General features: G+C 68.7%; 50 protein-coding genes (1 of these 50 cut by a window edge). 38 read left to right on the top strand and 12 right to left on the bottom strand.

The window, feature by feature from the left end; translation table 11 throughout:
• Positions 1 to 72: 72 nt before the first annotated feature.
• The 5 genes from ACWF0M_RS24665 (at position 73) to ACWF0M_RS24645 (ending at position 5,014) form a co-directional block, all read left to right on the top strand.
• Positions 73 to 1,017: a carbohydrate ABC transporter permease gene (locus tag ACWF0M_RS24665; protein WP_452238057.1), complete on the top strand. Its 945-nt coding sequence runs from the start codon at positions 73 to 75 to the stop codon at positions 1,015 to 1,017.
• 9 nt (positions 1,018 to 1,026) lie between these two features.
• Positions 1,027 to 1,827 carry a carbohydrate ABC transporter permease gene (locus ACWF0M_RS24660; RefSeq protein WP_452238053.1) on the top strand — a complete coding sequence of 267 codons (801 nt, stop codon included), beginning with the start codon at positions 1,027 to 1,029 and terminating at the stop codon, positions 1,825 to 1,827.
• A 22-nt stretch (positions 1,828 to 1,849) separates the two neighbouring features.
• Positions 1,850 to 2,623, top strand: a complete 774-nt coding sequence (locus tag ACWF0M_RS24655) for a ThuA domain-containing protein (RefSeq protein ID WP_452238052.1) — start codon at positions 1,850 to 1,852, stop codon at positions 2,621 to 2,623.
• On the top strand, positions 2,616 to 3,707 hold the full coding sequence (locus tag ACWF0M_RS24650) for a Gfo/Idh/MocA family protein (RefSeq protein WP_452238051.1): 1,092 nt from the start codon (positions 2,616 to 2,618) through the stop codon (positions 3,705 to 3,707). The genes ACWF0M_RS24655 and ACWF0M_RS24650 overlap by 8 nt, the downstream gene beginning before the upstream one ends.
• A 143-nt stretch (positions 3,708 to 3,850) precedes the next feature.
• Positions 3,851 to 5,014, top strand: coding sequence for a low temperature requirement protein A (locus ACWF0M_RS24645; protein WP_452238050.1), 1,164 nt, complete (start codon positions 3,851 to 3,853; stop codon positions 5,012 to 5,014).
• Here ACWF0M_RS24645 and murQ read toward each other — a convergent pair.
• The 6 genes from murQ to ACWF0M_RS24615 form a co-directional block, all read right to left on the bottom strand.
• Complete coding sequence (murQ, locus tag ACWF0M_RS24640; RefSeq protein WP_452238049.1) at positions 5,006 to 5,890, bottom strand: N-acetylmuramic acid 6-phosphate etherase; 885 nt, start codon at positions 5,888 to 5,890, stop codon at positions 5,006 to 5,008. The genes ACWF0M_RS24645 and murQ overlap by 9 nt on opposite strands.
• A gap of 59 nt (positions 5,891 to 5,949) precedes the next feature.
• Positions 5,950 to 6,837: a MurR/RpiR family transcriptional regulator gene (locus ACWF0M_RS24635; protein ID WP_452238048.1), complete on the bottom strand. Its 888-nt coding sequence runs from the start codon at positions 6,835 to 6,837 to the stop codon at positions 5,950 to 5,952.
• A gap of 35 nt (positions 6,838 to 6,872) precedes the next feature.
• Positions 6,873 to 8,597, bottom strand: coding sequence for a serine hydrolase (locus ACWF0M_RS24630; protein ID WP_452238047.1), 1,725 nt, complete (start codon positions 8,595 to 8,597; stop codon positions 6,873 to 6,875).
• Entirely contained in the window at positions 8,594 to 9,868 is a 1,275-nt protein-coding gene (locus ACWF0M_RS24625) for an exo-beta-N-acetylmuramidase NamZ family protein (protein ID WP_452238046.1), read from the bottom strand. The genes ACWF0M_RS24630 and ACWF0M_RS24625 overlap by 4 nt, the downstream gene beginning before the upstream one ends.
• An 11-nt stretch (positions 9,869 to 9,879) precedes the next feature.
• A complete protein-coding gene (locus tag ACWF0M_RS24620) occupies positions 9,880 to 12,441 on the bottom strand; it encodes a glycoside hydrolase family 3 N-terminal domain-containing protein (RefSeq protein WP_452238045.1) in 2,562 nt (853 codons plus the stop codon).
• Positions 12,442 to 12,544: 103 nt separating this feature from the next.
• Positions 12,545 to 13,174 carry a 4'-phosphopantetheinyl transferase family protein gene (locus tag ACWF0M_RS24615; protein ID WP_452238044.1) on the bottom strand — a complete coding sequence of 210 codons (630 nt, stop codon included), beginning with the start codon at positions 13,172 to 13,174 and terminating at the stop codon, positions 12,545 to 12,547.
• On the opposite strand from ACWF0M_RS24615, the gene ACWF0M_RS24610 reads away from it, so the two are divergent.
• From ACWF0M_RS24610 to ACWF0M_RS24595, 4 genes are all read left to right on the top strand, one after another.
• Positions 13,161 to 13,547 carry a hypothetical protein gene (locus tag ACWF0M_RS24610; RefSeq protein ID WP_452238043.1) on the top strand — a complete coding sequence of 129 codons (387 nt, stop codon included), beginning with the start codon at positions 13,161 to 13,163 and terminating at the stop codon, positions 13,545 to 13,547. The genes ACWF0M_RS24615 and ACWF0M_RS24610 overlap by 14 nt on opposite strands.
• Positions 13,544 to 13,729, top strand: a complete 186-nt coding sequence (locus ACWF0M_RS24605; RefSeq protein WP_452238042.1) for a hypothetical protein — start codon at positions 13,544 to 13,546, stop codon at positions 13,727 to 13,729. Before ACWF0M_RS24610 ends, ACWF0M_RS24605 begins: the two co-directional genes overlap by 4 nt.
• A gap of 49 nt (positions 13,730 to 13,778) precedes the next feature.
• Positions 13,779 to 14,243, top strand: a complete 465-nt coding sequence (locus tag ACWF0M_RS24600) for a hypothetical protein (RefSeq protein ID WP_452238041.1) — start codon at positions 13,779 to 13,781, stop codon at positions 14,241 to 14,243.
• 96 nt (positions 14,244 to 14,339) lie between these two features.
• A complete protein-coding gene (locus ACWF0M_RS24595; protein ID WP_452238040.1) occupies positions 14,340 to 15,500 on the top strand; it encodes an MFS transporter in 1,161 nt (386 codons plus the stop codon).
• Between the two features lie 113 nt (positions 15,501 to 15,613).
• Here the strand turns inward: ACWF0M_RS24595 and coaA are convergent, their stop codons facing one another.
• Positions 15,614 to 16,567, bottom strand: coding sequence for a type I pantothenate kinase (gene coaA / locus ACWF0M_RS24590; protein ID WP_452238039.1), 954 nt, complete (start codon positions 16,565 to 16,567; stop codon positions 15,614 to 15,616).
• A 162-nt stretch (positions 16,568 to 16,729) separates the two neighbouring features.
• On the opposite strand from coaA, the gene ACWF0M_RS24585 reads away from it, so the two are divergent.
• The 4 genes from ACWF0M_RS24585 (at position 16,730) to ACWF0M_RS24570 (ending at position 21,768) form a co-directional block, all read left to right on the top strand.
• On the top strand, positions 16,730 to 18,568 hold the full coding sequence (locus ACWF0M_RS24585; protein ID WP_452238038.1) for an alpha-glucuronidase: 1,839 nt from the start codon (positions 16,730 to 16,732) through the stop codon (positions 18,566 to 18,568).
• Positions 18,569 to 18,600: 32 nt separating this feature from the next.
• Entirely contained in the window at positions 18,601 to 19,608 is a 1,008-nt protein-coding gene (locus tag ACWF0M_RS24580) for a LacI family DNA-binding transcriptional regulator (RefSeq protein WP_452238037.1), read from the top strand.
• Between the two features lie 290 nt (positions 19,609 to 19,898).
• Positions 19,899 to 20,249 (top strand): holo-ACP synthase, encoded by a 351-nt coding sequence (locus tag ACWF0M_RS24575; protein ID WP_131286276.1) that lies wholly within the window; start codon positions 19,899 to 19,901, stop codon positions 20,247 to 20,249.
• A 70-nt stretch (positions 20,250 to 20,319) separates the two neighbouring features.
• Positions 20,320 to 21,768, top strand: coding sequence for an NAD(P)H-hydrate dehydratase (locus ACWF0M_RS24570; RefSeq protein ID WP_452238056.1), 1,449 nt, complete (start codon positions 20,320 to 20,322; stop codon positions 21,766 to 21,768).
• 91 nt (positions 21,769 to 21,859) lie between these two features.
• Here ACWF0M_RS24570 and ACWF0M_RS24565 read toward each other — a convergent pair whose 3' ends face one another.
• On the bottom strand, positions 21,860 to 22,645 hold the full coding sequence (locus tag ACWF0M_RS24565) for an META domain-containing protein (RefSeq protein WP_452238036.1): 786 nt from the start codon (positions 22,643 to 22,645) through the stop codon (positions 21,860 to 21,862).
• A 237-nt stretch (positions 22,646 to 22,882) separates the two neighbouring features.
• Here ACWF0M_RS24565 and ACWF0M_RS24560 point away from each other — a divergent pair, with 237 nt between their 5' ends.
• The 10 genes from ACWF0M_RS24560 to ACWF0M_RS24515 all read left to right on the top strand — a co-directional run bounded on the left by ACWF0M_RS24560 (position 22,883) and on the right by ACWF0M_RS24515 (position 31,382).
• Positions 22,883 to 24,121 (top strand): GH12 family glycosyl hydrolase domain-containing protein, encoded by a 1,239-nt coding sequence (locus ACWF0M_RS24560; RefSeq protein WP_452238035.1) that lies wholly within the window; start codon positions 22,883 to 22,885, stop codon positions 24,119 to 24,121.
• A 68-nt stretch (positions 24,122 to 24,189) separates the two neighbouring features.
• Positions 24,190 to 24,831, top strand: coding sequence for an HAD family hydrolase (locus ACWF0M_RS24555; protein ID WP_452238034.1), 642 nt, complete (start codon positions 24,190 to 24,192; stop codon positions 24,829 to 24,831).
• 15 nt (positions 24,832 to 24,846) lie between these two features.
• Positions 24,847 to 25,992, top strand: a complete 1,146-nt coding sequence (gene alr / locus ACWF0M_RS24550) for an alanine racemase (RefSeq protein ID WP_452238033.1) — start codon at positions 24,847 to 24,849, stop codon at positions 25,990 to 25,992.
• Between the two features lie 6 nt (positions 25,993 to 25,998).
• On the top strand, positions 25,999 to 27,117 hold the full coding sequence (locus tag ACWF0M_RS24545; protein ID WP_452238032.1) for an alpha/beta fold hydrolase: 1,119 nt from the start codon (positions 25,999 to 26,001) through the stop codon (positions 27,115 to 27,117).
• Complete coding sequence (gene tsaE, locus ACWF0M_RS24540) at positions 27,117 to 28,037, top strand: tRNA (adenosine(37)-N6)-threonylcarbamoyltransferase complex ATPase subunit type 1 TsaE (RefSeq protein WP_452238031.1); 921 nt, start codon at positions 27,117 to 27,119, stop codon at positions 28,035 to 28,037. Before ACWF0M_RS24545 ends, tsaE begins: the two co-directional genes overlap by 1 nt.
• 1 nt (position 28,038) lies before the next feature.
• Positions 28,039 to 28,728, top strand: a complete 690-nt coding sequence (gene tsaB / locus ACWF0M_RS24535) for a tRNA (adenosine(37)-N6)-threonylcarbamoyltransferase complex dimerization subunit type 1 TsaB (RefSeq protein WP_452238030.1) — start codon at positions 28,039 to 28,041, stop codon at positions 28,726 to 28,728.
• Positions 28,725 to 29,174: a GNAT family N-acetyltransferase gene (locus tag ACWF0M_RS24530; RefSeq protein WP_452238029.1), complete on the top strand. Its 450-nt coding sequence runs from the start codon at positions 28,725 to 28,727 to the stop codon at positions 29,172 to 29,174. Before tsaB ends, ACWF0M_RS24530 begins: the two co-directional genes overlap by 4 nt.
• Positions 29,171 to 30,220, top strand: coding sequence for a tRNA (adenosine(37)-N6)-threonylcarbamoyltransferase complex transferase subunit TsaD (gene tsaD / locus ACWF0M_RS24525; protein ID WP_452238028.1), 1,050 nt, complete (start codon positions 29,171 to 29,173; stop codon positions 30,218 to 30,220). Before ACWF0M_RS24530 ends, tsaD begins: the two co-directional genes overlap by 4 nt.
• Positions 30,217 to 30,663 carry a GNAT family N-acetyltransferase gene (locus ACWF0M_RS24520; protein ID WP_452238027.1) on the top strand — a complete coding sequence of 149 codons (447 nt, stop codon included), beginning with the start codon at positions 30,217 to 30,219 and terminating at the stop codon, positions 30,661 to 30,663. Before tsaD ends, ACWF0M_RS24520 begins: the two co-directional genes overlap by 4 nt.
• A complete protein-coding gene (locus ACWF0M_RS24515) occupies positions 30,660 to 31,382 on the top strand; it encodes a dienelactone hydrolase family protein (protein WP_452238026.1) in 723 nt (240 codons plus the stop codon). Before ACWF0M_RS24520 ends, ACWF0M_RS24515 begins: the two co-directional genes overlap by 4 nt.
• Before the next feature lie 84 nt (positions 31,383 to 31,466).
• Here ACWF0M_RS24515 and ACWF0M_RS24510 read toward each other — a convergent pair whose 3' ends face one another.
• A complete protein-coding gene (locus ACWF0M_RS24510; protein WP_452238025.1) occupies positions 31,467 to 32,255 on the bottom strand; it encodes an AraC family transcriptional regulator in 789 nt (262 codons plus the stop codon).
• A gap of 54 nt (positions 32,256 to 32,309) precedes the next feature.
• Here ACWF0M_RS24510 and ACWF0M_RS24505 point away from each other — a divergent pair, with 54 nt between their 5' ends.
• Positions 32,310 to 33,275, top strand: coding sequence for a zinc-binding dehydrogenase (locus ACWF0M_RS24505; protein WP_452238024.1), 966 nt, complete (start codon positions 32,310 to 32,312; stop codon positions 33,273 to 33,275).
• On the opposite strand, the gene ACWF0M_RS24500 is transcribed toward ACWF0M_RS24505, so the two are convergent.
• Positions 33,233 to 34,402, bottom strand: coding sequence for a class I SAM-dependent methyltransferase (locus tag ACWF0M_RS24500; protein ID WP_452238023.1), 1,170 nt, complete (start codon positions 34,400 to 34,402; stop codon positions 33,233 to 33,235). The two genes, ACWF0M_RS24505 and ACWF0M_RS24500, sit on opposite strands and share 43 nt — an antisense overlap.
• A 192-nt stretch (positions 34,403 to 34,594) precedes the next feature.
• On the opposite strand from ACWF0M_RS24500, the gene groES reads away from it, so the two are divergent.
• From groES to ACWF0M_RS24455, 9 genes are all read left to right on the top strand, one after another.
• Positions 34,595 to 34,891 carry a co-chaperone GroES gene (gene groES / locus ACWF0M_RS24495; protein ID WP_130384566.1) on the top strand — a complete coding sequence of 99 codons (297 nt, stop codon included), beginning with the start codon at positions 34,595 to 34,597 and terminating at the stop codon, positions 34,889 to 34,891.
• Positions 34,892 to 35,043: 152 nt separating this feature from the next.
• Complete coding sequence (groL, locus tag ACWF0M_RS24490; protein WP_131335107.1) at positions 35,044 to 36,663, top strand: chaperonin GroEL; 1,620 nt, start codon at positions 35,044 to 35,046, stop codon at positions 36,661 to 36,663.
• Between the two features lie 451 nt (positions 36,664 to 37,114).
• Positions 37,115 to 37,603: a GNAT family N-acetyltransferase gene (locus tag ACWF0M_RS24485; RefSeq protein WP_452238022.1), complete on the top strand. Its 489-nt coding sequence runs from the start codon at positions 37,115 to 37,117 to the stop codon at positions 37,601 to 37,603.
• A 112-nt stretch (positions 37,604 to 37,715) separates the two neighbouring features.
• The gene (gene shbA, locus ACWF0M_RS24480; protein WP_327637793.1) at positions 37,716 to 38,339 is read left to right on the top strand and encodes an RNA polymerase sigma factor ShbA; all 624 of its coding nucleotides are present in this window, start codon (positions 37,716 to 37,718) and stop codon (positions 38,337 to 38,339) included.
• Positions 38,332 to 39,792 (top strand): hypothetical protein, encoded by a 1,461-nt coding sequence (locus ACWF0M_RS24475; RefSeq protein ID WP_452238021.1) that lies wholly within the window; start codon positions 38,332 to 38,334, stop codon positions 39,790 to 39,792. Before shbA ends, ACWF0M_RS24475 begins: the two co-directional genes overlap by 8 nt.
• A gap of 156 nt (positions 39,793 to 39,948) precedes the next feature.
• On the top strand, positions 39,949 to 41,463 hold the full coding sequence (guaB, locus tag ACWF0M_RS24470; RefSeq protein ID WP_452238020.1) for an IMP dehydrogenase: 1,515 nt from the start codon (positions 39,949 to 39,951) through the stop codon (positions 41,461 to 41,463).
• A gap of 26 nt (positions 41,464 to 41,489) precedes the next feature.
• Positions 41,490 to 42,596, top strand: a complete 1,107-nt coding sequence (locus ACWF0M_RS24465; protein WP_131335103.1) for a GuaB3 family IMP dehydrogenase-related protein — start codon at positions 41,490 to 41,492, stop codon at positions 42,594 to 42,596.
• Entirely contained in the window at positions 42,593 to 43,306 is a 714-nt protein-coding gene (locus ACWF0M_RS24460; RefSeq protein WP_452238019.1) for an acyl-CoA thioester hydrolase/BAAT C-terminal domain-containing protein, read from the top strand. Before ACWF0M_RS24465 ends, ACWF0M_RS24460 begins: the two co-directional genes overlap by 4 nt.
• Before the next feature lie 53 nt (positions 43,307 to 43,359).
• On the top strand, positions 43,360 to 43,761 hold the full coding sequence (locus ACWF0M_RS24455; protein WP_452238018.1) for a hypothetical protein: 402 nt from the start codon (positions 43,360 to 43,362) through the stop codon (positions 43,759 to 43,761).
• Positions 43,762 to 43,769: 8 nt separating this feature from the next.
• On the opposite strand, the gene ACWF0M_RS24450 is transcribed toward ACWF0M_RS24455, so the two are convergent.
• Positions 43,770 to 44,333, bottom strand: a complete 564-nt coding sequence (locus tag ACWF0M_RS24450; RefSeq protein ID WP_452238017.1) for a TIGR03086 family metal-binding protein — start codon at positions 44,331 to 44,333, stop codon at positions 43,770 to 43,772.
• A 46-nt stretch (positions 44,334 to 44,379) separates the two neighbouring features.
• Complete coding sequence (locus ACWF0M_RS24445) at positions 44,380 to 45,828, bottom strand: hypothetical protein (RefSeq protein WP_452238016.1); 1,449 nt, start codon at positions 45,826 to 45,828, stop codon at positions 44,380 to 44,382.
• Positions 45,829 to 45,920: 92 nt separating this feature from the next.
• Here ACWF0M_RS24445 and ACWF0M_RS24440 point away from each other — a divergent pair, with 92 nt between their 5' ends.
• From ACWF0M_RS24440 to ACWF0M_RS24420, 5 genes are all read left to right on the top strand, one after another.
• Positions 45,921 to 47,513, top strand: a complete 1,593-nt coding sequence (locus tag ACWF0M_RS24440) for a succinic semialdehyde dehydrogenase (protein ID WP_452238015.1) — start codon at positions 45,921 to 45,923, stop codon at positions 47,511 to 47,513.
• A 115-nt stretch (positions 47,514 to 47,628) separates the two neighbouring features.
• Positions 47,629 to 49,329, top strand: a complete 1,701-nt coding sequence (locus ACWF0M_RS24435; protein WP_452238014.1) for a GMC oxidoreductase — start codon at positions 47,629 to 47,631, stop codon at positions 49,327 to 49,329.
• A gap of 517 nt (positions 49,330 to 49,846) precedes the next feature.
• Positions 49,847 to 50,842, top strand: a complete 996-nt coding sequence (bioB, locus tag ACWF0M_RS24430) for a biotin synthase BioB (RefSeq protein WP_452238013.1) — start codon at positions 49,847 to 49,849, stop codon at positions 50,840 to 50,842.
• Positions 50,839 to 51,021, top strand: coding sequence for a biotin synthase auxiliary protein BsaP (bsaP, locus tag ACWF0M_RS24425; RefSeq protein ID WP_452238012.1), 183 nt, complete (start codon positions 50,839 to 50,841; stop codon positions 51,019 to 51,021). The genes bioB and bsaP overlap by 4 nt, the downstream gene beginning before the upstream one ends.
• Positions 51,022 to 51,040: 19 nt before the next feature.
• Positions 51,041 to 51,204 carry the start of a hypothetical protein gene (locus tag ACWF0M_RS24420; protein WP_452238011.1) on the top strand. It continues 919 nt past the right edge of the window, so only the first 164 of its 1,083 coding nucleotides appear in the window; the start codon lies at positions 51,041 to 51,043; the stop codon falls past the right edge of the window.

Below are 51,204 nucleotides of genomic sequence, written 5' to 3'. Positions count from 1 at the left end.
CCTGGCTATCCCGCGGGCGCTGACGGTTATGGCCCCGGCCCAGCCCGCCTACAAGCCGGCGTCGGGCGGCTTATGGGGATGGTGCCGCACCCACGTACGACGGGGGCCGCCCGCGCGACGGTGCGCGGCCGGCGCCACCGCGGCGAGACCCTCACCAAGGTGCTGTTCGTACTACCGGCCGCGGTGGCGATGCTGGCGTTGTTCGGCTACCCGGTGGTGAAGAACCTGTTGATGAGCCTGCAGGACTACGGGCTCAAGACGTTCTTCACCGGGGTCGCGCCGTGGGTCGGGCTGAAGAACTACAGCACGGTCGTGACGGACAAGCTGTTCTCGGACGCGATGGTGAACACCGCGTTGTTCACCGTCGGGTCGATCGCCTTCCAGTTCGCGATCGGGCTCGGGCTGGCGCTGTTCTTCCACAAGAAGTTCCCGTTGAGCGGGCTGCTGCGCTCGCTGCTCCTGCTGCCGTGGCTGTTGCCGCTGATCGTGTCGAGTGCGACCTGGCGGTCGATCCTCGAGCAGGACAGCGGCATCCTCAACCGGTCGCTGATGGGGCTGCACCTGATCAACGATCCGGTGCCGTGGCTGAACTCGCCGTCGGTCGCGCTGATCGCGGTGATCGGCGTGAACATCTGGATCGGCATCCCGTTCAACGTGACGTTGCTGTACTCCGGTCTTGCGGAGATCCCCGACGAGCTCTACGAGGCCGGGCAGCTGGACGGTGCGACCGGGTGGCGCTCGTTCTGGTACATCACCTGGCCGAACCTGCGGGCGGTCGCGAGCGTGCTGCTGATGCTCGGCGTCGTCTACACGATCAAGGTGCTGGACATCATCCTCGGCCTCACCGGCGGCGGACCGGCCAACGCGACCCAGACCCTGGCGACCCAGTCGTACGAGAAGTCCTTCGTGGACTTCCGGTTCGGGCAGGGCGCAGCGCTGAGCAACATCCTGATCGCGATCTCGTTCGTGTTCGCGATCTTCTACCTGCGCGGCACCCGTCGCGCCGTCGACGAGTAGGGAGGCGTGATGCGACGTACGACGTACACCGTGGTCGGGATTCTGATCCTGTGCGTGATGCTGTTCCCGGTCTACTGGATGCTGAACGCCTCGCTGCAGCCGTCCGGAAACACCCTGACGGCCGGTTTCCTGCCGCTGCATCCGACGTTTTCCGGCTACAAGCGCGCTCTCGACGAGCAGGGCGGAAACCTCGTCACCAGCATGATCATCGCGTCCGGAACGGTGGTGCTGAGTCTGGCGATCGCGACGCCGTGCGCGTACGCGTTGTCGCAGTTCCGGTCCCGCTGGGTGTCGGTCGGACTGCTCGCGATCCTGATCTCGCAGATGATTCCGGGCATCGTGATCGCGAACGCGCTCTACACGGCCTACGAACGGCTCGGGCTGCTGAACTCGATCCCGGGGCTGATCCTGGCCAACTGCAGCAGCGGGATCCCGTTCGCGATCCTGATCCTGCGGTCGTTCATGCTCTCGCTGCCGCCGTCGCTGGTGGAGGCGGCGCGGGTGGACGGCGCCGGGTTGTTCCGGGCGTTCGTCGCGATCGTGCTGCCGATCAGCAAGAACTCGCTGATCACCGCGGGATTGTTCAGTTTCCTGTTTTCCTGGAGCGATTTCCTGTTCGCGCTGACGCTGACCACGAAGGGCGGCGTCCGGCCGGTGACGCTGGGGATCTACCAGTACCTCGGTACGCAGGTGCAGAACTGGAACGCGGTGATGGCCACCGCGGTCCTGTCGGCGGTCCCGGCCATCGTGCTGCTGATCGCCGCGCAGAAATACATCGCCGCCGGTGCCGTCGGCGGGGCCGTCAAATAACCCTTACAAACAAGGAAGAACTATGACGATTCGTGTACTCGTCTGGGGCGAGAACCGGCACGAGCAGGTCGAACCACACGTCCGGGAGATCTATCCCGACGGCATGCACTCCACGATCGCGGCGGGGATCGCCGAGAACATCCCGGACGCCAAGGTTTCCACCACGACCCTCGACGAGCCGGAACACGGTCTGACCGAGGACGTGCTGGCGGAAACCGATGTACTGGTCTGGTGGGGCCACGCCGCGCACGGTGAGGTCGAGGACAAGGTTGTCGACCGCGTGTACCAGCACGTGCTGTCCGGCATGGGCCTGGTCGTGCTGCACTCCGGCCACTGGTCGAAGATCTTCGGCAAGCTGATGGGTACGACGTGCACCCTGCGCTGGCGCAGCGAGCGGGACCGCGAACTGGTCTGGACGGTCGCTCCGACGCACCCGATCGCGCAGGGCGTCCCGCACCCGATCGTGATCGAGCAGCAGGAGATGTACGGCGAGTTCTTCGACATCCCGGTCCCGGACGAACTGGTCTTCGTGTCGTCGTTCTCCGGCGGCGAGGTGTTCCGCTCCGGCTGCACGTTCCGCCGCGGGCACGGGAAGATCTTCTACTTCTCGCCCGGCGACCAGGACTACCCGGTGTATCACCACAAGGACGTGCGTAAGGTGATCGCGAACGGTGTCGCGTGGGCCCGTTCCGACCGGCCGGAGCGCGCGGTGCCGACGCTGCTGCGCTACGAGACCGGTGACTTCTTCAACGGACACGGGTACACCGGACCCATCGAGGAGCCTGCCGATGCCTGAACCCTTGCGACTGCTGCAGGTCGGAGCCGGCGGGATGGGGCGCGCCTGGTTGCGTACCATCGCCGCCAACCCCGACGTCGTCCTCGCTGGGCTCGTCGACCTCGACGTCGACGTGGCCCGGAGCGCGGCCGACGAGCACGGGTTCGGCGACGTACCGGTGGCCGCCTCGCTCGACGAACTGGCCGATCGAGCCGATGCCGTCATCGACGTGACGGTTCCGCAGGCGCATCCGAAGGTGAGCGTGGACGCCTTGCTGCGCGGGCTTCCGGTGCTGTGCGAGAAACCGCTGGCCGAGACCGTGCGTGAGTGTCTGCAGATGGTCGCGGCGTCGGAGGTGAGCGGAAAGCTGCTGATGGTCTCACAGTCCCGCCGGTATTTCCGGGCCGTCGCCGCGTTCCAGCGGCAGCTCGCCGAGCTCGGGCCGATCGGGACGCTGTCCTGCGAGTTCTACAAGGCTCCGCATTTCAGCGGGTTCCGGGAGCGGATGGCCGAGCCGCTCCTTGTCGACATGGCGATTCATCAGTTCGACCTGTCCCGCAAGCTGATCGGGTCGGAGCCGCTGTCGGTGTACTGCGACTCGTACAACCCGCCCTGGAGCTGGTTCGACGGCAACGCGGCCGCGTCCGCGATCTTCACGTACGCCGACGGCACCCGCTTCACCTTCACCGGCAGCTGGTGCGCGCCGGGACTGGAGACGTCCTGGAACGGCCGCTGGCGCGCGAGCACCCCCGGCGGTACGGCGACCTGGGACGGGGACGAGGCACCGGTGGCCGAGCTCGCGTCCGGTGAGGCGCTCCCGGCGGTGATGGCCGACGAACCGCAGGAGATCGCCGGCTCGTTGGTCGAGTTCGTCGACGCGGTCCGCAGCTCGACGATCCCGCAGTCCGAGGTGCACTCCAACGTCGTCAGCATTGCCATGGTCGAGGCCGCCGTACGCTCGGCGAACACCGGGCAGGTCACGGACATCGCCGACGTCATCACGGCCGCCTACCAGGAGGCCCTGGCAACCACCCAGGACCCCGCCTTGCACGCCGCCCTGAAGTCCTGGCCAAACCCCTTGAAAGCGGTCGGCCTCGAGTCCTGACGACGAGGTTGGGGAGGATCTTGTGCCGAATCGGGCAGAAAATCCTCCCCAAGCCTGGTGTGTTTCATTCGACCGGCGCGCCGGCCTGGCCGCCGCCGGCAAGCTCCGCCCATCCGTGGACATCTCCGTCTAATCTGTCCGCCATGACGCCTCCCACGACACGGTCACGGCTGGTTCCGATGCGGCCGCGGGATCCGCACGAGCCGGGCCGGACCGCGTCGTCGCTGGAGCTGTTCTTCGACCTGGTGTTCGTGGTCGCGGTGAGCGTCGCCGCGGCCCAGCTCCACCACGCGCTGTCCGAGAAGCACATCGCCGACGGCGTGATGTCGTACGCGATGGTGTTCTTCGCGGTTTGGTGGGCGTGGATGAACTTCACCTGGTTCGCCACGTCCTTCGCGACCGACGACTGGCTGTACCGGGTGCTCACGATCGTGCAGATGAGCGGCGTCCTGGTCGTGGCCGCCGGAATCGAGCCGGTCTTCGCCGACCACGACTTCACCGTGGTGGTGTTCGGGTACGTCGTGATGCGGGTCGCGATGATCGCCCAATGGCTACGGGCATCCCGCTCGGCCGGGGAGAGCCGGTCGGTGACGCTGCGCTACGCCGGCGGGATCGCGATCGTGCAGGTGCTGTGGCTGACCACGCTGGCGATGTCCGGTACGACGGTGATCATCGCCTGGTGCGTGTTCGTGCTCGCCGAGCTCGCCGTACCGCTGCTGGCGGAGCGGCGCTGGTCAACGCCCAGGCACCCGCACCACATCACCGAGCGGTACGGCCTGTTCACGCTCATCCTGCTCGGCGAGAGCCTGCTTGCCTCGGCGAACGCGATCTTCGACGCCGTCCATGAGCACGAGCACCTCGGCGAGCTGATCGCGCTCTCGGTGCTCATGCTGGTGGTCACAGCCGCGCTCTGGTGGATCTACTTCTGGCCGCCGCACCACACCGCGATCACGTCGTTCGGCCGCTCGATCCGCTACGGGTACGTGCACTACTTCGTGTTCGCGGCCGCCGGTGCGTTCTCGGCCGGGATCGAGGTGGAGATCGACAGCATCACGCACCACACCGAGCTGAGTGAGATCGCGGCGTCCTACACGGTGACGATCCCGATCGCGATCTTTGTCGTCGGCATCTGGTGGATCGCCCTGCGCGACAACGCGGACCGCCTGGTCAACGTCGTCGTACCGGTAGGCGCAGTACTCGTTCTGCTGGATCCGCTGATCCCGATCCCGTTCGCGCTGACCGCGCTTTTCATGGCCCTGATCGTCGTCACGCTGGTCCTGCGACCACCGGTCGAGCGGTCAGCCTAGTTCGGCGAGGGCGGTGGCTACCCGGCCGTGAGCTGTGTCCAAGGCGGCCCGGGCGGCCGGGATGGGGGTGCCGGTCAGGAGGTGGATGAGGGCTGGTTTCAGCTCGCCTTCGGCTTCGGCCAGGGCGGCTTCGCAGGCGGCCTCGTCGGCGCCGGTGGCTTCGGCGAGGATCCGGAGCATCCGGCCGCGGAGCTTCTTGTTCGTCGCGACCAGGTCGACCATCAGGTTGGACCAGGTGCGGCCGAGCTTGATCATCAGCGTCGTCGAGAACGCGTTCAGGATCATTTTCTGCGCGGTGCCGGCCTTCAGCCGGGTCGAGCCGGCGATCACCTCGGGGCCGGTGTCCGCGGCGATCACGACGTCGGCCAGCGGCGCCAGCGGGGCGTCGGGGTTGGACGTGACCAGCACGGTGGCCGCCCCGACCGCGCGGGCGGCCTTCAGAGCGCCAGCGACGTACGGCGTGCTCCCGGAAGCAGCGAGGCCGACGACGAGGTCCTGACCGGTGACGGCCGCCGCGTCCCGGGCGCCGCCCTCCTCGGAGTCCTCGACGTTCTCGACCGCGCGGAGCAGCGCCTCCGTGCCGCCGGCGTGGTGGGCGACCACCAGTCCGTCCGGGACATGGAACGTGGGCAGCAGTTCGGCGGCGTCCAGGGTCGCGAGGCGTCCCGACGTACCGGCGCCGAAGTAGTGCACCCGGCCGCCGCCGCGGACGGCCTCGACGGCGGCGTCCACAGCCTTGGTCAGCTCCGGGATCACCGCGCTGACGGCCCCGGCGACCAGAGCGTCCTCGTTGTTCAGCAAATGGAGGATTTCGGACGTGCCCACCGCATCGATGGCCAGCGTCCTCGGGTTGCGCTGCTCGGTCGGTGAGGTCACGGGATCGATGTTAGTTTTCTACTGAAGGATTTTCAATTCCGTTGAATCTTGACAGGCTGCTACTCCGAACCCTTCAGCCGGTGACCGCGGACCGCGGAAGCCGTTTCCTCCAGCGCTTTCCGGGCGTCCGGCAGCACCTGCTGTGCGACCCCGATGAACAGGCAGTCGATCACGGTCAGTTGCGCGATCCGGCTGGCCATCGCGCCCGAGCGGTACGTCGTCTCGCGCGCGGCCGTGGTGAGCACCAGATCCGCGGTGCGGGCCAGCGGGGAGCGCGGGAAGTTCGTCACCGCGACCGTGGTGGCGCCGTGCTTGGCCGCCTCCTCGAGCGCCTCGACGACCTCGACCGTGGTGCCGGTGTGCGAGATGCCGATCGCGACATCGCCTTCGCCGAGCAGCGCGGCACTCGTCAGCGCGATGTGCACGTCCGACCAGGCGAACGCGACCCGGCGGATCCGGTGCAGCTTCTGCTGCAGGTCAAGGGCTACGAACGCGCTCGCGGCGAAACCGTACAGGTCCACCCGCGAGGCGTTCACCACCGCGTCGACGACCTTGGCCAGCGCGTCCACGTCGACCTGCTGCGCGGTCTCGCGGACCGCCCGCTCGTCAGCGAACGCGACCTTGCTGACCACGTCGGCCAGCGAGTCGCCGGGTTCGATGTCCCCGCCGACCTCCGGCCGGATGCTCTCCTGCGCCGACTGGGCCGCCAGTTGCAGACGGAGCTGCGGATAGCCGGGGACGCCGATCTGCTTGCAGAACCGGATGACCGTGGTCTCCGAGGTGGAGGCCACCTCGGCCAGTTCGGAGATCGTCATCGCCGCCACTCCGCCCGGGTCCGCGAGGACCGCGTTCGCCACTCGCTGCTCGGCCGGCGCCAGCGCGGGCATCACCGCGCGGACCCGGACCAGCAGCGGCCCCGTGGGTTCTGGAGAGGTTGTGGAATTCATAACAGCACGGTACGGCGACGAACCACGAGATGGGGTCACCGACGCGAAAGTCTCCAACCCGTTGCGGTAAATGATTCAGGCGTTCGTTCACCGTCGAGAAGAAGACCAGTCCCGCTCGTGATCTTCACACCGTCGACGTACACGCCGCGGCCCTGGTACAGCGGGTCGGACGTATAGCGCCAGCGAATGGTCTGCTCGCCCGGTCCGAGGTCGGCGGTGACCTGGTGCCAGTGCCGGTTGCCCGAACCGCTGATCGAGCCGTCGGTGTCGATCACCGAGCCCCGGTCGCGGACCGAGAACGGAACCTTCGTCCAGGTCGTTCCGTCCGTGGACGTCTCCAGATACAGCAGGTCGGAGTCCTCGGTGTCGACGAACAGGTCGAACGCGAGCTTCGCACCTTCGGCGGGTACGGCGACCTTGACGTCGAGCGTGCTGGTCGCGTTGTCCGTCGTACCGGAGAACCAGGCGTCCTTGCCGTGCCGTGGGCCGACGCCGAGGGCGAGTGCCAGGCCCTGGGCGACCGCGCGGCGGGCCGGGTTGTTGCTGCCCCAGTTGCGGCTGGGGTGCACGCGATTGGTCAGCAGGATCGCGAACGAGCGGGAGTCGAAGTCGATCACGATCGACGTACCGGTGTAGCCGGTGTGACCGGCCGCGCGCGGTCCGGACAGGCCGGCCATGTACCAGCGCTGGTTCAGCTCGAAGCCGAGGCCGTGGTCGTTACCGGGGAAGCCCTGGTTGAAGTTCGTGATCATCGCGGTCACCGAGGATTCCTTGAGGATCCGGGCGCCGCGGTAGCTGCCGCCGTTCAGGAACGTCTGCGCCAGGACCGCCAGGTCGTCGGCGGTACTGAACACGCCTGCGTGGCCGGCGACGCCGCCGAGGGACCAGGCGTTCTCGTCGTGCACCTCGCCCCACACCATGCCGCGCGGCGGTGAGGACTGGTACTCCGTGGCGGCGATCCGCGGCTTCTTCTTCGGATCCGGGTTGTAGCCGGTGTCGCGCATCTGCAGCGGTTTGGTGATCCCGTCGGCGACCAGCTTGTCCAGCGTTTTCCCGGTCACCCGGTGGGCGAGCTCGCCGAGCGCGATCAGGTTCAGGTCGCTGTAGAGGTACGTCGAACCGGGCGGGTTCTGCAGTTTCGCGGTCAGCGCCCTGTGCAGTCTGGATGCGGGGTCCGGCTGGGTGCTCCAGAGCGGGAGCCAGGATGGAAATCCGCTGGTGTGCGTGAGTGCTTGCCTCACGGAAACGGTTTCCTTGCCGTTTTCCGCGAACTCCGGGATGTAGGTCGCGATCGGCGCGTCCAGGTCGACCTTGCCCTTCTCGACCAGCTGCAGCACGACGATCGACGTGAACAGCTTCGACACCGAGGCCATGTCGAAGATCGTGTCGGTGCGCATCGGAAGCTGCTGGTCCGGCGGCAGCTCGGTGCCCTGCCCGTCGGCGTACTTCAGTGCCAGGCCGGTCGCGGTCCGGGTGACGATCTTCCCGTCGTGGCCGAGCAACGTCACGGCACCGGCGTACAGCGGTTTCGTCGCACCGCTCGGCCGGGTCCAGCCGGCGACCTGGGCCAGCGCGGCATCGATCGGCGCGGGGTCCAGACCGGCCTTCGCGGGCGTCGCGTCGCGCAGCAGCGTGGTCTTCGGCGCGTAGCAGTCGTACGGCCGGTCGAACCTGCCGGAGTTGTTGCCGCCGGCAACCGCAGGCGTTCCCATCGTCAGCATCACCGCCGAAGCTATCGTGAGCGCGGCGACCCGTCTCATCGGTGCGCGCCCTTGTACAGAAGGTAGTTCGCCCGCCGAGCAGTCCAGGCGTCGGTCTCGGACTTCCAGGCTGCCACGATCTGCTCGGCGCTCGCATCCGCCAAAAGCATGGTCCGGAACCGATCGGACCCGGTGAGCAGGTCGATCCACCGGCCGGGTGGGGTCTCCGCCCGCCAGGTGAATTCGGGGTAGAGCTTACGGGCCTCGACGATCATGTGCGTCGCCGCGGTGATCGCCTCGGCCCGGTGCGGGTCGGTGATCTGCACCTGGACGCCGCCGCACAGGACGTTGGCGTTCTTGCTGATCGTCGGCGTGAAGTACGCCTCGCGGAACGCGATGCCCGGGATGTTCTTGGTCTGCAGCGCCTGCGCCCACTTGTAGTCGACGTACGGCGCGCCGATCAGCTCGAACGGTCGCGTCGTACCGCGGCCCTCGGACATGTTGGTCGCCTCGAACAGGCACAGACCCGGGTACAGCAGCGCGGTGTCCGGGGTGGGCATGTTCGGACTCGGCATCACCCAGGTGAGGCCGGTGTCGTCGTACAGCTGCTCGCGCTTCCAGTTCTTCGCCTCGATGACGGTGAGCTGTTCGAGGCGCCCACCGTTCGGTTCCAGCGGGAGGTACTCGGCGTCGAACATCCGGGCCAGCTCGCCGACCGTCATGCCGTGCTGCTGGACGATCTCCTTCTTGCCGACGCCGGAGGTGTAGCCGGGTTTCAGCATCGGGCCGCGTGCGTATCCGCCGACCGGGTTCGGGCGGTCCAGGACGACGAAGCGGGCGCCGGTGCGGACCGCGGCGAGCATCGCCTCGAACATCGTCCAGATATAGGTGTAGAACCGGGCGCCGACGTCCTGGATGTCGAAGACAACGGTTTCCACGCCGGACTGGGTGTAGAGCTTCACCAGCTTGTCGGCGTTCGCGCCGTACGCGTCGTACACCATGATCCCGGTGCGCGGATCGACGTGGTCGCCCTCCGAACCGCCGGCCTGCGCGCTGCCGCGGAAACCGTGTTCTGGACCGAACACCGCGACGATGTCGACCTGGCCGGACGCGTGCATGGTGTCCACGACGTGCGTGAAGTCCGGCAGGATCCCGGTCGGGTTGCTGATCACACCGACCTTCTGACCGGACAGCGCGCGCCATCCGTCCTTCGCGAGCACCTCGGCGCCGGTCATCACCTTCCGGCTGGACACGGCCTGTGCAGCAGGTACGTCGATCAGCGGGGCGGCGGCGACGGCACCGGCGCCGGCGAGCAAGCTGCGTCGCTTCATGAGAGGTCTCCTCAGGAACGGAACGAGAGGTCGGCGATCATCGGACGGTGGTCACTGGCTGCCTCGGCGACCGGGACCTCGGCGGGTACCTCGGCGCTCCGCACGGTCAGGCCCTTGCCGACGGTGACGAAGTCGATCCGCTTGTTCGCGGCGACCGCCGGGTAGGTGTTCGGTCCGCCGGTCGTCTCACCGGCCGCCGTCCACGAGTCGGTCAGCCGCGTCCAGAGCCCGGCGAGCTCCGGCGCGCCGGCCTCGGCGTTGAAGTCACCGACCAGGATCTGCAGATCCTGCCGCCGGTCCTGGGTCAGGATCTTGACGGTGTCGGCGACCTGCATGGTGCGAACGGTCGGATCGCCGCGATAGTCCAGGTGGGTGGAGTAGACGTGCACCCGACGCCCACGGACGTCGACCTCCACCTCGAGGAATCCCGGCGCCGGAGCGGGCACCGGATTCGGGTCCTGCGTCGACAGCCGGGTGATCGGGTGGTTCTCGGTCCGCACCAACGGAAAGCGCGACAGTACGCCCACGCCGTACTGGCGCCGCGGCTGTCCAGCGGCGGGCGGGTCGAGGTCGTAGATCGGCGCGAACGCCGGGTACATCCCGAGCTTGGCGGCCAGTTCGGCGATCGTGTCCAGCCACTGGCTGCGGTCGCCCCAGTGAACGTCGACCTCCTGCAGGCCGACGATGTCTGCGTTCAAAGCCTTGATTGCCTGCGCAGTCCGATCGAGGTCGAAAACGTTGTCCTCGCCGGCACCCGCATGAATGTTGTACGAGGCAACTGTCAGCCGGGTCACCCGCGGATCAAAGGTGAGCCCGTGACCGAACGGGTGCAGCACCGGCGCCGGCTCAGGGCTGTTCGGGTCCGGCTTGGCGGGAATCTCCACCGGCAGCTTGCCCGTCGGCGCGATCTCGCCGTACAGCACCTTGGCGAGTGCTTCCATCGACACCACGGTGCTGCCGTACGTGACCAGCGTGGTCGACGGAGCGTTGAAGTACGCGACGTCGTACGGATCGCGAACCGGGACGACGATCACCGGGCGGCCGGTGGCGAGCAGGCCGTTGACGAGCTTCTGCTGCTTGGCCAGCTTGTCGGTGACCTCGGTGTCCCAGGCCTTGTTGGTCAGCACGATGGTCAGGTCCGCGGCGGCCGAGGCTGCCAGCGCGTCGGCGATCTTCGCGTCGGTCGGCGTGGTGCCGGTGTCCTTGACGATCGTCGTCGCGCCGCGGTGCTGCAGGGCGGTCGCCAGGTTGGTGGGGCTGTAGCCGGTGACGACGATCTTGCGCGGCGCGGGGGAGAGCGGCAGTAGGTCGGCGTCGTTGCGGAGGAGCGTCGTACTGCGGTCCGCGATGCGCTGGGCGGCGGCGTGGTTGGCCGGCGTACCGACGATGTTGGCGATGCGGGACAGGTCGACGTACGGGTGGTCGCCCTCGTGCTTGAGCGCGAGGATGCGTGTGACGCTCTCGTCGATGCGGGCCTCGGAGATGCGACCGCTGCGGACGGCGTCGAGGACCGAGTTGTACGCCAGCCCGGGATCGACCGGCATCAGCAGCTGGTCGACGCCCGCCTCGATCGCCCGGAGCGGGATCTCCGCGTCGCCGTACTTGTCCCTGACGCCCTTCATCCCCAGTGAATCGGTGATCACCACGCCGTCGAACCGCAGCTGCTGACGCAGGATCCCGGTCAGGATCGGCCGGCTCAACGTCGCCGGATCGCCGGACGGGTCGAGCGCCGGTACGACGATGTGCGCGGTCATGATCGACTTGATGCCGGCCCGGATCGCGGCCTGGAACGGCGGCAGGTCGATCCGGGTCCACTCCTCGCGGGTGTGGTGGATCTCCGGGATCCCGACGTGGCTGTCGGTCTCGGTGTCGCCGTGGCCCGGGAAGTGCTTCGCGGTCGAGACGATCCGGCCGTCGCGCTGGTAGCCCTTCACCTGGGCGGCGACGAGCTCCGCGGCCAGCGTCGGGTCGGAGGAGGCCGAGCGGACGCCGATCACCGGGTTCAGCGGGTTCACGTTGACGTCCGCGTCCGGCGCGAAGTCGGTGGTGATGCCGAGGGCCTTCAGCTCGCGACCGGCGATCGCGCCCGCCTCGCGCGCGAAGGCGGCCGAGCGGGTCGCGCCGAGCGCCATACCGCCGGGGAACTGGGTCACGGGCGGTCCGACGCGGACCACCGAGCCGTACTCCTGGTCGGTGCCGATCTGCAGCGGGATGCCCGTGTTCGTCATCGACGCCTGCTGCAGGCCGTTCGACAGGCGGGCGATCTGCTGCGGGTCCTTCGTCGAATCGGTCCAGGTGAAGTAGATGACGCCGCCGAGGTTGAACTTGGCGACCACCTCGGCCGGCGTCGCCACGCCGTACAGGCTGGTGTTGCGGGCGTCGGCGGTGTCGGCCGCCGGCCCGTACGCGTAGCAGACGAACAGCTGGCCGACCTTCTGCTCCAGCGTCATCCGGCGCAGGGTGTTGCGGACCCAAGGATCGGTGTGCGCGCTTGCGGTCGTGGTGGCGGCAACCGTCGACCCAGCGACGGTGGCCGCCGCGAGTCCGAGGGTTTGGCGGCGGGTCAGTTCCATCGGTGTCACCCAATCGGTCCGGGCGGGCAGGGGCGAACGCCAAAGTAATTGAATTACAGATACTCCCCCGCGACGCGAAAGTTACCCACGCACACACGGCGGGTCAAGACTCGGTGACCTCCACGTCGCCGGTCGGCGCCGCCACCGTCAGCACCACACCCGGCCACTGGTGGTGCGTCACCACCAGACCGGGCGCGGACTCAACCACCCCACCCCCCAGCGGCATCTCCCGCCGCAACCCCGCCTCCCCGAGCCCAAGCCCGAGCGCCTTCCCCACCGCCTCCTTCCCCGTCCACAACGTCAGAAACGCGACCAACTCATCGGCCTGCCGCCCCATCCACTCCAACTCCCGCACCCCAAACCAGCGCTGGGCCACACCCGCGACCTCCCGCCCCCGGACCTCCTCAAGATCAATCCCCAACGGCCCGCCGTATGCCGCAGCCACGGCGACCAGGCGCTGCGTGTAAGAGACGCTCACCGCCAGCCCGGGGATATGTGGCCGACCGGCCTCGTCATGACTCAACCTGGGCCGCTCCACAAACGTCCCCGCAAGCTCAAGCAGGAGCCCGTGCGCCGCAGACCGCGGCTCACCACCACCCGCCGCCACCCACACCTTGACGAAACCTCCCACCCCCCGAACGTATCCCGCCAAGGTCCGCTCCACTGACAGCAGTGTCGCGGCGTACGACACAGCCGGGCAGTTGGCCGCGTCGAAGACCTTGAATGCGTCCAATGTCGCGCTCGGTACCACGGTTCTCGGGTACGACCTGGTCTCGTCGACTCCCGCGTCCGGAAGCCGCGCGTCGACGTACACCTACGATGCGGTCGGCCGGTTGACGGCGCAGGTGGATCCGGTGTCGGCGATCGAGCAGATCGGCGTTTCCTACGGGTACGACGCCGCCGGCAACCGCACCCGCTACACCGACGGCCGCGGCAACTCGACCACCTACACGGTCAACACCCTCGGCCTGCCCGAGAAGGTCATCGAACCGTCCACGACCAGTCATCCCGCGCTGACCGACCGGACCTGGACTGCCTCGTACGACGCGGCCGGCAACGCGGTCTCGCTGCTTTCGCCGCGCGGGGTGCAGCGGAGGTTGCCGTGATCGTCGAGCACGCGGACCGGCTGCTGGCCAACGATCTGCACACCTTCGTGAGGTGCGTGCACAAGCTCGTTTCCCTCACGGAGGGGGCTGGCCTTTCCGACGATCGCGCGCAGCGTCAGGTGGTGTATTTCTTCGTTGGACAATGGGTGGGGCGAGCAAGTTCCTCCGTCCGTACGTCGTAGTTGGTCAGCTCGACGGCGCCCATCACTTCCACCTATCAAGTGAGGTCCCGTGAAGAGGGTTACTCATGCGCTGACGATGAACGGCCGGATTCATGGTGAAGTCAACGACCCGGACCTGTCGCCGCGGGAGGTGATCGAGCAGCGGCTCAACCTCCTCGACGGCGTGGTTCGCTTCTCGCTGAGCCTCTGGAGACTTCCCAGAGATGTCCCGTTCGATCGTGTCGACCTCGCGGCCTGGCCGCAGGAGTACGTCCAGGTGGCCGGCTCGGCGGACGGCATGACTGTGGAGATTCGTCGACCAGGGGAGCTGGGGCGGCGACACTACGTCGTGGGACGGGCGGTGCCTGACAACTCAGTGCCGCCAGTCGAGGTCGTCATTCCATGGAACGGCCGTGAGGCGCGCGTGTACTCGTCCGAGGTGTTCTCGGCGGCGGAGGCCGCTGAGGTGTTCGCGCTGTACTACGACACGGGCGAGGTTCCGGACGCTCTCCGCCTCCGGCCGCTGCCTCTCTGACGTTGGTTTGTCGACAAAGTGATGCGGTAACTGGTCCTCTCTGGTGGTGGGGAACTGGATCTGTGGGGCGTACCGGTATCGCTTTAGCTTTTAGGTATGAGCGCCGCGTGTGAGATCCCGACAGTCAGTCTCAGTCCACTCTTGAGCAGCCAGTTTGTGCGGGTGCTGGTGATGGTGTTCGGGTCGGGTCTGAGTATGTATCTGCTGACATCTGTGGTGCCGATGTACTTGGCGGCCAATGGGTCTGAGGGTGTTGGGGCGGGGCTGTCTACTGCGGCGATGATGTTTTCTGCGGTGGGGGTCGAGTTGGTGGTGCCGCGGATGTTGGCGCGGTGGGGGTATCAGGTGGTGCTGGCGGTTGGGTTGGTGCTGCTTGGGGCGCCTTCGCTTGTGTTGCTGGCTTCGGCGTCGTTGCCGGTTGTCCTCGCTGTGTGCATCGTGCGTGGGGCGGGGCTGGCGATTCTGGTTGTTGGGGCGGTTGCGTTGGTTGCTGACCTCACGCCGCCGGCTCGTCGGGGTGAAGCGCTGGGGGTGTACGGCGTGGCGGTGGGGGTGCCTGCGGTGATCGGGCTGCCGCTGGGGGTTTTTCTGATCGACGTGATCGGGTTCGGTGCGTTGTTCGTGCTGGCGGCGGTCGCTTCGCTCGCGGGGCTCGTTATGTTGGTCGGTTTGCCGGCGCGGGTTGCGGTTGAGGAGCAGCACGTGAAGGTGCTGGGTGGGGTACGGCGGTGTGGGTTGTTGATGCCGACGCTGGTGTTCGCTGCGGTGACTGTTGCGGCTGGGATCAGCGTTACGTTTCTGCCGCTGGCTGTTGCGGGGGACAGGCAGTCGATTGTTGCGACAGCTCTTCTGGTGCAGGCGATTGCGGCGCCGGCGGCGCGTTGGTTGGCTGGGCGGTACGCGGATCGCATCGGGCCGGCGAAGTTGCTCGCACCGGCGCTCCTGCTAGCTGCTGTTGGTGCTGGATCGTTGGTGTTCCTGCCGAGTGCGGTCGCGATCCTGATCGGTTCCGTTTGCTTCGGGGCGGGGTTCGGGGCGGCTCAGAACCTCACGCTGGCGCTGATGTACAACCGCGTCGACCGGTCCCGGTTCGGGCAGGTCAGTGCGCTCTGGAACCTCGCGTACGACGGTGGGTGGGGACTCGGCGCACTGGCCTTCGGCGCGATCGTCGGCGGCACCGGCTACCCGGTCGCGTTCGCCCTGACGGCGGCGGTTGTCGCGCTGGCCGTCGTACCGGCGCTGCGCGCCCGCTCCTGACCGCCGAGTCGTGGCGATTGGCTACCGCCAGGAAATTCGAGTCGTGGATTGTGGTTGTCGTACGCGGCGTGTCGCCGGCCGATTTCCACGACTCGACGGACGGCGGGGGTGGGTCAGAGTTTGCGGAGCCTGACCCAGCGGACGGTGTGGTCGGGGCCTTTGCGGAGGACTAGGGTTGCGCGGGAGCGGGTGGGGAGGATGTTTTCGCGGAGGTTCGGGCCGTTGATGCCGTCCCAGAGCGACTCGGCTTTCTTGATTGCTTCCTCGCGGCTCAGTTCGCCGTAGCGGACGAAGTACGACTCCGGGTTGCGGAACGCTGTTTCCCAGAGTTTGAGGAAGCGGGCGACGTACCAGGAGCGGACGTCGTCGGCGGCCGCGTCGACGTACACCGAGAAGTCGAAGAAGTCGCTGACCGCGAGGCCGCTCTTGCCGTCCGCGTGCCGGGGCGCCGGCTGCAGGACGTTCAGGCCCTCGAGCAGCAGGATGTCGGGCTGCTCGACCGTCGTCCGTACGCCGTCCATCCGGTCGTAGTGCAGGTGCGAGTAGACCGGCGCCTCGACGGAGTCGATCCCGGACTTCACCTCGACCACGAAGCGCAGCAGGGACTTGCGGTCGTACGACTCCGGAAATCCCTTGCGTTGCATCAGATTCCGGCGCTCGAGTTCGGCGTTCGGCCAGAGGAACCCGTCGGTGGTGACGAGCGCGACCCGCGGATGCTCTGGCCAGCGGGCCAGCAGTTCGCGCAGCAGTCGCGCGGTCGTGGACTTGCCGACGGCAACCGATCCGCCGATCCCGATCACGAACGGGGTGCGGGTCTCGGCCGGTTTGCCGAGGAAACTCTCGGTGTCGGCGTGCAGCGCGCGGGCATGCCGGACGTAGAGCGACAGGATCCGCGACAGCGGCAGATAGACCTCGCGGACCTCGTCCATGTCGATCTCGTCGCCGAGACCGCGCAACCGCTCGACCTCGTCCGCCGTCAGCGGGGAGATGGTGGTCTCGGCCAGTTGCGCCCAGGTGGCCCGATCGAGCTCGGTGTAGGGAGTCACCTCCCGCGACGGCTGCAGCATGTGGCCCATTGTTCCCATCGGTGGCGGATGCACCCACATCGGGACGGCGTGGCCTTGGTCTCAGAGTGTCTCGAAGCGTCTCGGAGTGTCTCAGCTACGGTACGGTCTCGAAACTTTCGGTCACGGCGTCGTGACCGTGTGGTGTGTAAGTATCAACTTTCGATGACCGCCGACTCCGCCTGGCTGGGTACCCAACGCCTGCCCGAGGTGACCGTGCACGCATCGGGCGTGCTCGCGCAGACGATCCGCGCCGAGGTCCGGCAGACGCGCCGTTTCCGTACCGACGTACAGGTCGCAGTCTGCACGCTGACCCGCGTCCGGGAGACCGCTCTCTGGCAGGAGGTCGAGGCAGCCGTACCCGAGCACGGGCTGGGCGTCGAGGGGTTCGTGGTGGTGCGACGGGGCAACGATCTGGTCGTCGCGGCCGAGGGCGGGCACGGCCTGCTGTACGGGTACTTCTACGTGCTGCGGTACTTCGAGTGGATGGGCGGCGACTTCACCGTCGTCGAGCAGCCCGCCGTCCCGATCCGGATGCTGGATCACTGGGACGAGCTGTCCGGTGTCGTACGGCGCGGGTACTCGGGCGGATCGATCTTTTTCCGCGACGGCGAGGTGGTGGCCGACCTGACCCGGGTCCGGGCGTACGCGCGGTTGCTGGCGTCGATCGGGATCAATGCGGTCGCGCTCGCCACGGCCGAGCTGCCCGATGTGGCGCGGTTGGCCGGCGTTTTCCGCGAGTACGGGATCGCGGTGAGTCTCGCGGTCGACTTCATCGACGACCCGCGCGACGAGCGGGTGGCGCGCTGGTGGGCCGCCACGATCGCGCGGGTGTACGACGTCGTACCCGATCTCGGCGGGCTCGTGGTGCGGTCGGCCGGCGACCCCGAGGGCGCGAACCTGCTGGCGCGGGCGGTGGCGCCGTACGGCGGAACGGTTTTCTGGCGATGTTCCGGCGTGGAGCCCGAACTGGACTGGCGGGACCGGCGGGCGGATCGGGCGCGGGCGGCGTACGACGCGTTCATCCCGCTGGACGGGCGGTTCGAGGAAAACGTTGTCTTGCAGGTCAAACACGGACCGCTGGACTTTCAGGTCCGGGAGCCGGTCTCGCCGCTGCTCGGGGAAATTCAGGAAACCGTTTTCGGTGTCGAGTTGCAGGTCACCCAGGAGTACTCCGGCCAGCAGCAGGACCTGTGCTATCTGGGGCCCTGGTGGCGGGAGATCCTGCGGTTCGACACGACCGGTGGCGGCGGCGTGACCGTTGCCGACCGCATCGGTGCGATCGTTGCCGTGTCCAACGTCGGCGACGACCTCAACTGGACCGGGCACAAGCTTGCGCAGAGCAACCTCTACGCGTTCGGGCGGCTGGCGTGGGACCCGTCCGCGGATCCGGTCAGCCTGCTCCACGAGTGGGCCGCCGCGACGTTCGCGATGGACGACCGGACCCGGAGCGAGCTCGTGACGATCCTGGCCGGCTCGTGGCAGACGTACGAGCGGTACACCGCGCCGCTCGGGGTCGGGTTCATGGTGACGCCGGGGACGCACTACGGGCCGAGCGTCAACGGGTACGAGTTCTCGGGCGCGGGGACGTACCACTTCGCGGATCGGTACGGCGTCGGCGTTGACCGGACCGTGAAGACCGGATCGGGGTTCACCGGGCAGTATCCGGAACCGCTCGCGAGTCTGTACGAAGACGTGTACGTCTGTCCAGACGAGCTGCTGCTGTTCTTCCACCACGTGCCGTACGACCACGTGCTGCAGAGCGGGAGCACCGTGCTGCAGCACATCTACGACACGCACTTCCAGGGGTACGCCGAGGTGGAGGCGATGGTCGCGCGCTGGCAGGTGATCGCCGAGCGTTTCGAACCGACCATCCGCGCGAACATCACGTCCCGCTTCGAGACCCAACTGTCGAACGCCCGCGAGTGGCGCGACCAGGTCAACACGTTCTTCTACCGCCTCTCCGGCGTACCGGACGGTCACGGCCGCACCATCCACCGGTAGTCTGGTTCGAAAGTTTCGGATCGGGAGGCGTTGTGGCCGAGCGGCCGACCATTGCGAAAATTGCGGAACAGGCCGGGGTGTCGGTGCCGACCGTCTCCAAGGTGCTGAACGGGCGCGCGGACGTGGCGGCGGCGACCCGGGCGCGGATCGAGAGCCTGATCCAGGAGCACGGGTACCGGCGGCGGAGCTCGAGTACGGCGGCCGGGCCGATGATCGACCTGGTGTTCAACCAGCTCGGCGGCGAGTGGGCGATGGAGCTGATCCGCGGCGTCGAGGAGGTCGTCCGCGCCGAGGGCGTCGAACTGGTGCTGTCCGAGTGCGGCGGCGCGCTCCGCCCGCGGCAGGAGTGGATCGAGTCGGTGCTGAACAGGCGGCCGCTCGGCGTGATCATGGTGTTCTCGGACCTGGACGCCGACCAGCGCGCGCAACTCGAGGCGCGGCGGATCCCGTTCGTGGTCGTCGATCCGGTCGGCGACGTGGGGGACGACGTACCGTCGATCGGCTCCGCAAATTGGAATGGCGGCCGGCTGGCGACGACCCATCTGCGGACGCTCGGTCACACCCGGATCGGGATGATCGGCGGTCCGATCGAGACACTGTGCTCGCGGCAACGCGTCGACGGGTACACCGACGCGCTGCGGTCGACCGGCGTCGACGTCGATCCGGCGCTGGTCAGGTGGGCCGACTTCGCGGTCGCCGGCGCCCATCGCGAGGCGCTCGCCCTGCTCCGCCTCGCCGACCGCCCCACCGCGATCTTCGCCGGCAGCGACATGCAGGCGCTCGGCGTCTACCAGGCCGCGCGCGAACTGGGGCTGGACGTTCCGCGCGACCTGTCCGTCGTTGGGTACGACGACCTTCCCGTTGCGCAATGGGTGACGCCGACCCTCACCACGGTTCACCAGCCGCTGCAGCAGATGGCCCAACTCGCGACTCGCGTCGTACTCGATCTCTCCCGAGGCCGCACCCCGGCCGCCCTCCGCCTGGACCTCGCCGTCGACATCAGAATCCGCCAATCCACCACCCAACCCCCGACCCCGTGAGCCCGCCGCCCACCCACACGTCGAGTCCAACGCGAGGCATGTCCGTCGTACGCCCAGGCCCCGTCTGCCCGCCGCCCACACGTCGAGCCCAACACGAGGGATGTCCCTCGTACGCCCCGACCCCGACGCCGCCGCCCACACGTCGAGCCCAATACGAGGGGATCTCCCCTCGTATTGGGGGTTCTCTGTTGGTGTACGAGGGGAGAACCCCCAACGCGCGGGGAGATCCCCTCGTGTGGGGGGAGCGACCAGCCGGATGTGTTGCGGGTGGGGCCGTTAGGGTGGGCTGCATGATCGTCGGCGTGGGCATTGATGTGGTCGACGTGGACCGGTTCATGCGGACGTTGGAGCGTACGCCGGGGTTGCGGGATCGGGTGTTCACTCCCGTGGAGGCGGTGAAGCCGCCGGCGTCGCTGGCGGCTCGGTTCGCGGCCAAGGAGGCGTTGGCGAAGGCGCTCGGGGCGCCCGCGGGCATGCACTGGCACGACGCCGAGGTGCAGACCGACGAGACCGGGCGGCCGTGGCTGGAGATCACCGGCACCGTGGCGGCACAGGCGGCCAAGCTCGGCGTACAGAGCCTGCACCTGTCGTTGAGCCACGACGCCGGCATCGCCTCCGCCGTGGTCGTGCTGGAGGGCTGACCATGCGCCGCTCGCGTCCTGTCGAGCCGTCGCCGGCTGGCGCGGCGGCTCTTGTCGTGGAGGTATGAGCATGCGTAGCGCGCACACGGTCGAGCAGGTTCGGGCGGCTGAGGCTGAATTGATGGCGCGGCTCCCGGACGGCACGCTGATGCAGCGGGCGGCGACTGGGCTAGCGGTTGCTATCAGCAACTTCCTGGGCGGGACGTACGGGGCTCGCGTGGTCCTGCTGATCGGCTCCGGGGACAACGGCGGCGACGCCCTGTACGCCGGCGCGCAACTAGCCCGCCGTGGCGCCCAAGTCACCGCCGTCCTCCTCTCCACCAAAGCCCATCGACCGGGCCTAAACGCCCTGAAAACCGCAGGCGGCCGCATAACCCCCGCCGCCACCCGCACCGCCCCCGCAACCCCCGCCTCCATTGGTATTTCGGGTGGTGTTGTCAGGGATATCGCGGGTGCTGATGTTGTGGTGGACGGGATTGTGGGGATTGGTGGGCGACCGGGGCTTCGGCCTGAGGCGCTTGCTGTGGTGCAGGTTGCTGAGGAGTACGGCGTACCGGTTGTTGCTGTTGACACGCCGTCGGGTGTCGACGTGGACACCGGTGAGACGCCCGAGCCGCACGTGAACGCTGCGCTGACCGTCACGTTCGGCACCCACAAGATCTGTCACTTCGTCGACCCCGCGGCGACCGCCTGCGGTCCGGTCCACCTCGTCGACATCGGCCTCGACCTCCCACCCGCCGACGTGCAATCGCTCCAAACCGCGGACGTCAAAGCTCTCTACCCGGTCCCGCACGGCGAGTCCGACAAGTACTCGCGCGGCGTACTCGGCCTGATGGTCGGCTCCACCCAGTACCCAGGCGCCGCGGTGATCGCCACCGCCGGCGCTCTCGCAGGCCCGGTCGGCATGGTCCGGTACGTCGGCCCTGACGCAGTCGCGAGCGCGGTGCGCGAAGCTCACCCGGAGGTCGTCGGCGACGGCCGGGTGCAGGCGTGGACGATCGGCTCCGGCCTCGGCGACGAGCTCGACGTACGTCGGATCCGCGAGTTGCTCGACGCCGACGAACCCGTCGTACTGGACGCGGATGGCCTGAAGGCGCTCGACGATTCCGGCGACCACGTCGACGTACTCGCCACCCCGCACGCCGGCGAGCTCGCGCGTCTCCTCGGTGTCGAACGCGCGACCGTTGAGGCCGAGCGGCTGAAGTACGCGCGCCTCGCGGCCGAACGCTTTGACGTAACGGTCCTGCTCAAGGGCGCCACCACCGTGATCGCCAGCCCGGACGGTGAGGTGCGGGTCAACACCAACGCCACCCCGTGGCTCGCTACTGCGGGCGCCGGCGACGTACTAGCCGGCCTCTGCGGCGCACTCCTCGCAGCCGGCCTGACTCCGCTCGACGCAGCCGCCGTCGGCGCCTACCTGCACGCCGCCGCCGCCAACCTGGCCTCCAACGGCGGACCCACCACCGCCATCACCATCGCGCAAGCCCTCCCCGAGGCCACCCGCCAACTCCTGAGCTGACCCGCAGCTGCCGAGCAGAGCCGCGAGTAGAAGTACGCCAGGAGCGCCTTCGGCCTGGCGGCTTTTGCCGAGCACGATCCGGCGGCGACGGTCAGCGGACTGCGGTGAAGTCCAGGCCTCTGGTGGTGGAGCGGAGCTGTAGGGTCGACGCGTCGATCTGGTAGGTCAGGTCGCCCTTCAATCCCTTCAGGACAAGGGATTCCACTGTTGCGGCCTCGCCCGAGCAGGCTCGGCGGGTGGTGGCCATTTCGCCGAAGGTGAGCTTGCCGGTGGCGCGCGCGACCATGCCCTGGAACTCGTTGCAACCGGTCGATCCGGTGACACGTTCGCCGTTCAGGGTCAGCCAGACCTTGTCGAAGCCGGCCTGGTACGACGCGCTCTGGCCGGTGACGACCGAGGTCAGCTTCCATTTCGTGCCGTCGAGCGCGAGGTCCGGCTCCGCGGACTCCTTGTCGAGCAGCGAGATCGTCGTGTTCTCGGTGCTGAGTTCGAGCTTGTCGCCGTCCAGCTTCCAGACCGGCTTCGCCGCGAGGACGCCGGCGATCCAGGTGTCCTGGGTCTGCAGAGGGCCCAGGCAGCCGATCAGTGTCGACCTGATCTCCTTGCCGAGGCTCAGCTTGCCGTCGGACGTCGACACCGTTGTCTCCGACGAGTTGCAGCCGGCTTGCCACGACATCCGGCCGTTCGTGGTGAACTCCAGCCGGACCTGCGTTTTCGCAGCGAGCGGTCGCGGTTTTCCGTTCTCGGTGACGGACGTCGACAGGAACGTTCGCCCGGCAAGCGACGCGCCCGAATCCGGCCGGGCCGCGGACTCGTTTCCGCAGGCAGACAGGGCGAGCAGAGCCGTTGCGGCAAGCGCGATCATCCGTTTGTTCACATCTACAGGACGCAGTCTGGGACGTTACCGTTGCAGGTGAAGGGTTCGTTAAATCAGGACCCGGGGTTGGCAGATCTGATCACGGTTCGATAACGTCACCGCCGTACGCGAGAGCGAACAGCACGACAAGGCCAGTCGATCTGGCCCCTCTGGGGATAGTCAATCGATCAGTTGAGGGCCGCGCTGGAGTTCTGGGGCAGCAGTGCGACCCGTCGAGCACACTAAGGAACTTTCCGCATGCCCCCCACCCGAACTGCCCGGAGTCGCGCGATTCTGCCTGCGGCCCTCGTCGCTGTCGCCGGTCTGGTCGCCCTGCCGATCGTCGTACACGCGTCCAAGGACTCGCCGGTTTCGACCGCGAACGCCGCGGACAGCACGGTGACAGCCCTGCCCAACGTCGGACGCGTCGAGACCTGCGTCCTGGATGCCTCTTCCGGTTGCACCGTCCTGCACGGCTTCGGACAGAAGCCGGTCGCGATCACCGCGACCGCCTCCGGCCCCGCGATGGTGTCGATCGACCCGCGCCGCACCACCGACAAGAGTTACCGGCTGCGTGCGCTCCGCTACGACGGCCAGCGGTACCAGGCCGGCACCAAGCTGACCTACACGGTCCACTACGACTTCGCCGCGGTGGCGGGTCAGCCGACGACACCGGCCCCGACCACCGCCCCGTCCAGTGCGCCGACGTCAAGCACACCGAAGCCGACGCCGACGCCGACCAGCACGACGACCAGCACCAAGCCCCCGACCACGGCACCGACGTCGACCACGCCGACGTCGACCACGACGACGACCACCCCGCCGGTTGCGGGCAGCTGCAAGAGCCCGTTGTGGTCGTCCTCGGACGACTTCGCGACCTGGAACACGAGCGGCTACCTGGTCAACAACAACAAGTGGAACTCCGGTGAGGCCGGGCCGCAGTCCATCCACGCCTGCGGGTTCAACAGCTGGTACGTCACCTCCGACCAGAAGGAGCTGGCGAGCAACCCGGGATCGGTCAAGACCTACCCGGACACCCAGAAGAACTTCCCCGACAAGGCCATCAACTCGTTCAGCAGCATCAAGAGCACGTACGCCAACTCCCAGTCCGCCCCGTCGTCCGGCGAGTACAACTGGGCGTACGACATCTGGCTGAACGGACTCGGCAACGAAGAACTGATGATCTGGACGAACTACAAGTACCCGGCCTCGTTGCCGCCGGGTGACGCGCAGGACAAGGCGACCGTGACCATCGCCGGCCACACCTACGCCGCCTGGAAGCGCGGCGCGGTAGGCAGCAGGTACATCGCGCTCGCGATGACCGACCAGAAGGCCGCGAGCTCCGTGGACCTGAAGGCGGTCTTCGACTGGCTGGTCTCGAAGGGCTGGCTGTCCGGCACGGACAAGCTCAGCGCGATCGAGTACGGCGTGGAGATCTCCTCCACGAACGGTCCGCAGACCTTCCGGCTGGACGACTACTCGCTCGCCGCGTCCTGACCCCAGCTCGCTCTCGCAAACCCCGGCGGCCACCGCACTCGATGCGGTGGCCGCTTAGGGTTCTGGACGTGACTGGACTTGTGATCTTCGACAACGATGGTGTGCTGGTGGACTCCGAGCGGCTGGCCAACGGGATTCTGGCCGAGTTGCTGACGGAGGCGGGGCTGCCCTACACGTTCGAGGAGGCGGTTCGGGACTTCATGGGCGGGTCGATGGCCTCGATGCGCCAGAAGGCCGAGGCGCAGCTCGGGCGGCCGCTGCCGGCGGATCTCGAGGACCGGTACCACCAGCGGCTGTTCGACGGCTTCGCGCAGCTGCAGGCGATCGAGGGTGTCGAGGCCGTCCTCGACCACCTGGACGAGCGCGGCGTCAGGTACTGCCTCGCGTCGTCGGGCACCCATCGAAGGATCCGTACGGCGTTGACCGCGGTCGGTTTCCTGGACCGGTTCGAGGGCCGGATCTTCAGCGCCGAGGACGTCGCGCACGGCAAGCCCGCCCCTGATCTCTTCCTGCACGCGGCCGCCGCGATGGGGGTGAAACCGGCCGACTGCCTGGTGATCGAGGACAGCCCGCTCGGCGTCGCCGCCGCGGTCGCCGCCGGGATGCCGGTCTTCGGGTACGCCGGCATGACCGACCCCGCGAAACTTTCCGATGCCGACACGGTTTTCCACAACATGGCGGCCCTCGCAGCCCTCATCGACGGAGCCTGAGACACTGGAACGACCATGTCTACTCCTGAGTCACGTCCGGTCCGTGCTGAGGCCGTGGTCGATCTGGCTGCGATCCGTCACAATGTGACGACGTTGCGTGCCCGCGCTGAGGGTGCGCAGCTGATGGCTGTGGTCAAAGCCGATGGGTACGGGCACGGGATGGTGCCGGTCGCCCGGGCCGCTCGTGAGGCCGGTGCGGACTGGATCGGCGCCGCGGTTCTCGAGGAGGCGCTCGGGCTGCGCGCGGCCGGTGACACGGGGCCGATCTTCTGCTGGCTGACGACCCCCGGCGAGCCGCTGACCGACGCGATCGAGGCCGGGATCGACCTGTCCGCGGGCGCGCCCTGGGAGATCGACGAGCTCGCCGCCGGAGCAGTGGACCGTCCGGCGCGGGTGCATCTCAAGATCGACACCGGGATGTCCCGCGGCGGCGCCGTACCGGAGGAGTGGCCGGCGTTGATCCGCGCGGCCGTCCGCGCGCAGGCGAGCGGGCGGATCGAGATCAAGGGCATCTGGTCGCATCTCGCGTCCTCGGACGAGCCGAAGAGCCCGGTGAACGAGTCCCAGCTGGCGACCTTCCTCGAGGCGATCGAGGTGGCCGAGTCGTTCGGTGTCGACGCCGAGTTCAAGCACCTCGCGAACTCGGGCGCCACGCTGGCGCTGCCGGAGACCCATTTCAACCTGGTCCGTCCGGGCGTCGCGACGTACGGGCTGTCGCCGTTCGGGCATGCGCTGCCGTCGGCCGAACTCGGGCTGCGGCCGGCGATGACGCTGAAGGCGCGGCTGGCGATGGTGAAGCGGGTGCCGGCCGGAGCGGGCGTCTCGTACGGGATGACCTGGACCGCGCCGCGGCCGTCGACACTCGGCCTGATTCCGCTCGGGTACGGCGACGGGCTGCCGCGGCACGCCTCGAACGGGGCGCCGGTCCAGGCGCGCGACCACCGACGTACTGTCGTCGGGCGGATCTGCATGGACCAGTGCGTGGTCAACCTCGAGGACGACGAGGCCGCCGCAGGCGACGAGGTCGTGCTGTTCGGCCCGGGTACGTCGGGCGAGCCGACCGCGGACGACTGGGCCGACGCGGCCGGGACCATCAACTACGAGATCGTCACCCGCCTGGGCGCCCGGATCCCGCGCAGGTACGTCGACAGCGAGAGGTAGGCCGGCATGTCCAAAGCAGGGCGGACTGCCGGTCTGATCGGGGCCGCGGTCGGAGTGCTCGCCGCCGGAGCTGCGGCCGGGGTCGCGGTCGAGCGTCAGGTGATCGGCCGGCGGTCGGGTCAGCGCAAGCAGCTGGAGGCCGAGCCGTTCGGGTCGCTGCGCGGTACGCCGTACATCTTCACCGCCGACGACGGCGTCGAGCTGTACGTCGAGGTGGACGAACTGAAGCGGTCCCGGCGGCCCGCGCCGCCGCCGAAACGCAGACTCGGCCGGAAGCTCCCGCTGCCGCCCGAGGACCTGACGGTGATCTTCGCGCACGGGTACGGGCTGAACATGGACCTGTGGCACTTCGAGCGCCGCGACCTGGCCGGCATCGGCACGATGGTGTTCTACGACCAGCGCTCGCACGGACGCTCGGGGCGGTCCCCGAAGGAGAACATCAGCATCGAGCAGCTCGGCGAGGACCTGTACGGGATCGTCGAGCGGTTCGCGCCGACCGGACCGGTGATCCTGATCGGGCACTCGATGGGCGGTATGACGATCATGGCCCTGGCCGAGCAGCATCCCGAGCTGTTCGGCGACCGGGTGATCGGCGTCGGGCTCTGCTCGACCAGCGCGGGCGGACTGGACCAGGTGCCGATCGTGTTCCCCGGCAAGGTCGGCATGCTCGCGCGGACGCTCGCCAAGCCGACGGTCGCCGCGCTGGCCCGGGTCCCGGACGTCGTCGAGTACAGCCGGAAGGCCGGCTCGGACCTGATCTACCTGCTGACCCGGAAGTACTCGTTCGGTTCCGAGGTGCCACCGGCGTTCACCGAGTTCGTGAACGCGATGATCGCGGCCACGCCGATCGAGGTGATCGCGGACTTCTACCCGATCTTCGCGCTGCACGACAAGTACGACTCCCTGGAGCCGTTGCAGAAGGTCGAGTGCGTCGTGATCGGCGGCGACAAGGACCACCTGACGCCGTTCGCCCACGCCGAGGAGATCGTCCGGCGTGTCCCCGGCGCCGAGCTGGTCGAGGTGCAGAACTGCGGCCACCTCGGCCTGGTCGAGCACCACCGTGAGTTCACCGCCGCCCTCCTTGGGATGATCGAACGAGCCGAACAATCCCTAGGACCCACCTGATGACAGATCTGCACGTCGTCGACGCCACCCAGGAACACGTCGACGACATCGTTTCCGTGATTCACCATGCCTTCTCCGCGCGCCGGGTTCTCGATCCGCCGTCGACGGCGTTGTCCGAGAACGCGACGACGGTGGCGGCGGCGATCGCCAAGGACGGCGGGCTGCTGGTGCTGAGTGACGGCGTTCCGCTCGGGGCGGTGCTGTTCGAGCAGGTCGGTGACGTCCTGAACCTGCGCCGGGTGTCGGTCGACCCGCGGTACCAGGCCCGCGGCGTCGCCTCGGCGATGGTCGGTTGCGCGGAGGAGGTCGCCGTACGTCGGGGGCTCAGCCGGGTGAACCTGATCGCGCGGGTCGAGCTGCCGGACACCGTGGAGTTCTGGCGCCGGCGTGGGTACGCGATCGTCGACCAGCAGGCGCACAACCTGATCTACGCCAAGGCGATGCCGGTCGAGTTGACCGTGCCGACCTCCGACGAGATGCAGGCGATCGGTGAGGAGCTGGCCGGTCAGCTGCGTGCGGGCGACGTACTCGTGCTGTCCGGTGACCTGGGCGCCGGCAAGACGACGTTCACGCAAGGGCTGGGCGTCGGGCTGAAGGTGCGTGGTGCGATCACGTCGCCGACGTTCGTGATCTCGCGCGTGCACCCGTCGTTGGTCGGCGGCCCCGCGCTCGTGCATGTCGACGCGTACCGGATCGGTGGGTTCGCGGAGCTGGACGATCTCGACCTGGACGCGAGCCTGGAGGACGCGATCACGGTGGTCGAGTGGGGTCATGGGCTGGCGGAGGCGCTCGCGCCCGATCGGCTGGACATCGTGGTGACCCGTGGCGACGACGACACCGACGAGACGCGGGCGCTGCGGATCACCCCGGTGGGTCCGCGATGGGCCGCGTCCGGCGTCCGGATGCTGGAGAAGAACTGACATGTTGCTTGCCTTCGACACCTCGAGTGCCGCCGTCACCGTCGCGCTGGCCACGCCGACCGGTGAGATCGTCGCCTCGTCGACGACCGTCGACGCGTTGCGCCACGGAGAACTGCTCGCGCCCGCGATCGCAGCGGCCCTGGAGACGGCGGGAGTCACGCCGCGCGACCTGACCGGGATCGCGGTCGGTGTCGGGCCTGGTCCGTTCACCGGACTGCGGGTCGGACTCGTGACGGCGCGGACGATGGGCGAGGTGCTGGGGATCGAGGTCTCCGGCGTCTGCAGCCTCGACATACTCGCGCGGCAGTCGACGCTGACGTTGCCGGTCGCGGTCGCGACGGACGCGCGGCGCAAGGAGATCTATTGGGCGCTGTACGACGGTCCGGCGGCGGACGGCAGCCGTCGACGGCTCGAGGGACCTGCGGTCGACAAGCCCGCCGAGGTCGCCCACGTGCTGTCTGGGCTGCCCGTGATCGGCCGCGGCGCAGTGCTGTACGCCGACGCGCTGGGCGTGTCCGACGTCGTGGGAGACCCGTCGGCCGCGGCGCCTGTCGACGTCGTGGAGTACCCGTCGGCCGACGTACTGGCGACTGGCGTGGCGACCGGGACGCTCGAGGTCGTTGCGCCGGATCCGCTGTACCTGCGCCGGCCGGACGTGACCATGTCCAGCGGGCCGAAGAGCGTCCTGTGAGACCTGCCATCAGGCCGGTGCGTCCGGACGACGCCGGTGAGCTGATCGCGTTGGACGAGCTGTGCTTCGGCACGGCGGCCTGGAGCGCGGATGCCTGGGCCGACGAGTTCGACCGGCTGGTCGAGGACCGCGTCGTCCTCGTCGCGGACGAGGGCGCGGTCGTCGGGTACGTCGTACTGCTGCTTCCTCCCGTCGCGCTCGATGTGGTCGAGGTACTGCGGATCGCGGTGAGCCCGGCGGAGCGCCGTACCGGGATCGGCGGGCAGTTGCTGACGGCGGCGCTGGCTCGGTGCGCCGGGCGGACCGTGTTGCTGGAAGTTGCCGCGAGCAACGAATCGGCGATCGGGCTGTACCGGGGCTTCGGCTTCGAACAGATCAGCCGGCGCAGCGGGTACTACGGCGGCGCCGAGGATGCGGTGATCATGCGGTGGCGGGAGGAACTATGAGCGAGCCCCTGATTCTGGGGATCGAGACGTCGTGTGACGAGACCGGTGTCGGGATCGTGCGCGGGCAGACGCTGCTCGCCGACGCGATCGCGTCCAGTGTCGAGGAGCACGCCCGGTTCGGCGGGGTCGTCCCCGAGGTGGCCAGTCGCGCGCACCTCGAGGCGATGGTGCCGACGATCCGGCGGGCCTGCGAGACGGCCGGTATCAAACCGGCCGATGTCGACGCGGTCGCGGTGACCAGCGGACCCGGCCTGGCCGGCGCGCTACTCGTCGGTGTCGCCGCGGCCAAGGGTCTCGCGTTGTCGCTGGACAAGCCGATCTACGGCGTGAACCATCTGGCGGCGCACGTCGCGGTGGACACCTTGGAGCACGGCGATCTGCCGAAGGGCTGCGTCGCGATGCTGGTGTCCGGCGGGCACTCGTCGCTGCTCGCGGTCGAGGACATCACCGACGGCGTCGTACCGATGGGAAGCACCATCGACGACGCGGCCGGTGAGGCGTTCGACAAGGTGGCGCGGGTCCTCGGGCTGCCGTTCCCGGGCGGGCCGTGGATCGACAAAGCTGCGCAGGACGGCGGGGACCGGCGGTACGTGACGTTCCCGCGCGGGCTGACGTCGCAGCGGGACCTCGAGCGGCACCGGTTCGACTTCTCGTTCTCCGGGTTGAAGACCGCGGTCGCACGCTGGGTCGAGGCGAAACGGCGCGACGGCGAGGACGTGCCGGTGAACCATGTCGCGGCGGCCTTCCAGGAAGCGGTCTGCGACGTACTGACCCGCAAGGCGATCGACGCGTGCAAGGACCGCGGTTTCGAGCACCTGCTGATCGGCGGCGGCGTCGCAGCGAACTCACGGCTCCGCGCGATGGCCGAGGAGCGTGCCTCCGCGGCGGGCATCGTCGTACGGGTGCCGCGACCCGGTCTGTGCACCGACAACGGCGCGATGGTCGCCGCGCTCGGCTCGGAGCTGGTCCGGTCCGGGAAGGCGCCGTCGCCCCTCGATCTTCCTGCCGACTCGTCGATGCCGATCACGGAGGTACTCAACACATGAAGTGGACCGGGCCGGACGGCTTCGAGGCGGACGACGACGCCGAGCGGATCGACATCGACGTGGTGCACGGCTTCCTGAGTACGTCGTACTGGGCCGAGGGGATCCCGCGCGAGGTCGTGGCCCGCGCGGTCGCCGGTTCGCTGAACCTCGGGGTGTACGGCGCGGACGGTGCGATGGTCGCGTACGCGCGGATGGTGACGGACCGGGCCACGTTCGCGTGGCTTGCCGACGTGTTCGTGCTGGAGTCGCACCGCGGGCACGGTCTCGGGCGGTTCGTCGTGTCGACCTTCCTCGAGCACCCGGAGCTGAAGGGGCTGCGGCAGGTTCTGCTGGCGACCGCCGATGCGCACGAGCTCTACCGGTCGTACGGCTTCAGCGAAACGCCGCCTGGACGGATGATGGCGATCCGCAAGGAGCCGGCCGAGTTGTACGCGCAGCCGTGAGACGTCCGGGTGTCGATCTCGTCCGGCACCCGGCGGGCGCGACCGAGCTGGTCCTGCTCGCGCACGGCGGCGAGGAACACTCGCACGCCGACCCGCACCTGTTGCGCCCTGCTCTGCTGCGGATGTGGCCGTTCGCGCAGGCCGCGCGGCCGGTCGCGCCGAACGCCGCGATCGGGTTCCTCCGGTATCGCTTCCGAGGCTGGAACGACCACGGCGACGCGGCGGCCGATCTGCGGACAGTTCTGGACGAGCTGCCGCCGGTGATCTCGCGGGTGTTGCTGATCGGGCACTCCATGGGCGGGCGAGCGGTAGTTGCCGCCGGCGATCATCCACGGGTGGCGGGCGTGCTCGCGCTGGCGCCCTGGCTGCCGCGCGACGAGCCGCTCGTCGCGCTTCGCCCACGCGTGACGTTCGTGCACGGGACCGACGACACGATCACCTCTCCTGCGGGTACGGCGGCGTACGCACAGCGGCTGCGGGCGGCCGGGGTGAAGGTGACGACGTACTCCCTCGCCGGGGAAGGGCATACGATGCTCCGGCGCGTGAAGGACTGGGACCGGCTCGTGACTGAGTTCGTTGGTGGGATTCCGGGCAGTGGTGGCGACGAGCATTTGCCGGCGGTGGGTGATCAGGCGCGCGGTCAGGTGGTGTCGGCGGTCGGCGGTATCGTGACGGCTCGGTTGCGGATGGCTGTGAAGGAACGATTTCGGCCAAGTTAGTGGCGGGTCTCCGAGGGAGTTGCAGCAGCGGACGCAGCACCTCGCCCGCCGGCTCGTCGCCCGGAGACCCGCTCGCGAGATCGATCATATGTTCGAATGTACGTCGAGCGCAAGTCCCGATTGTTCCGCGCGATGACGGCCGGGTGTGGTGCCGACGACGGCGGCGAAGGCGGCGATGAAGCCGCTCGGGTTCGCCCAGCCGCACGCGTGGGCGACGTACGTGGTGTCGTGGCCGTCGGCGAGCAGGACGAGGGCGTGGTAGATGCGGAGTTGCGTGCGCCACTCGTAGTACGTCATGCCGAGCTCGTTGCGGATCAGGCGGCTCAGGGTGCGGGCGCCGGCTCCGGCGTTGCGGCCCAGTTCGGCGAGTGGGGTGTTGTCGGCGGGGTTCTCGCGGAGGAATTGCGCGATGCTGCGGAGGCGGTCGTCGTGCGGTTCGGGTAGTTGCAGTGGTTGCTCGGTCGCCTCGTGGAGTTCGTCGACGAGAACGTGCTGGAGGCGGGTGCGGGCGGCCTGCTCTAGTTGGCGGCTCGTCAGGGCGAGTACGACTTCGCGGGCGAGACCGGAGGTCAGGAACACGGCCGGGCGGTTCGGGATGTGGCGGGCCAATGTTGCGGGCAGGAAGACGATCCGCATGTCGGTCTCGCCGTGGGCGCGGTGCTGGTGGGTGAACCCGGCCGGCGTCCAGGCGATCCGGTTGGCGGGCACGATCGACGTACCCCGATCTGTCTGCACGGCCAGGACGCCACGCGCGGCGTACACGAGGTGGCCCTCTTCGTGAGTCTGCACCGAGCTGGTGCCGCCTGATTCCCAGTGGTGGGCGCCGGCGGACGGGAAGAGCTCCGAGCGGAGCGGTTGGCGGCCAACGGGCATAGCTTGGCATTCTATCGGTGGTCGGCCACGTCCGTCCGCGGCGAGAGTTGAGGCATGAGTGCAACGATGCGTGCCGCCGTGTGTGTCCGGGCGGGTGGCCCCGAAGTGCTGGAGCTTCGCGAGCTGCCGGTGCCGGCGATTCGGGACGGCTGGAGTCTGGTGCGGGTACAGGGAGCCGGTTTGAATCGGTCGGAGCTGCGGACCCGGCAGGGGCATTCCCCGACGGTGCGGTTCCCGCGGGTGCTCGGGATCGAATGTGTCGGCGTCGTGGTTGCCTCGACCGATCCCGCCGTACCGGACGGGACGACGGTCGCGGCGGTGATGGGGGAGATGGGCCGGGCGTACGACGGGGGTTATTCGGAGTACGCATTGTTGCCGAACGCAACGTTGATGCCGGTCGTCACGACACTGCCGTGGGACGTGCTGGCGGCGCTGCCCGAGACGTACCTGACGGCGCAGGGCGCGTTGGACGCGTTGGGGATCGAGCGCGGCGGCCGGTTGCTGATTCGCGGCGGTACGTCGTCCGTGGGCATGGCGGCTGCGGCGATCGCGGCCGGGTACGGGGTCGAGACCGCGGTGACGACGCGTCAGGTCAGCAAGGTCGACGCGTTGACGGCGGACCATGTGGTGGTCGACGACGGCTCGGCGCTGCAGGAGGTCTGGCCCGACGGACCGGACTATGTGCTGGACCTGATCGGCGCGCGTACGGCGGTGGACTCGTTGCGGATCGTCCGTCGCGGTGGCACGGTGTGCGTCGCGGGATCGCTCAGTGGGTGGTTGATCCAGGACTTCGAGCCGATCGCGATGATCCCGTCCGGGACCCGGCTGACCGCGTTCCACAGCGAGACGATGAAGGGCCGCGCGGACGTGCTGCAGCGGATCGTCGACGAGGTCGAGAGCGGTGTCTACTGGCCGAACGTCGACCGTGTGTTCGAGCTCGACGAGATCGTCGCGGCGCACCGGTACATGGAGGACGATCAGGCGACCGGGAAGCTGGTCGTCACCCTGCGGCAGGAGTAGGCGACGGCGTCGCGGCCGATGCGCGTGATGATCAGGGTCGCGGACGTCGAGCCCTTCGGCGCGAGCTTCTTGCGCAGCTGGGCCGGGTCGACGTCGACGCCGCGTTTCTTGATCTCCAGCGTGCCGATGCCCTGGTTGCGAACCCAGGAGCGCAACGCTTTCTCCTTGTAGGGCACCTCTTCCAGCACCTCGTACGCCGAGGCCAGCGCGGTCGGCACGTACGATGATGCCGTGACGTAGGCGATGCGGGGATCCAGCAACCACCCGTCAACCGCTGCGGCGACCGCGGTGACCAGACCGGCCCGGACGACCGCACCGTCGGGTTCGTAGATGTACTGTCCGACCGGACCGCTGTCGGCTTCCGGTGCGTCGGCGACACTCGCACCACCAGGCAGCAGCGTCGCCCGGCGTGGTGTGCCCCGGTACAGCTCACCGGACCAGAGCGCGGCCTCCTTCACCTCCCCGGCGTCACTGATCCACTCCGCCTCAACACCTTCCGGGATCGCATCGTGCGGGATGCCGGGCGCCACCTTCACGCACGCAGTCCGCTGCAGGAGCTGGGTGACGAAGGACCACGGCGGCGAGTAGGCGTTGTGGTCGAACACGCGCCGCCCGTCCGCCCGGCGCGCGGGGTCGGCGAAAACCACGTCGTACGGCGTGAGGTCGGTGGACTCGGCTTCGCCTACCAGTACGTCGCCGGAGAGGCCCAGTGCGGACAGGTTGGCGCGGGCGGTGGCTGCTGTCTCTGGATCACGTTCGACACCGGTCACGTGCAGTCCGGCACGTGCGGCGCTGATGAGGTCGCCGCCGATCCCACATCCCAGATCGACCACGCCGGCGCCGGGCAGGGTGATTGCGAGTCGTGCGGCTCGGTGGGTGCTGACTGTGGTGCGGGTGGCTTGCTCCAGGCCGTCTGGGGTGAAATACATGCGCTCCGCGTCCGCACCGAACTTGGCGACGGCGCGGTGGCGCAGAGCGGCCTGGGTGACCGCAGTCGTGACAAGCGTTGCGTCGTACCGGCGTCTGAGCTTCTCGACCAGCTGGAGCTCCTTGCCGGGGCTGTACTCGGCGCAGGCGGCAGCCAGTACCTCAGCGCCCGGTCCGTCGAGCAGCGCGGTCACACTCACCCGGGCAACTTTAGAGGTCTCACGCTGAGAATCCTTTGGCACTCGAGTTGACCGAGTGCTAATCGCGGCCTAGATTCGGTGTTGGCACTCTCGATACGAGAATGCCAGCGGTCCGGCCCTTGACCCCCGCGACGGCAGGGGAGCGCGACCACCATGAACCGCAAACAGCACATCGACCGTGGAGGTCAGCAAGTGTCGGTCACGATCAAGCCGCTCGAGGACCGCGTCCTCGTCGCGCCGCTCGAAGCCGAGCAGACCACGAAGTCCGGCCTGGTGATCCCGGACACCGCCAAGGAGAAGCCGCAGGAGGGCGAGATCCTCGCCGTCGGTCCGGGCCGGATCGACGACAACGGCAACCGCGTCCCGCTGGACGTCGCCGTCGGCGACAAGGTCATCTACTCCAAGTACGGCGGCACCGAGGTCAAGTACGACGGTCAGGACTACCTGATCCTGGGCGCCCGCGACATCCTCGCAGTCGTCAGCAAGTGACGAACGCCCGCCGTTCCTGACTGACACCGCCCCGGGGCCTCTGGCACCGGGGCGGAGTGGGTCCGGCACCCCGACCCGGGGTGGTGGGGCGGGGAGTTGGACACAGGGCTCGCTCCTGCAACGAGACATACGGAAAAGGACTGGTTTTCTTCATGCCGAAGATCCTCGAGTTCGACGAGAACGCGCGGCGCGCCCTGGAGCGCGGCGTCGACAAGCTCGCGAACACGGTGAAGGTGACGCTGGGCCCGAAGGGCCGCTACGTCGTCCTGGACAAGAAGTGGGGCGCCCCGACCATCACCAACGACGGTGTCACCGTCGCGCGTGAGGTCGAGCTGGACGACCCGTTCGAGAACCTTGGTGCGCAGCTCACCAAGGAGGTCGCCACCAAGACCAACGACATCGCCGGTGACGGCACCACCACCGCGACGGTGCTGGCGCAGGCACTGGTGCACGAGGGCCTGCGGGCGGTCGCCGCCGGCGCCAACCCGATGGGCCTCAAGCGCGGTATCGAGGCGGCCGTCGAGGCCGTGTCGGCCAAGCTGGTGGAGACCGCCCGCGCGGTCGACAACAAGGGCGACATGGCCCACGTCGCCACCATCTCCGCCCGGGACGCCGAGATCGGCACCCTGATCGCGGACGCGTTCGACAAGGTCGGCAAGGACGGTGTGATCACCGTCGAGGAGTCGAACACCTTCGGTACCGAACTCGAGTTCACCGAGGGTATGCAGTTCGACAAGGGCTACATCTCGCCGTACTTCATCACCGACGCCGAGGCCGGCGAAGCGGTGCTGGAGGACCCGTACATCCTGATCCACCAGGGCAAGATCTCCGCGATCGCGGACCTGCTGCCGCTGCTGGAGAAGGTCGTGCAGTCCGGCAAGACGCTGCTGATCATCGCCGAGGACGTCGAGGCCGAGGCGCTATCCACCCTGGTGGTGAACAAGATCCGCGGCAACTTCACCTCCGTCGCCGTCAAGGCGCCGGGCTTCGGTGACCGCCGCAAGGCGATGCTGGAGGACCTGGCCGCGCTCACCGGCGCGCAGGTCGTCGCCCCCGAGGTCGGGCTGAAGCTCGACCAGGTCGGCCTCGAGGTGCTCGGTTCGGCGCGCCGGATCGTGGTCTCGAAGGACAACACGACCGTCGTCGAGGGTTCCGGCAAGGCCGAGGACATCGAGGGCCGGGTCAGCCAGATCAAGTCCGAGATCGAGCGCACCGACTCCGACTGGGACCGCGAGAAGCTGCAGGAGCGGCTGGCCAAGCTGGCCGGCGGCGTCTGCGTCATCAAGGTCGGCGCGGCCACCGAGGTCGAGCTCAAGGAGAAGAAGCACCGGATCGAGGACGCGGTGTCCGCGACCCGGGCCGCGATCGAGGAGGGCATCGTCGCGGGTGGCGGTTCCGCTCTCGTGCACGCGTCCACCGTGCTGGACAAGGACCTCGAGCTCGACGGTGACGAGGCCACCGGCGTCCGGATCGTCCGCAAGGCAGTCGTCGAGCCGCTGCGCTGGATCGCCGAGAACGGCGGCTACGAGGGCTACGTCGTGACGGCGAAGGTTGCCGAGCTCGAGTCCGGCAGCGGCTTCAACGCCGCCACCGGTGAGTACGGCGACCTGCTGGCGCAGGGCGTCCTGGACCCGGTCAAGGTGACCCGGTCCGCGCTCGCCAACGCCGGCTCGATCGCCGCACTGCTGCTGACCACCGAGACCCTGGTGGTCGACAAGCCCGAGGAAGAAGAGCCCGCCGCAGCCGGTCACGGCCACGGCCACGGCCACTGATCCCTCAGCAGTAGCAGTTCGACAGCACACAGAGCACCGCCCGGCAGGCAACTGCCGGGCGGTGCTCCGTTGTACGACGACGCAGGTCGAGCTGCGGATCACACGGCGAACACCCCACCCCCCGCCTCCGGCAGGAGCATCGGATATCCCCTGGTGTTGTGGGTTCTCCCCTCTAGTACCAAGGGAGAAGGCACAACACTGTCGGATATCCCCTCGTGTGCGGGGGGGCGTCGTGCTCGGTCGGGCCGGCTGAGGACAGACCGGGCGGTGCATCCCGGGTGCGGCGGTGCTGTGCGGTGTGTTTGGTGTGTGCGGTGTGTGCGGTGTGTGCGGTGGGGCATGTGGGGACAGGCCCCGGGGACAGGGAACCGGCGATTGCTTGTTCCCTGTCACCGGCGGCTATCCCCACCCGTACGCCGGGGGCGGGCGGGGGATCTGATGGGATGGGCGGGTGTTGATACGGGTGCGGGCGGACGAGGACCTGGATGTCTGCGTGGAGTTGCTGCGGGCTGTGCACGAGCGGGCGGCGTACCCGATCAACTGGCCTGCAGACCCGAGGGCGTGGCTGACACCGGAGAACCGGCTGGGTTGCTGGGTCGCGGTGAATGACGGGCGGGTTGTGGGGCATGTGGTGCTGACGGCCGTCGGTGATGACGCCGAGGTGGAGCGGTTGTTCGTGGATCCGGAGGCGACGCGGCGGGGGATCGGGCGGCAGTTGCTCGACCATTGCGTGACGACGGCCGCCGAGCTCGGGCGGAGGCTCTCGCTCGAGGTGGTCGACAACCGCGGCGCCGCCGTACACCTCTATCGACGCGCCGGCTGGCTCGAGACCGGCCGTACGCCGATCGACTGGGGCGGCGAGCACGCGTCCGAACTCGTTCGGTTCAGCGCGCCCGTGCAGCTGATCGACGGCGAACGCGAGAACTTGACCCGTCAGTAGTTACAGATCGTGATCAAAAGAGGCTCTTGACCACGAATTGCCACTATGCAACGAGAGTTGAGCGCCGTACCATCTTTCAGGCTGAACCGGTCCGAACACGAGGGGGCGAGGGGTGACAGAGGTCCGAGTACCTGACACCCACGACCGGGTCGAGCTCAGGGATCTTGCCGCGCTGGCCGGCGACGGGGACCGCACAGCTCTCAACGACCTGCTCACCAGAGTGCGCGCAGTCGCGCACAGATACGTACGGTCCCGTTTGTGGACCTATCCCGGCGGCGCCGACATGGTCGACGACGTCGCACAAGAGGTTTGTGTCGCGGTGTTCGGCGCGCTGGGCCGGTATCGTGACGAGGGGAGGCCTTTCGAGGCTTTCGTCTACGGCATCGCGGCCCGCAAGGTCGCCGATGCCCAGCGTGCGTTCGCGGTCGCCGACGTCTCGACGCCGGACCTGCCGGACGGCGCGGACGAGTCACCGACGCCGGAGGAGCGCGCGGTCCGGCAGTCGGAGGTCCAACACATCATGGGCCTGCTGGACAAGTTGCCGGAGAAGTTGCGGGAGATCCTGCGGCTCCGGGTGGTAGCGGGGATGTCAGCCGAGGAGACCGGCCGGGCACTGGGGATGACACCGGGGGCGGTGAGGGTCGCACAGCATCGGGCGTTGAACACGCTCAGGGGGTTTGTGGGGCATGAAGCACAGCTGGAACGAGGAAGAGCGGGGGAGGGGCATCATGGCTGACCGTTTCGACCTGGACGCGATCGAGGCCGATGACGCGCTACTCGATCTGCTCGCTGCCGGAGGGGAGTCCGCCCGTGCGGCGGGCGAGTACGACCCGGCCGTCCAACTGCTGGCCGATCTGCGGCTCGCCGTGGAGGTCGTGGACGAGCTCCCGGTGGAGTCCATCGACGATCCGGAGAGCTTCCTGGCGCGTTGCGCCGCGCTCAACCCGATCACCGACCCGTTCGCCCGCAAGATGGCGACCCGCGGTCTGGCGTTCGGTGTTGCCGCGGTCGCCGCGCTGTCGGTCTCCGGGGTGGCCGCCGCGGTCACCGGTGACCCGTTGTCGCCGTACGAGAAGGTCATCGAGAAGATGGTCGACGCGGTCCGCCCGCAGACCAGCTTCCCGAAGGAGGACCTCGACGGGCTGCCGGTCGTGGACCGGAGCAAGATCGTCAAGGTCGGCAAGGACTTCAAGGAGAAGGCCACGGCCGAGCGCGCCGCGGAGAACGCCAAGCACGGCTCGGACGGCGACGACCCGCAGGCGCAGGAGATCAAGGGAACGCCGGCAGTGGTCGTGCCGCCGGGCGACAGGCCGTTCGCAATCCCGCTGCCGACCGACGAGCAGAAGACGCAGGATCCGGTCAAGCCGACGACCGAGGTGACGCCGACGCCGACGGACACCACGACGACGGATCCGACCGATCCCAAGACGACCGAGCCGACCGACACCAAGACGACCGAGCCGACGGACACGAAGACGACGGAGACGCCGCCCTCGACCCCGCCGTCGACGCCGACGGACCAGCCGACCGACACCACCACCACGCCGACTCCGACGCCGACGGACACCACCACCACCACGACGCCGCCGGCGAACGTCGAGACCGGCACGGGCGACACGGGTACGGGCGACAACAACACGTCGACCGACAATCCGACGGCCACTCCGAGCTCGGGCTCCGCTGAGGGGCAGACGAGCGACGGGGGGACCACGTCGGGCTCGGACGGCACGACCACGACCGGCAGCGGCACCAGCGGCTCGGACACCAGCAGCACGGACACGAGCAGTACGGGCACCAGTAGTTCGGACACGTCCGGTGCCGGTGGTACGCCGAGCAGCGAGGTCACGCAGGTCCCGGCCGAGGTCAAGGAACTGGTGAACGTCGTCGAGGCGATCGTGTCGCCGGTGCTGCCGACGCCGAGCGGTGAGCCGGTCACGAACGAGACGGCCGAGCGGTTCTTCGCCGCGCCCGACGCGACGGCGAAATCCGTCACGACCAGCACGGCGACCGCGAAGCACGCGAGCGGGACGGTCAGCACGGGCTCGGTCCGCAAGGCCTACCCGAAGGGCAAGCACTCCAGCGGCGCGTACCCCGAGGGCAAGCACGCCGCCATCGCCCGGACGCACGGCTCGACCACCGAGGCCAGCCTGCTGCAGATCCTGGACGTCGTGAACAAGCCGATCAGGTAACCGGCCGACCACCGACCGCCCGCCGCGAAACCGCGGCGGGCGGTTGCCTGTGTGGATGCCTGTGTGGATGCCTGTGGACGGCGGATTCGGGGCCTGGTGGCGGCGCGGATAGGATGGGGTTCCGTTGTCGCCGTACAAAAGGTGCTCGTTTTCCCCATGGACATCACCCCAGCTGGAGTTCCCGACAAGTTCGCCGTCCTCGGCCTCACCTTCGACGACGTACTCCTGCAGCCGAACGAGTCCGACGTCATCCCGTCAGAGGCCGTCACCCGGTCCCGGCTGAGCCGCAATGTCGAGGTGAACATCCCGCTGGTGTCCAGCGCGATGGACACCGTCACCGAGGCCCGGATGGCGATCGCGATGGCCCGCCAGGGCGGCCTCGGCGTCCTGCACCGCAACCTCTCGGTGGAGGACCAGGCCCAGCAGGTCGACCTGGTCAAGCGCTCCGAGTCCGGCATGATCGCGCAGCCGATCACCATCGGCCCGGACGCCGCCATCGGCGAGGCCGACGCGCTCTGCGCGCAGTACCGGATCTCCGGCGTCCCGGTGGTGGACGACGCGGGCGTCCTGGTCGGCATCGTCACCAACCGTGACATGCGCTTCGAGACCGACCTGTCCCGGCCGGTCCGCGAGGTGATGACCAAGCAGCCGCTGATCACCGGCAGGCAGGGCATCGCCGCCGACGACGCGATGGCGTTGCTCAGCAAGCACAAGGTGGAGAAGCTGCCGCTGATCGACGCCGCCGGCAAGCTGACCGGCCTGATCACGCTGAAGGACTTCGTCAAGCGCGACAAGTTCCCGCTGTCCACCAAGGACGGCTCCGGCCGGCTGATGGTCGGCGCGGCGATCGGCTTCTTCGGCGAGGCCTACAAGCGGGCCATGACGCTGATCGAGGCCGGTGTCGACGTGCTCGTGGTGGATACCGCACACGGTCACTCCCGGGCCCAGATCGAGATCATTCGCAAGCTCAAGGCCGACCCGGCGACTCGCGGCGTGGACGTCGTCGGCGGCAACGTCGGCACCCGCGCGGGCGCGCAGGCGCTGGTCGATGCGGGCGCGGACGGCGTCAAGGTCGGCGTCGGCCCGGGCTCGATCTGTACGACGCGGGTCGTGTCCGGCGTCGGCGTGCCGCAGGTGACCGCGATCTACGAGGCGTCGCTGGCCTGCAAGCCGGCCGGTGTCCCGGTGATCGGCGACGGCGGCCTGCAGTACTCCGGTGACATCGCCAAGGCGCTCGTGGCGGGTGCGGACACCGTCATGCTGGGATCGCTGCTCGCCGGGTGCGAGGAGTCCCCGGGCGACCTGGTGTTCATCAACGGCAAGCAGTTCAAGGCGTACCGCGGGATGGGTTCGCTCGGCGCGATGTCGTCGGCCGGCGGCCTGCGCAAGTCGTACTCGAAGGACCGCTACTTCCAGCACGACGGCGGCTCCGACGAGAAGCTGATCGCCGAGGGCGTCGAGGGCCAGGTGCCGTACCGGGGTCCGCTGTCGGCCGTCGCGCACCAGCTGATCGGCGGCCTGCGCCAGTCGATGTGGTACACGGGCGCCCGAACCGTCACCGAGCTGCAGGAGAAGGGCCGCTTCGTCCGGATCACCTCCGCCGGCCTGCAGGAGTCCCACCCGCACGACATCCAGATGACGGTCGAAGCCCCGAACTACTCGGGCCGCTGACCGCCTGCTACCGGTAAGGACACCAGATGACCGAGATCGAGATCGGCCGCGCGAAGCGGGGCCGGCAGGCGTACGCGTTCGACGACATCGCGATCGTGCCGTCGCGCCGGACGCGGGACCCCGAGGAGGTCTCAGTCGCCTGGCAGATCGACGCGTACCGGTTCGAGCTGCCGATCCTGGCCGCGCCGATGGACTCGGTGATGTCGCCGGCCACCGCGATCGCGATCGGCAAGGCCGGCGGTCTCGGTGTCCTCAACCTCGAAGGTCTCTGGACGCGGTACGAGGACCCGACGAGCCTGCTCGAGGAGATCACCAGCCTCGAGACGCAGCAGGCCACGCACCGGCTGCAGGAGATCTACTCGGCGCCGATCAAGCCCGAGCTGCTCTCCCAGCGGGTGCAGGAGATCCGCGACTCCGGTGTGACGGTCGCCGGCGCGCTGTCGCCGCAGCGCACCAAGCAGTTCGCGAAGCATGTCGTGGACGCGGGCGTCGACCTGTTCGTCATCCGCGGTACGACGGTGTCCGCCGAGCACGTGTCCGGGCAGGCGGAGCCGCTGAACCTGAAGCAGTTCATCTACGACCTCGACGTACCGGTGATCGTCGGTGGCTGTGCGACGCACCAGGCGGCGTTGCACCTGATGCGGACCGGCGCGGCCGGCGTACTGGTCGGCTTCGGCGGCGGCGCGGCGCACACCACGCGGAAGGTGCTCGGCGTCGCGGTGCCGATGGCAAGCGCCGTGGCCGACGTGGCGGCGGCGCGGCGGGACTACATGGACGAGTCCGGCGGCCGGTATGTGCATGTCATCGCGGACGGCTCGGTCGGGCGGTCCGGTGACGTGGCGAAGGCGATCGCCTGCGGCGCGGACGCTGTGATGGTCGGTTCGCCGCTGGCCCGCGCGAGCGACGCCCCGGGCGGCGGGTACCACTGGGGCGCCGAGGCCTGGCACCAGGACCTGCCCCGCGGCGAGCGGGTCGAGGTCGGCGTCACCGGCACGATGGAGCAGATCCTGTTCGGCCCGTCCTGGGTTCCGGACGGCACGATGAACCTGGTCGGTGCGCTCAAGCGCGCGATGGCGACGACGGGCTACACGGAGCTCAAGGAGTTCCAGCGGGTCGAGGTAGTCGTCGGTTGAGCACCGGCGTACTGCTCCTGCATGGTTCAAGCGGTACGCCGGACTTCGATCGGGCTCGTTTGCTCGAGGCGGAGGGGTACGACGTACTCGCGCCGCGCTGGCCGGTGACGCACGAGGTGCCGCTGGAGTCGTTCCCGCTGGGTGAGTTGGCGCACAACGATCGGCTGGTCGTGATGGGCAGTTCGTGGGGCGCCGAGGCCGCGTTGCTGCTCGGAGCGCTCGACGAGCGGGTGGACTCGGTGGTCGCGTTCGCCCCGAGCGCCTACGTGTGGGGCCGGATTCTCGAGGACGGCAGTCAGCGGTCGGCCTGGACGTGGCAGGGGGAGCCGCTCCCGTTCGTACCGTTCGACCTGGACTGGAAGCCCGAGGACGATCCGCCGAGCTACACCGGGATGTATCGCCAGAGTCTGCAGCGTGCTCCCGAGCAGGCGCGGATCCCGGTGGACCGGATCGGGGGTGAGGTCCTGCTGGTGGCCGGTGGCGACGACAAGGTGTGGCCGGCGGTCGAGTTCGCGGCGGAGATCGTGCGGCGTCGCGGCGACCGCCCGACCCGGACCGTGACGGTCGCGGAGGCGGGGCATCGAGCCGTGCTGCCGGGTGAGGAGCCGAAGACCGCCGGACAACGGATGGCGCGCGGCGGCACCGAGGCAGCCGATCGGCGACTCGGTGAGCTCGCCTGGGACGAGATCCTGCGGTTGCTCGCGGATTAGGTCCGACTTGCTTCGAGTTCACCCGGTTTGCCGGGTTCTGGAAGGATTGCCGTATGGGATTGTTCAGCCGTCGGAGCAGCAGCCAGGACACGGACAATGTTGCCCTCGCCGCGGCGCGAGGACAGCTGTCCCCGGACGACGTCGATCAGGTGCGGTTCCTGATCACCACGAAGAAGGCGGTGCACGCGGTCAAGCTGATCCGTGACCGCACCGGCCTCGACCTCAAGCAGTGCAGGGAACTCGTCGACGACATCCGCCTCGGGCGGTACGTGCCGCCGACCACCGGTACGCCGTTGGTCCGCCGACCCGGCACCAACCTGGCCGAGCGCACCCGCGCCCTCAAGGCAGCGGGTGAACTCCACCAGGCGACCGCCCTGGTCGTCTCCGAGACCGGCATGACCGAAGCCGAAGCCGGCCTCTTCGTCGGCGCCCTCCGCGCCGAACTCCAGGACTGAGCCGAACTCTAGGACGCGCTCCACCCCGGGTCGCGGCCGAAGGCGGCGAGGAGGGCCTCGGTGGGTTCGGTGAAGCCGTCGAGGTGTTCGCCGATCATCCCGGCCGATCGGTAGAGCTCCTCGCGCTTCGCGAACCAGTCCGCGACCTCGTTCACGATTTCGGGGTCCATCCGTGGCGGTGCGTCGATCGCGACGGCCAGGTCCCATCCGTGGATCAGGTGGTCCGCGGCGAGCTGGCGCAGGTACTCGTGCGGATCCTCGTCGCCGTACGACAGATGCACCTTGTCGATCGCCCAGGTCGCCGCGGCCTCCGCCTCCCGGGCCGCGGACGACGCCGCGGCGGCCGGATCGTCCTCGAGCAGGTCACCGTCGAGCGTGTCCCCGACCTCGGCGATCGTCTTGCCGGCCATCAGCGGCACGGTCCAGCGCTCCTCGCCGACGACGTGGTTCACCAGCGCGCGGACGTCCCAGTCCGAGCACGGCGTCGGCGCCGACCACCGATCGGCCGGCACCTCCGAGACCAGGTCCGCGAAGTTCGCGACCGTGCGGTTGTGTAGTTCTACGACATCCATCACACCCACCCCCAAGCGTCAGCGTCCGCCTGGGGGAGGCAGGACGTCAACGGCCGAGCTGGAGTTGCTCCGCCGCCTCGTGGGCGTGGTACGACGCGGCCAGGTCGCCGGTGGCGGCGAGCAGGTTGCCGTGGTGCCGGTAGCAGGCCCCGGCCAGCTCCTTCATCAGCGCGTTGTCGTCGGCGTACGGGATCAGCGCGGTCGCCACCTCCGCGCACCAGCCGCCCAGGTCGAGGGCGATGTCGGTCCGCCCGGCCTGGAAGTACGCCTCGGAAATGTCGAGCAGCAGCTGCGCCCAGATCGGTACGTACGTCGCCGTCTGGAACCGCATCCGGTGTGACTCCCGCTCGGACGAGATCGCGAACAGGTAGTGCGCCTCCAGCCCCAGCGTCAGCGCGGCGTTGCCGTCCTGCGACAGCAGCGGCTTCACCAGCTCCGCGAGCTCGGTCGCGCGTTGCGCCGCCGACTCCGGGTCCGTCCGGCCCGACACGGTCGCCAGCGTCATCCCGGGCGCGGGTTCGCTCAGCGCCACCAGCCGGTGGTACTGCTCGAACGGCCCGAGCTTGATCTCCGCGTTCTCCAGCGCCGCGACCAGCGTCAGCGGCAGCCCGCGGTCCAGCTCCTCGACCACGCGGGCCGCCGTCTCGGCGTCGGTGTCGTACGCCGTCCGCAGGCAGGCCTCGCCCTCCAGGCGGCCGACGATGCCGAGGTGCTTGCCCTTCCTGACCAGGGCGGCGACCAGTGTGCGCATGTCGGTCGTCGAGTCCGAGTCGGCGAGCGTGTCGGCCGTGGTCAGCCCGATCTCGTCCGCCTCGAGCGCAAGGTCCAGCCGCCCTTCGGCAGCGTGTACGTCGGCCGACACCGCGGTCGCCGTACACAGGTAGCGGGCGTAGGACAGCGACTGCGGGCTCTCGTTGATCTGGTCCGCGAGCTGCAGGAACAGCTGGGTCGCCGCGTCCGCGGACGCGACCGCCAGCGCGGGGTCGCCGTACCGTCGCAGGATGAGCGCGTTCATCGCGAGCACCCGGGCGAAGTCCGGTTGATGCTTGAGACCGTCGTCGCCGCCGACGAGTTGGCCGTACGCGATCACCGCGCCGTCCATCTCCAGTACGGCGGTGGCGCCGTGACCGCGGTGCGCCTGGGTCATGGCGCGCCGTGCGCGGACGTCGGCGAGGAAGCAGGTCGCGTCGAGCACGCCGGCGTCCTGCAGCTCGGTGTACCCGAGTTGCGCCTCGTGCAGTGCGACGAGCGCCTCCTCGTGCCGGCCGGACGCGTTCAGCGATCCGGCCAGCTCGTACTGGGTCGCGGCCATCAGATGCTTGGCCTCGTAGTGGTTCGGGTGCCCTTCGGCCCGCTCCCTGGCCAGCTCGATGACCCGCTGCTGGTACGGCCCTGCCTCGTCGGCCCGGCCCTCCTCGATCAGCACCTGGGCTGTCTGCAGCGCCTCACCGAGCTCGTCCTCAGGAGGCGTCCAGAGCCCCCCGCTGTCCACCATCTGTACGTTCCACCCCTTCGCAGGTTTCAGCCGCTCAGCTTAACGGTCCTCTGATACTGACAGCCGCTATTACCGGCAGGTAGCCTTTGGACATGAGCGAGCAGACTTCGATTCCAGCGGATCCGGAGCTCGACCCGACCGCGTCGTACGCGACCGATCAGTCGGTCATCCGCCGGTTGTCGGGGCTGCTGCGCGCGACGGCCGGCACGCGTACGTCGTACGCGCCGGCCACCGGGCAGCCGATCGCGGACCTGCCGGTGTCGAGTGCGGACGACGTGGTCGCCGCGGTCCGGACCGCGCGGCGGACCCAGCAGACGTGGCGGCGGGTGCCGCTCGCGGAGCGTGCGGCGATCCTGCTGCGGTACCACGACCTGGTCCTCGATCACCGGCACGAGCTGGTCGACCTGATCATCCGCGAGTCCGGCAAGGCGCGGAAGCAGGCGTTCGAGGAGGTCGCGCACGTCGCGCTGACGGCCCGGTACTACGGCCGCAAGGCGCAGGAACTGCTCGAGCCGCAGCGCAAGCTCGGGATCTTCCCGATCCTCACCCGCGCCGAGGAGCGATTCGTTCCCAAGGGCATCGTCGGCATCATCTCGCCGTGGAACTACCCGCTGACGATGGCGATCTCCGACGGCCTGCCCGCGATCCTGGCCGGCAACACCGTCGTCCACAAACCCGACAGCCAGACCCCGCTGACCGCGCTGCGCGGGATCGAGCTGCTGTACGAGGCCGGCCTGCCGCGGGAGGCCTGGCTCGCGGTGAACGGCGACGGCCCGACGGTCGGCGGCGCGCTGATCCAGAACGCCGACTACATCTGCTTCACCGGCTCGACGAAGACCGGCCGGCTGGTCGCGAAGCAGGCCGGTGAGCGGCTGATCGGCTGCAGCCTCGAGCTCGGCGGCAAGAACCCGATGCTGGTACTGCGGGACGCCGACATCAACCGCGCCGCCGAGGGCGCCGTCCGCGCGTGCTTCGCGAATGCCGGCCAGCTGTGCGTCTCGATGGAGCGGCTGTACGTCGCCGACCAGGTGTACGACGCGTTCGTCACGGCGTTCGTCGACCGGGTCAAGAAGCTCCGCCTGAGTGCCGGCACCGGCTGGGACGTCGACATGGGCTCGCTGATCTCGAAGGCGCAGCTGGAGACGGTGACCCGGCACGTCGAGGACGCCCGCTCGCAAGGTGCCACGGTGCTGGCCGGAGGGAAACCGCGGCCCGACGTCGGTCCGCTGTTCTACGAGCCGACCGTGCTGTCCGGTGTCACGCCGGCGATGGAGTGCTTCGACAACGAGACCTTCGGGCCGGTCGTCTCGATCTACCGGTTCTCCGACGAGGCCGAGGCGATCCAGCGCGCGAACGAGGGCGAGTACGGCCTGAACGCCAGCGTCTGGACCCGCGACGGCCGCCGCGGTCGCGCGGTCGCCGCGCAGCTGATGGCCGGCACGGTCAACGTCAACGAGGGGTACGGCGCCACGTTCGGCTCGATCGACACGCCGATGGGCGGCATGCGGTCGTCCGGTCTCGGCCGGCGGCAGAGCGTCGAAGGCATCCGCCGGTACGTCGAACCGCAGGCGATCGCCACGCAACGGCTGATCCCGATCGCCGCCTCGCACGGCATCTCCGACGAGAAGTTCGCGGAGCTGATGACCGGCGCACTGCGCATCCTGAAGAAGATCGGCCGCCCATGACTGTGTTGAATGCCGCGCTGCCGCGCGGCGGGTCATGGGGCTGTGACTCCCGGTCTTCCCTCGTCGCTCCGGTCGCTTCGCTCCCTCCGCTCCTCAGTCCAGACCGGGAGGCCCCATGACCTTCGATTACGACGTAGTCGTCATCGGGTCCGGTTTCGGCGGGTCGGTGAGTGCTCTGCGGCTGACCGAGAAGGGGTACCGCGTCGCCGTACTGGAGGCTGGTGCGCGGTTCGACGATGCGGGGTTCGCGAAGAACTCGTGGGACACCAAGCGGTTCCTGTTCGCGCCGAAGCTCGGGATGTACGGCATCCAGCGGATCAGCGCGCTGCGCGACGTGATCATCCTGTCCGGCGCCGGGGTCGGCGGCGGCAGCCTGGTCTACGCGAACACGCTGTACGAACCGCTGCCCGCGTTCTACACCGATCGCGCCTGGTCGCACATCACCGACTGGCAGTCCGAACTCGCGCCGTACTACGACCAGGCGAAGCGGATGCTCGGCGTCACGACGTACCCGGGGTTCACGCCGGCCGACAAGGTGATGAAGCAGGTCGCCGAGGACATGGGTGTGGGGGAGACGTTCCACCCGACACCGGTCGGTGTCTTCTTCGGTGAGCCGGGTGTCGAGGTCGACGACCCGTACTTCGGTGGCGCGGGCCCCCGCCGTACCGGATGTATCGACTGCGGCGAGTGCATGACGGGCTGCCGGCACAACGCGAAGAACACGCTCACGAAGAACTACCTCTACCTGGCCGAGAAGGCCGGCGCGGAGGTCTACTCGCTGACCACGGTCACGTCGGTCGAGCCGCTCGCTGAAGGCGGGTACGCGATCGACACCCGGCGTACGTCGAACAAGAAGTCCACCCGTCGGTTCACCGCGGGACAGGTCGTCTTCGCCGCATCGGCGCTCGGTACGGCGAAGTTGCTGCACCGGCTGCGCGACGAGGGCAAGCTGCCGCGGCTCTCGAACCGGCTCGGCGTGCTGACCCGGACCAACTCGGAGTCGCTGCTCGGCGCGATCTCGCGGGAGACCGATGTCGACTACACGCGCGGGGTGGCGATCACGTCGTCGTTCCACCCGGACGAGATCACCCACATCGAGCCGGTGCGGTACGGGAAGGGCAGCAACGTGATGTCGCTGCTGCAGACCGTGCTGACCGACGGCGACGGGGACAAGCCGCGCTGGCGGACGTGGTTGCGCGAGCTCGGCGTCCAGCGGAAGAACATCCGGCGGCTGTACGACCTGAAGCACTGGTCCGAGCGGACCGTGATCGCGCTCGTGATGCAGACCGCGGACAACTCGATCACGACGTACGGCAAGCGCGACCGGCTGGGCCGCTGGAAGCTGACGTCGAAGCAGGGGCATGGCGCCCCGAACCCGTCCTGGATCCCGGTCGCGAACCAGGTGGTCCGGCGGATGGCGAAGCTGATGAACGGTACGCCGGGCGGCACGATCGGGGAGCCGTTCAACGTGCCGATGACCGCGCACTTCATCGGCGGCTGCGCGATCGGCGACTCGCCCGAGACCGGCGTCGTGGACCCGTACCACCGCGTGTACGGGTACGACGGCCTGCACATCGTCGACGGCTCGACCATCTCCGCGAACCTCGGCGTCAACCCGTCCCTGACGATCACCGCCCAGGCCGAGCGGGCGCTGTCGTTCTGGCCGAACAAGGGGGCCGCCGACCCGCGGCCGGCGACCGGTGCGGCGTACCAGCGGATCCAGCCGGTGAAGCCCGAGCACCCGGTGGTCCCGACGGATGCCCCGGGTGCGTTGCGGCTGCCGATCATCCCGAAACAGGCTGTGACGGATTCGTAACAGAACAGTGAGAAATAGTGCAAATGAAAAAGCCTCAGCAGTAAGTTGCTGAGGCTTTGTCAAAAGGTCCGGAAAAGGGAGCAGGTCCCTCGGGAACGTTTCCGCCCAAATCGTTTCCCGAGGGACCCACTCAAGCCGGGGTGAGGCGCCCGGCGCTTTGGGATCGGATCGCCAGCCATAGCTGGCGACCCGAGCTCTTGGTTACTACCTTACATCCGATTTCCAGGGGCTCTGGGCCTTGTGACCACTCTGCGTGCTGATCGTAATGATCGGCTTTTGTAGCTCCTGGTAACCGGGTGGCGGTCTTCCTTGCGGTAACCGCCTTCGTACACATCAACGAGCCCATCTACGGGGGGTTACGAGGTTCCCCAGAAATCTCCAGAAACTTTTCCCGGAGAGTGCGGAGAGTGGCGATGAGTCACTTCGGCTCGAGGTGTTCCACGTGACGCCCGCCGCAGCCCCGCCGTACCGGTCTGACCTACTGTGAGGCCGACCGTTGAGATGAGGCAGGAGAACTATGAGCGAGATCCTGGACGTGGCACGTGAGCAGGTTCTGGAACAGGGCATCGGACTGAGCCAGGAGCAATTGGTCGAGGTTCTCAGCGTGCCCGACGACCAGTTGCCGGAGCTGCTCGCGCTCGCGCACGACGTCCGGGTGAAGTGGTGCGGCGAGGAGGTCGAGGTCGAGGGGATCATCTCGCTGAAGACCGGCGGCTGCCCCGAGGACTGCCACTTCTGCTCGCAGTCCGGCCAGTTCACCTCGCCGGTGCGCGCGGTCTGGCTGAACATCCCCGAACTCGTCGAGGCCGCCAAGGAGACCGCGAAGACCGGCGCCACCGAGTTCTGCATCGTCGCCGCGGTCCGTGGACCCGACGCGCGGCTGATGAGCCAGGTCAAGGCCGGAATCGAGGCGATCAACGCCGAGGTCGACATCAACATCGCCTGCTCTTTGGGCATGCTCACCCAGGAGCAGGTCGACGAGCTGAAGTCGTGGGGCGTGCATCGCTACAACCACAACCTCGAGTCGGCCCGTTCGTACTTCGGTGACGTCGTCACCACGCACTCCTTCGAGGAGCGCTGGGAGACCTGCCTGATGGTGCGCGAGTCCGGGATGGAGCTGTGCTGCGGCGGTCTGGTCGGGATGGGTGAGTCGCTCGAGCAGCGCGCCGAACTGGCCGCGCAGCTCGCCGAGCTCGGCCCGCACGAGGTCCCGCTGAACTTCCTCAACCCGCGCCCGGGGACGCCGTTCGGCGATCTGGAGATCATGGACGGCAAGGACGCGCTGCGCACCATCGCCGCGTTCCGGCTCGCGATGCCGCGGACGGTCCTGCGGTACGCCGGCGGTCGCGAGCTGACCCTCGGCGACCTGGGCACCCGCGAGGGCCTGCTCGGCGGGATCAACGCGGTGATCGTCGGCAACTACCTGACCACCCTGGGCCGCCCGGCGACCGCCGACCTGGACCTGCTCGCCGAGCTGAAGATGCCGGTGAAGGAACTCCAGAAGACGCTGTGACGTACTGCGGCAGATGTGGGCGGGACCTGGCCGACGGCGGCCACGAATCCTGCGTGCGGGCTCTCGCGCTGGAGCCCCCGCGGTACTGCGCGGAGTGCAGGCGGCGGATGGTCGTCCAGGTGCATCCGATGGGGTGGACCGCGCGCTGCTCGGTTCACGGTGAGGTTGCGTCCGGCTGAGTCCGGCTAGGGTTGACACATGTCCGACTCCGCTCCGCGCCTGCTGGTCGCCCTGTACGGACCGACGTCAGCGGGGAAGACCGCGGTGTCGGTCGACCTGTGCCTGCGGATCCGGGACGAGCTCGGGCTGCCGCCGATGGTCGTCTCGGCGGACTCGCGGCAGGTGTACCGGTACATGGACAT

The sequence above is a fragment of the Kribbella sp. NPDC055110 genome (assembly GCF_053607525.1).
Note: the sequence above shows the minus strand (reverse complement) of the source record. Positions and strands in the feature narration are given on the sequence as shown.

Excerpts from the sequence above, each read along its gene's own strand:
- ACWF0M_RS24450 (WP_452238017.1), bottom strand. The coding sequence starts at position 44,333 with ATGGATGTCGTAGAACTACACAACCGCACGGTCGCGAACTTCGCGGAC.
- ACWF0M_RS24505 (WP_452238024.1), top strand. The coding sequence starts at position 32,310 with ATGAGTGCAACGATGCGTGCCGCCGTGTGTGTCCGGGCGGGTGGCCCC.
- ACWF0M_RS24570 (WP_452238056.1), top strand. The coding sequence starts at position 20,320 with ATGCGTAGCGCGCACACGGTCGAGCAGGTTCGGGCGGCTGAGGCTGAA.
- ACWF0M_RS24665 (WP_452238057.1), top strand. The coding sequence starts at position 73 with ATGGGGATGGTGCCGCACCCACGTACGACGGGGGCCGCCCGCGCGACG.
- ACWF0M_RS24520 (WP_452238027.1), top strand. The coding sequence starts at position 30,217 with ATGAAGTGGACCGGGCCGGACGGCTTCGAGGCGGACGACGACGCCGAG.
- ACWF0M_RS24630 (WP_452238047.1), bottom strand. The coding sequence starts at position 8,597 with ATGAGACGGGTCGCCGCGCTCACGATAGCTTCGGCGGTGATGCTGACG.
- ACWF0M_RS24660 (WP_452238053.1), top strand. The coding sequence starts at position 1,027 with ATGCGACGTACGACGTACACCGTGGTCGGGATTCTGATCCTGTGCGTG.
- ACWF0M_RS24510 (WP_452238025.1), bottom strand. The coding sequence starts at position 32,255 with ATGCCCGTTGGCCGCCAACCGCTCCGCTCGGAGCTCTTCCCGTCCGCC.
- ACWF0M_RS24635 (WP_452238048.1), bottom strand. The coding sequence starts at position 6,837 with ATGAATTCCACAACCTCTCCAGAACCCACGGGGCCGCTGCTGGTCCGG.
- ACWF0M_RS24545 (WP_452238032.1), top strand. The coding sequence starts at position 25,999 with ATGTCCAAAGCAGGGCGGACTGCCGGTCTGATCGGGGCCGCGGTCGGA.
- tsaB (WP_452238030.1), top strand. The coding sequence starts at position 28,039 with ATGTTGCTTGCCTTCGACACCTCGAGTGCCGCCGTCACCGTCGCGCTG.
- groL (WP_131335107.1), top strand. The coding sequence starts at position 35,044 with ATGCCGAAGATCCTCGAGTTCGACGAGAACGCGCGGCGCGCCCTGGAG.
- ACWF0M_RS24625 (WP_452238046.1), bottom strand. The coding sequence starts at position 9,868 with ATGAAGCGACGCAGCTTGCTCGCCGGCGCCGGTGCCGTCGCCGCCGCC.
- alr (WP_452238033.1), top strand. The coding sequence starts at position 24,847 with ATGTCTACTCCTGAGTCACGTCCGGTCCGTGCTGAGGCCGTGGTCGAT.
- tsaE (WP_452238031.1), top strand. The coding sequence starts at position 27,117 with ATGACAGATCTGCACGTCGTCGACGCCACCCAGGAACACGTCGACGAC.
- ACWF0M_RS24595 (WP_452238040.1), top strand. The coding sequence starts at position 14,340 with ATGAGCGCCGCGTGTGAGATCCCGACAGTCAGTCTCAGTCCACTCTTG.
- ACWF0M_RS24650 (WP_452238051.1), top strand. The coding sequence starts at position 2,616 with ATGCCTGAACCCTTGCGACTGCTGCAGGTCGGAGCCGGCGGGATGGGG.
- tsaD (WP_452238028.1), top strand. The coding sequence starts at position 29,171 with ATGAGCGAGCCCCTGATTCTGGGGATCGAGACGTCGTGTGACGAGACC.
- ACWF0M_RS24585 (WP_452238038.1), top strand. The coding sequence starts at position 16,730 with ATGACCGCCGACTCCGCCTGGCTGGGTACCCAACGCCTGCCCGAGGTG.
- coaA (WP_452238039.1), bottom strand. The coding sequence starts at position 16,567 with ATGCTGCAGCCGTCGCGGGAGGTGACTCCCTACACCGAGCTCGATCGG.
- bioB (WP_452238013.1), top strand. The coding sequence starts at position 49,847 with ATGAGCGAGATCCTGGACGTGGCACGTGAGCAGGTTCTGGAACAGGGC.
- ACWF0M_RS24445 (WP_452238016.1), bottom strand. The coding sequence starts at position 45,828 with ATGGTGGACAGCGGGGGGCTCTGGACGCCTCCTGAGGACGAGCTCGGT.
- ACWF0M_RS24435 (WP_452238014.1), top strand. The coding sequence starts at position 47,629 with ATGACCTTCGATTACGACGTAGTCGTCATCGGGTCCGGTTTCGGCGGG.
- ACWF0M_RS24465 (WP_131335103.1), top strand. The coding sequence starts at position 41,490 with ATGACCGAGATCGAGATCGGCCGCGCGAAGCGGGGCCGGCAGGCGTAC.
- ACWF0M_RS24655 (WP_452238052.1), top strand. The coding sequence starts at position 1,850 with ATGACGATTCGTGTACTCGTCTGGGGCGAGAACCGGCACGAGCAGGTC.
- ACWF0M_RS24560 (WP_452238035.1), top strand. The coding sequence starts at position 22,883 with ATGCCCCCCACCCGAACTGCCCGGAGTCGCGCGATTCTGCCTGCGGCC.
- ACWF0M_RS24575 (WP_131286276.1), top strand. The coding sequence starts at position 19,899 with ATGATCGTCGGCGTGGGCATTGATGTGGTCGACGTGGACCGGTTCATG.
- ACWF0M_RS24455 (WP_452238018.1), top strand. The coding sequence starts at position 43,360 with ATGGGATTGTTCAGCCGTCGGAGCAGCAGCCAGGACACGGACAATGTT.
- ACWF0M_RS24440 (WP_452238015.1), top strand. The coding sequence starts at position 45,921 with ATGAGCGAGCAGACTTCGATTCCAGCGGATCCGGAGCTCGACCCGACC.
- ACWF0M_RS24645 (WP_452238050.1), top strand. The coding sequence starts at position 3,851 with ATGACGCCTCCCACGACACGGTCACGGCTGGTTCCGATGCGGCCGCGG.
- ACWF0M_RS24475 (WP_452238021.1), top strand. The coding sequence starts at position 38,332 with ATGGCTGACCGTTTCGACCTGGACGCGATCGAGGCCGATGACGCGCTA.
- ACWF0M_RS24620 (WP_452238045.1), bottom strand. The coding sequence starts at position 12,441 with ATGGAACTGACCCGCCGCCAAACCCTCGGACTCGCGGCGGCCACCGTC.
- guaB (WP_452238020.1), top strand. The coding sequence starts at position 39,949 with ATGGACATCACCCCAGCTGGAGTTCCCGACAAGTTCGCCGTCCTCGGC.